The following is a 57,164-nucleotide window of genomic DNA, read 5'->3' on the forward strand; positions in this document are numbered from 1 at the left end:
GGGTACTCAGAATCAAACGCAACGGGCACGGGCTGAAGAGTTCAAGACGATTGCACGCTACCTGTAAGCGCTTTTAGGCACCCCTCATTTGAGGAAGTTCTATGCTCGATGTACTCGCCCATCGCATTTACCGCCACCTCTTTCTAGCTCAGGTCATTGCACTGATCGGCACTGGCCTAACCACGGTTGCGCTGGCGTTACTGGCTCACGATCTCGCTGAAGGTCAGGCGGGTGCCGTGCTAGGCACGGCGCTGGCGATCAAGATGGTCGCTTACGTGGGCATTGCCCCTCTGGTCGGCGCCTATGCATCACGCCTGCCTCGGCGCACGTTTTTGGTTAGCCTGGACTTACTGCGTGCAGCCGTGGTTTGTGCACTGCCTTTTGTTACAGAAGTGTGGCAAATCTATGTGCTGATCTTTCTACTCAATGCTTGTTCAGCTGGCTTTACGCCCGTTTTCCAGGCGACGATACCTGACATTCTCGAAGACGAAGAGCAGTACACACGAGCATTATCCCTGTCACGTCTCGCCTATGATTTAGAGAACCTTCTTAGCCCGATGGTGGCGGCGGCACTGCTGATGGTGATGGGGTTTGATGTCCTGTTTGTACTCAACGCTCTGGCGTTCGTTATCTCTGCCGCCCTGGTTATATCGGTAACCCTGCCTGCGCCTCTTGCCCTAGAGGAAGCCCCTAGCGTCTGGCGTCGTGTTACCCGCGGCATGCGGATTTATCTGAAGACGCCCCGGCTGCGCGGGCTACTGGCGTTGAACTTGGCGGTTTCAGCCGCCGGGGCCATGCAAATCGTCAACACGGTGGTGCTTGTGCGCTCGGTGTTGGGTTTGGGCGAGAAAGAGGTAGCCCTGGCCTTTGCCGCAGCAGGTGGAGGTTCCATGCTGGTGGCCTTATTGCTGCCCAAGGTGCTGGATCGGATGCCCGAGCGGCCAGTCATGCTGTTGGGCGGCGTTATGATGGCACTCAGCCTTTACCTGGGCTGGCTAGGCCCATCGTTTACGGGGCTTACCGGGCTATGGTTGCTGTTGGGCGCGGGGGCCTCGTTGGTTATGACCCCCTCCGGACGCCTGCTCAAACGCTCGTGTCAGCCGGAGGATCGTCCAGCGCTGTTTGCTGCCCAATTTTCCTTGTCACACAGCTGTTGGCTGGTTACTTATCCGTTGGCAGGTTGGCTGGGGGTAAACGTGGGACTGACGGGAACGTTCGCTTTGCTGGGAACGATTGCTCTGGCAGCAACGGCGCTCACAGCCCTTATCTGGCATAAATCTGACCTGAGAACTCTTGAGCACGAGCACGCAGCCATAACCCATACCCATCTGCACTACCACGATGAACACCATCAACACGAGCATGAGGGATGGGAGGGGCCGGAACCTCATCGCCATTCCCACCATCATTTTCGAGGCTCACATCGGCACGTCTTTGTTATCGATGACCACCATTCTCAGTGGCCATCACAGCACAAGCTTAGGTGAAATGTTCCATTCTTTGATCTCCACCCGATGGAGGATCTTGCCATGAACGTTTCTACTCAAAACCCCTTCACTCCTTGGAATAAAGGCAAGTTGGTTGGGCAGAAGACACCACTGCGCCTCAGAGATATCTGGGCGATCCGTGTTCGTCTACAGATTGCCAAAAAGACAAGAGACCTCGCCCTCTTCAATTTAGCCATCGATAGCAAATTACGAGGCTGCGACCTCGTCAATTTACGAGTCCGAGATATAGCCCATGGTGCGTGCATATCCCCACGAGCCATCGTGATGCAGCAAAAAACGCATCGACCTGTCCAGTTCGAAATAACCGAGCAAGCCCGTATCGCTATTATCGACTGGATACAGCTGGCTCAGCTCCGAAGCGAAGACTTCCTATTTCCCAGCCGAATCAATAGCGCAAAGCCTCTCTCAACGCGCCAATATGCCCGTATTGTGAAAGCCTGGGTTACCGAAATAGGACTAGATGCATCAATGTATGGCACGCACACGATGCGACGTACAAAAGCTTCGCTGATATACCGTCGCACGAAAAATTTAAGGGCAGTGCAACTTCTCCTGGGTCACACGAAGCTGGAAAGCACCGTCAGGTATCTAGGGGTTGAGGTAGATGACGCGTTGGAAATGGCAGAACAGACTGAAGTTTGATGAGGCTGAACGACGGCCTATTTTGGGCCGTCATTGTCCGGCCAGAAGCCGCCATTGAGACTTTCCTGATGTAACGCCAACATTCAGCAGCGGCCTTTACGTAGCGAAGCGGAGAAAAGGCCATCCGGTGGAGGGCCGAAGGCCCAGAACGAACTAGAACTAATGGTTAGATTGAAACAATATCCGCACGGCCTGAGCTGCCTGATGGGGAATCAAAACCGTAAGAGGTGGAGCCTAATGAGGTTTCGCGAGCAGGTGCTGAAAGTCGCCGCCACGCTCACCATGCATGCATTGCGGGTGACCTTGCACCTGGGAGCCGCCGCCGACAATTGGTGACCAACCCTGATGCGAGGAGGGCCAAGATTGGCCGCATTGTCCTAACCGCCACCACGACCGCCTTTCTTAAGGCATCGTCCAGTGGTCGAGGGGGCCGTGAGCAAGCGCCCCACCCTCTTTACTTGATATTATAAGCGACAAGTATTTAGAGAATAAATGAGCATATGTGGCGGTGCTGCCATGTCGTTGGCAGAAGAATAAGAGCCGGAAGCGTGCGATCAGCCACTTTAACAAGACCGTGATGAATCACGCGGGATACCAGTTGACGGCTATGGCCGCACTGAGCATTGTGGTGAAGAAAAACAGGTATGTCCCCATTTTTGTCCCCCATTTTCGATACCGGAAGCGAAATGCAGCCGTTGGTCTAATGTTAGAAGAATGGGTATGTGATTTTCGACCCACGGACATGACTGATGACTGACTACTTTGTTCAGGCGTTTATCTACCTGGTGGCGGCGGTAATAGCGGTGCCACTGGCCAGACAGTTCGGGCTGGGGTCGGTACTCGGTTACTTGGTGGCCGGTGTGGTCATAGGACCGGTGACAGGACTGGTGGGCCAGGAGGCCCTCACTCTTCAGCATTTTGCTGAGTTCGGCGTGGTAATGATGCTGTTCCTGGTGGGGATGGAGCTTGACCCCAAATCCCTTTGGGCCATGCGGGTTCGGCTGCTCGGTCTTGGCGGCCTGCAGGTCACACTGACTGCAGCCGCCGCCACCTGTTTTGCCTGGTTCCTGGGGATGGCCTGGCAAACAGCCGTGGCGGTAGGGTTTCTCTTCTCCCTTTCCTCAACAGCGATTGTCTTGCAGACACTTACCGAAAGGGGGCTAGTCAAAACCGAAGGTGGGCAGAGTGCCTTCTCAGTGCTGCTTTTCCAGGACATTGCGGTGATTCCCATGCTGGCCGTCATCCCGCTGCTGGCCGTGTCCGCAATGTCCGGTAGTGGCAGCGAGGGCGGGCATAGCAGCCTCAGCCTGGTTGAGAACCTGCCGGGCTGGGCGCATGGGCTGGCCGTTGTCGGTGCGATCGTGATCGTGATTATCTGTGGCCATTACCTGAGTCGGCCGCTGTTCCGCTACGTGGTGCGATCCGGCATGCGGGAAGTATTCACCGCCGCGTCCCTGATGCTGATTATCGGCATCGCGGCGCTGATGAGCTTGGTGAATCTGTCGCCGGCGCTCGGCGCATTCCTGGCCGGTGTGGTCCTCGCCAACAGCGAATTCCGGCACGAGTTGGAAGCCAATATCGAACCTTTCAAGGGGCTGCTGCTAGGGCTTTTCTTCATGACCGTAGGCGCGGGAATCAATTTCGGCGTTCTGGCGGCTTCTTGGGATACGGTCTTTCTTCTCGCCCTGGCGGTTATCATTGGCAAGACGCTGATTCTGTTTGGCCTGGCTTTCGCATTCGGCATCCGCGGCAGTGAAGGCTGGTTGTTCAGCCTCGGGCTGGCCCAGGCCGGTGAGTTCGGGTTCGTGCTGCTGACCTACAGTACCCAGAACCAAGTTATCCCTGCAGACACCGCTCAGGTGCTGTCACTGGTGGTGGCCCTGTCCATGTTCCTGACACCGCTGTTGTTCATTGTCTATGACCGGGTGGTGCTGCCGCGCTATCAGAAGGCTTCCAATGAAGAAGCAGAGCCGGATGAGATAGAAGAGCAGGCCCCGGTGATCGTGGCAGGGGTCGGCCGCTTCGGACAGATCGTGTGTCGTTTGCTTCGCGCCAACAACATTCCCAGCGTAGCCCTGGACCATGCTCTGGATCAGATCGAAAATCTGCGCCTGATCCAACTGAAAAGTTACTTTGGCGACGCCACCCGCATCCAGCTACTGGAAACCGCCGGCATTGCCGAGGCACGCCTGCTCGTCGTCGCCATCGATGACCGCGACCGGGCCGTGAGCCTGGTGCGTCACGTCAAACAGCTTTACCCGGAGGTTTGGATACTGGCCCGCGCCTTCGACCGCGGCCATGGTTACGAGCTGCGTGAAGCCGGCGCCGACGATGTGGTGAGCGAAACCTATTACTCCGCCCTGAAACTCGGCGGCGATGCCCTCACTGCCATGGGCGTCCACCCAGAACGCGCCCGCCGAATGACTCAATCCTTTGTCGCCAGCGAAAAAGCCAACGAAGACCAATTGTTCAGCGCCTGGCGCAACATCGAGGAAGGCATCCACTTCAGCCCGCGCTACGGGGAGCTGTTCATGAAACTGGACGAGTCACTGGGGCACGCCATGCGGGAAGACGCACGGCAAATCGAGGACGAAGCACCGGCGTGGACCCCACCGAGGAACAACGGCTGATCACTAAAACAGAATTGTCAGCGCTTATTCGCTTCCTGGTTGCGGCGTCGCTGCCGGTAGCCGTAAGTAGCGTTTCTGACGGTTTCTTCATCTTCCAGTCCGGCCCCCAGGGCGCCAGCGATAGTGGCAACCGAAGTCGCGAGCCAGGCAAGAGTGGTGTAATCGAGAAGACTGGCCCCGTGATCAAGTTGCGCTTCCAGCATGTTGGCCGGAATGAAAACGAGGACCGTGAAACAGAAAAGGCCCAGCAGGATCACGTAATAGAATACGACCCCGGCACTCAGCGTCAGGACAGTGACCGTGTTATAGAGCCGAACCAGACGTGGTGATCGGGCGTTTTTTATCGGTTCCCAAAGCGTGTGGGCAATAATGATCCAGGCAATCATCGACACCATGGCCACTCCCATCAGCAGAACAAGGCGTGGCCGGCCATAATTGGCGCTGAGCTGCCAAAGGGTGGGAAACACCAGACCATAGGCGCCGGTCGCGAACGCGACGGCGATGACGCGCTTGAAAGCAGGAAAGATGGTCGAGGGGCGGTTGGCGCGCACCATGCCTGCCAGGATGCGAAGGTTCCCGTTGATCCACGAATCGGCAATGAAGCGCACGTCAAAGGACTCTCCCTCGCCCGATAGCGTTAGCCGACGTATCGGAAACAGCTTCTCGTAGAGGTGCCTGCCCAATAGTTGCCGCGCACCTTTGCCACGCAGACTCTCGTGGACTTTATCGGATTGCTGGGTACGCTGCTCCTGACGAGTACGGTCCTCTTCGGAACTGCCATGGTGCAATTCGTTGACCAGTTGCAGGATCGCTTCGTTCAGGCGACGACGTATTGCGGTAATGCCGAAGGCAGGCAATGAAATCATCGCAACGCCATGCACCGTGCTGGTTTCAGCGATTACGAAGCGCCCGTCCTTAAAGATCGGCAAATCGGTAATGCAGATCGCGTAGTCCCACTGCTGGTCCCGCTTATACTCGAGAATACTCCCAATAATATCGTTGGAAGCCTCTGCAGCACCGATCAACGGATCGACGATCAGTTGCACCTCCCAGTTCAACCGGTCATCGACGTAGTTGGCCAGAAGTTCGGGTAACTGGTCGATTACCTTTTCGGCCATCTCAGCGGACATCTCCGGAGCAGGTACTAGGCCCACCACTTTTCGGCATGGGTTAACCGTCTGGATCCCTTCTGCTGCGGGCTGCTTGGTGTAGACCTCGTTTTGAGCCTTGGTCATAAGCGCTCCTTGACGACGTAGCTAGCGGACTTAGGAGTGGGACCCTGTAAAGCCCGCCTAGTATATCCAAGCTTAGATGAAGATTAGCATAGCGCGACTCTCGCTATAGTCATTGGAGAAATTGAAACCAAAAATTGAAGCCGGGTCCCATCAGCCGGCCTTGCTCGCTGCCCTACCCCTACCCCAAGAGATTAGATGACTGGGTCCATTAAATGCTGGCATCCCTACTGGACGCTCCACGATTACCCCATTCCGCGCTTCAGCCGGTAGATCGTATTAAGACTTTTACAACGCCGTGGAATCGTCGTGGGCATGCCTGATCCGACGAACTCTCCACCAGATCGACAGCATCACGACGGGTACCAGTACCGACATCACCGGTGTGGCAACATCGTAAATGAATGGAATTCCCTTCAGGAAATAGCCTGAAAGACTCACGACGTAATACGAAATTGCTGCCACAGACAGCCCTTCAACCGTTTGCTGAAGACGCAATTGCAGCTTGACCCGGTTGTTCATCGACGCCAGCAAGTCCCGATTCTGGCGTTCCAGTTCGACATCGACCCAGGAGCGCAGCAGTGAGATGTTTCGGGTCAGTTCGTCGGAGAGCTTGGCCTGGCGCTCTTTAACCGAAAGGCAGGTTCGCATCGCAGGAGCAATACGACGCTGAAGAAAATCCCGCCAGGTAAAGTATCCGGACACCCCCTCTTCCAATAGCGCTGCCAACCTCTCTTCAACGATCTCGTAGTAAGCCCGGCTGGCGCCAAATCGATAGAGATTCGCAGCAACGCAGGCCTCCAACTTTGCCGCCAAACTGGTCAGTTCTGACAGAAGGAGGTGGTTGTCACGCCGCGCTTCCGAGTTCGTCGACATCTCATCAGTCATCATGGCCAGTTGTGACTCCATGCTTCGCAGCTCCTTCGTCATTGACCTAGTCAACGGCAACGACAATAAGGCCAAAGTCCGATAGGTCTCAATCTCCAGAAGACGTTGCGCCAGCGCACCTGCTCGCGCGGGTTTCAAATCACGCGCAAGGATCAGGATGTGCGTCAGGCCGTCGTCATCCTGTCGGAAATCGGTCAGGATGGCAGCGTTCCCACTTTCTACTAGCGAGTAACAAAGGCTGGAAGTATCGAAGCGATCTACCTCCTTCTCAGTATCTGAATTCCATGGAAGAAAGGTCAGGCGCACGCCCGATACCACCGGGCCTGGAGGGATGAATCCATGCTTGAACGGATTCTCGCCGCATGGTTCTCCGGTTTCGGGATCAAGCTCGGCACACCACAGATACGTCGAATACTCCGTGTGTTTTTCGCAGTGCAGGTCTCCGTCGTCCCAGGCCAAGCCGTGAAATGACGTGGATTGGTCAGGCTCAGCCACGCCGAGACGACCAGACAACTCATTCACCGCCAACTTATCCTTAGTCAGATCTCCTCCCGTCATGAAAGCGAACTGCAACATCTGCCTCGGGGCCTGAATCATGAGGTGTGGGCGTGCATGCACTTCGTTCACGGCCGCCGCCCTATCGGCATAGGCCGGCATTCCATACACGGTGTCGGTTGAGGCCGGCTGACCGTTCGGATTGTGGGTCGACTCGGCCATAATGACCTCAGGTTGACGGGTAAAGGAAATACAGAGTGGAACTCTAGTAACACTATAGCCCACTACGCGAAGGTAAACCCTGGGCACCTTTGCTTCCTTCTCCCAGCGGATTTCACTTCGATCATCGTCGTAGACGAAGCGCAGGCTATCACCTTCCTCTATGTCGCCCCGCAACACGGCACTCGCAAGGCGCGTCTCGATCAGGGATCGGATCTGGCGACGACGTTCGCGCGCCCCAAACTCCGGCCGGTAGCCGACATCCGCCAAGTGGTCGATGAGTGAGTTGTCGAACTCCACCGTCAAGCCCTGCCCGTGCGCGATACGCTTCACGCGTTCGAGCTGCAGGCCTACGATGTCACGGATCTGTTTGCGGTCGAGCGCGTGGAACACGATGATCTCATCAATGCGGTTGATGAACTCCGGGCGGAGATAGCGACGAAGCACGTTCAACAGCTCCGACTTCAATTCCGCGTCGTCCTTGCGCTTGTCCTCCTCTCTGGGCTTAGATAGCTAAGAGTACTTAAGGAATGCGCCTTACCGTAATCTCAGGTGAGCTTCGCTTTTACATGTATGCGCGTTTAATATTCTTGGCACCTTGAACTCCGAACAGAAAACAAGGTACCTATTGAGACACCCAACCGGCCAAGAGAATTGTCGTCAACTGGTCATCCTAATTGTCGCCGAACATCCCCCCGGCAATCGAGGGGGGCTGCGTAGGGCCGTGTGGCCCTACGCAGCGTGACCTGATTGAGTCAAGGCCGGGTTGTCATGCAGGCAGTTTGGCTGCAAGCAGTTCGACCTTCTCGATATTGGGCGGAGAACTGAGCAAGGTCGCGGCGTTGGCCATCAAGGCCGCGGCGATCTGGCCGTTCAGATGTGCCTGGCGACCTGCCTCATCGGCAAAGGCATCGAACACACCGAACGTCGAAGGGCCAAACTTCAATGCAAACCAGGCAGTGGTGCCGGATTCGGCGTTGGCGAGCGGCAGTGCGCTGGCCAGGAAGTCGGCAAGCGCAGCCTCCTGGCCGGGTTTGGCTTCGAGGCGAACAAACAGGGCGAGCTTGGTCATATTGTAATCCTTTGGGTAAATGGTTTAGGTGAAAGCACCGACGAGCCTGCAGTCTAAGTCTTCATGACAACCATTTATATAGACAAAAATGACAACTTTGATATCATTATTGCCATGAAACTTCATATCCTTGTTTGTGATGGCGTGTTTGATCTGGGGCTTGCGGCGCTCACTGACACAGTGGGCTTGGCCAATGCGATGTCGAGCTCGCTGCCACAGGCTCCCGCGCACATAGAGCTCACGCTGGTGGGCGTGCGGCGTCGCATCCTAACGGCGCAGGGCTTGACGGTCCCCGTGGTCACTGCGCGTGGTGTGCCGGAACCAGACGTCGTGCTCGTGCCCGCGTTTGGTGACAAGATGCCTGACACGCTCTCGGCTCGGCTCACACGCCCCGACGTGCCCGATGCGGTCGCCGCGCTACAGCTGTGGTCCACCGCTGGCGCGCACCTTGGTGCCGCCTGCTCCGGTAGTTTCTTACTTGCAGAGAGTGGCCTGCTTGATGGGCATCGTGCGACGACGTCATGGTGGCTGGGGCCGATGTTTCGGCAGCGCTATCCGAACGTCACGTTGGACGAGTCACGCATGATCGTGAACTCGACACGCTTCACTACCGCGGGTGCCGCTTTGGCCCACGTTGACTTGGCCTTGCACATCATCCGGGGGCGCAGTCCGGCGCTGGCGGCCCTGGTGGCACGCTATCTGCTGGTCGAGGCACGCAGTTCGCAAGCCGAGTTCGTGATTCCCGACCACCTTGCGCATGCCGACCCAATGGTGGAGCGCTTCGAGAGCTGGGCCAGACGTCGGCTCGCGCAGGGGTTCTCGCTGGCGGAGGCGGCCAGCGCCGCGGGCACAAGCGAGCGCACCTTGGCGCGGCGGCTGCAAAGCGTTTTGGGCAAGACACCACTGTCGTATTTCCAGGACCTGCGCGTGGAGCATGCCGTCCATCTCTTGCGCACCGGAAACGCCAGCGTCGACCAGGTCGCCACACAGGTCGGGTATTCGGATGGGGCGACCCTGCGGGCCCTGCTGCGCCGCAAGCTGGGCCGGGGTGTCAGGGAGTTGCGACGCGGCGGATGACCAGAGGCGTTTGGTATATGTACGGCTGGAGACCGCCGCGAAACTGACGCAGGCCAAACGGCGCATTTGGACAAACTGACAAAACTACTGCCCGCCACGGCGCGCAAGCTCCAGTTTGACCCTGGACAAAGTTTTGCTGGCAATGCCGTAGTTGAGCAAATCAATGATTGAGCAACGCTGTGCCCTGACGATGCGGCGGCTCACCGTCCCCGCGCTAGCTGACAGAGCAATTCTGCCGACAGCATGGGGGAGCAGCTACTTTTTCAACAGAGTCGGCCAATAGCGGTCATCAGGGCTGGCTTGAGTCGGGGCCGAAGGATTACGCTCTCAGCCCCATAATTGCTGGTCAGACAGTTACCACGATCTTGCCGATCTGCTGATTGGCTTCAAGGAAACGATGGGCATCCTGGATGTCGCTAAGTGCGAATGTCTTTGCGATGATCGGGCGCAACGCACCGGACTTCAACCCTTGCAGAATAAAAGCCTTCGCTCTCTCCAGGGCTTCAGGGTCGGCCACAATCTCTGCGTAGAGATAACCCTTCAAAGTCAGGCTTTTGCCCAGCACGGTAAACAGTGGGAATGGTGTCGGTTCAGAGCTGAGTGCGCCGTACACCAGCAAAATTCCGCCCCGCGCCATGCTCTGCGTGAGAGGTTCAAAGGACGGCCCGCCTACAGGATCGAATACAACGCGAGCGCCTTGACCGGCAGTTATCGTCATAACACGCTCGACGATATCCTCTTCATCGCTGACGATGACATGCGCAGCGCCTGCATCAAGCAGGGCTTGCTTCTTCGCGTGAGTTCGAGTGATCGCAATCGATGTGGCGCCGACCATTCGAGCTATTTGGAAGGCGGCCAAGCCAACACTGCTTGACGCGGCGGTAACGATGACAAAATCGCCCTGCCGTAGCTTCGCCTGTTCAATCAATGCTCCCCAGGCGGTGACGTACTGCATCCAAGACGCCGCAGCCTCTTCAAAGGACAAGTTCTCAGGGCTCTTTACCACCAGGTGGGCTGGTACATTGGCCAACTCGCCGTAGGTGCCCCAGCGAGCAATATCCAAAGGTGGGATCAGAGCGACCGAGTCACCAATAGTGATCTCGGTTACGTCGCTCCCAACTGCCGTTACGATGCCTGCGGCCTCGTAGCCTAAGCGGCTGGGGAACTCCGCTTCTTGTAGGTATGCGTGATTGCGGAACATCACTTCGGCTCGGTTCAAGCCAATAGCTTTAACACTAATCTGCACCTCGTTTGCTGCTGGTGCCGATACTTCCAGATCCTCCAGCTTCAAAACGCTGGCGTCACCGTATTCATGAATTCTGACAATGCGTGCCATATAGATACCTCGTTTATCAATGGGCCTCGACGTACATCCGGAAAGTATCCGGGCACTCGAAAGGTAACAAAAATTTAGTCATTGGTTGGCGCTAAATAATGGCCTACGACGGCGTATTACTTGGCGGCTGTCAAAGTATGAAGACCTGTAGCCATGGCGCATCCTCCTGATGAGGGCTGAAGAATGCACCATGACTTCCTGGGTCTGCATACCTAGATTCTTTCTTGCAGCGCCTTTAAGAAGGCGTCGATATTCTCATCGTGGCGTTTGTAGTAGGTCCAGGGGCCGATCCGCTGCGATGTCACCAATTGCGCGCGCTGTAGAGCGGCGAGATAAAGCGATGTCGTTGACTGCGAGAGGCCCGTGCGCTCTTGGATGATACTGACGCACACGCCTACCGTTTCTGGGTCGACCTCCTGCCCGGGAAAGGCTGTCCTGGGATCCTTGAGCCAATTGAGGATGGTAAGGCGCATCGGGTTCGCCAATGCTTTCAGGGCTTCGTTGACGTCAATAGTCATGAATTTTTTATACCTACTCTTCCGATATCTGGATATCTTCCTGATTCACGCAGCAAATTGGAAGGCTTCACCATGATCTCCGCGCCTGCCCTTCGCAGTGATGGGCAGGCTTGGACTGGAATCCTATTGTCCTGTCAGGTAGGACTATCGGACACCTGTGCGCCGAATTGCGGGACGATATGTTTGCCAAGTTCCTCGATAACCTCTGCTGCGGGGCGTTTACCATACTTGAGGTTCAGGATGACGTGATCTACACCGATTTCCTGAAGTGTATCCAGCAAGGCCAGAAGATGGTTACGTCCCAGTCGGAATCCTAGATGGATAGGCGAGGGCGGCGTGGATGGGTGTTCGTCCAGGTCGATATACAGCGATTGCAAGAACGGCTTGTAGATAGTGCCACATTGTTTAGCCGTTTCCTGTCGCCAATCTTCCACGATGAGTCGCTGTATTTTTGGCGGACGTGGATAGTTGATCCATCCATGGCTTTCACGCGCGATCCAATCGAGCGACTGGCGGCTATGTCCGGTTACGAATAGCGGTATTTCCCGAGTCGTAGGTTTGGGAACGAGATCGGCCCCCAGTAACTCACCGTGACTCCAGCGAATGGGCTCGAAGTGTGTTCGATGGGCTTGGCGTATCACATTGAGGTTTTCTTGAAAGGTCTCGCCGCGCTGTTCTGGATCAACGCTGAATGCGGGAAACTCCACGGGACGATCGCCAGAGGCTACTCCCAGGAGCAAGCGACCTCCGCTCAACTGATCAATGCTCGCTGCGGCCTTTGCCGTGTGCAAGGGATTACGCAAAGTAAGGGCGATGGAGGCGGTGCCTAGTGCGATTTTTGTTGTATGGGCTGCCATGTAGCCCAGATACACCCAAGGGTCGAAAACCTGGCCGACATCACCGAAGCTTGGGTCCCTGAGCGGCACATCGCGAAACCAGAGTGCCGAAAAACCTAGTGCCTCTGCACGTTTGGCCAGCGCGACCTGATCTAGCATGCGCGGTGTGTCACCCTGGAAAGCCTCCAGGGGAAAGAACAGCCCAAGGCTTAGATGACCCTGTCTGAAGGTCTGTTTGAATCCCCTATGCTCTTGGTAGGGAATCGTACTCGGTTGGTACATGCTTAACTTCCTCGGTCAGCAAACGCAGAGCCACGCCCCTGAGTTATGGGGCGTGGCTCTGAGCGCTTAGGGTTTGTAAGTCGGGTAGTCGGTGTAGCCCTTATCGGTACCGCCGTACATGCTGCTTGGATCAAGTGGGTTAAGCGGCCAGTTGTTGGCGATACGCGCGGGCAGGTCGGGGTTCGCAATGAAGGGGCGACCAAAAGCGATCAGGTCGGCCCAGCCAGCTTTTATCACGCGATTTGCTCGTTCAGCGGTGTACTTGCCGGCATAGATAATCTTGCCGCTGAAAGTCTTACGAACAGCTTCCCGGAACGTCTCAGGCAGCTCGGGTGCGTTGTCCCAATCGGCTTCGGCGAGCGACAGGTAGGCAATGCCCGCTTCCTCGAGGATCTTCACTGCCTCGATGTAGGTTTGGTGAGGGTCTTCTTCGACCAGGCCGAGGTAAACGCGGTCTTCGTCTGTGGTCGCGAACAGCGGGGCGAAGCGAACGCCAACGCGCTCCTTGCCGACCACACCAGCAACGGCGAGTGTGATTTCGCGCAGGAAACGAAGACGATTCTGCAGCGAACCGCCATATTCATCATCACGCTGGTTGGTATGGGCCGAAATGAACTGGTTTACCAGGTACCCGTTCGCGCAGTGAAGCTCCACCCCGTCAAAACCTGCTTCCAGAGCATTTCGGGCTGCTTGGGCGTAGAGCTCAACCAGTTCCTTTACCTCCTCGGTGGACAGGGCTCGTGGGGTCGATGGGTCGGCCAGTGTACCCGTGCCGGGGCCAGTTTCGATGAACACCTTGACGTTGTCCGCGCGGATGGCTGATGGCGCGACGGGTGCTTCACCACCGGGTTGCAGCGATGTGTGCGACACGCGGCCCACATGCCAAAGTTGAGCAAAGATCACCCCTCCTTCGGCGTGAACAGCGTCGGTGACCTTACGCCAGCCTTGTATCTGTTCCGGGCTATGAATGCCGGGTGTCCAGGCATAACCCTGTCCTCGGGGCTCAATCTGTGTGCCCTCGGTCACCATGAAGCCAGCACCGCTGCGCTGACGGTAATAGGTGGCCATCAGGTCGTTCGCAATATTGCCGGGTTGGGAGCTGCGCGAACGCGTCAGTGGCGGCAGAACGATACGGTTCTTGAGGGTGTATGGGCCCAGCTGAGTGGTTTTAAAAAGTTCTGAGTGTGTCATTTTGCTTACCTGCATATCTAAAATATTCGATGTCGTAGGTCGAAAAACATGGATCAACGAGCTCTGAAGAGCCTAGCGGTGCTTCGTTGAGGCTGACGTAGATATTCTTCTTCTGGCTGTAGGCTTCCAGCATTGACTTGTGAGTTTCCCGTCCTGGGCCAGATTTCTTATCGCCACCAAAGGGGCATGGGCTGAGGTCTCATGGTAGGTATCGCTGGAATCTTTCATGGGGGTACCACCTGAGGTTTCTAGTGCGGGTTACGAGTCAAGGCTATTCGCAATATCTATATATGTCAATATGTCGCTATTATTTCCGGCACGTATGCATATTTTCACGCCCTTGCAGCTCACTTCTGGATCAGCTGGGAACGCGCCGTGCTTCGCACCAGGGTTGTCTATGAGTCTCAGGCTATTCCCCCAGGCCCTGGGGAAATAGCCTGGGGTTTGAGAAAGCCTGCTTAAGGTGGTCGTACACCAATCGCACCCGCTTCGATACAGGACCCTGCTGCGGGCGGTATATGAACAGATCCCATGGTGCTGGAGCGTGATCAGCCAAAACGGCAACCAGCTTTCCTGACCGCAGATGAGGCTCAGCCAGATAGGCAGGAATTTGGCCAAAACACATGCCTGCCAGGGTGGCTTCCAATTCCGTATCTGGATCATCACAGATAAGCGCTGGCTGCCTGGGCGCGAACGTTTGCCCGTCGGCAAATAGCCAAGGCCAAGGGCGGCCATTTTTCCGGTCGATCAGGACTGAAAGTGGCAGCTTAGCTAAGGCATCCAAAGATTCAGGTGGTGTCTTTTGGCCTATGAGAGACGGGCACGCGACAACGTAAAACGGCACGGGAGCTAAGGCACGTGCAACGTAGCGCCGGTCGCGAATAACCCCCACCCGGATACCAATATCGATATGCGCTTCAACGGCATCAGTCATCTGATCTTCCAAGCGGAGATCGAATTGCAGGTCAGGATGTGCAGCGGCCAGGGGCTGAAGAAACGGTATTAGGAAGCGCCTGCCAATAGCATGTGGCGCCGTAATCCCCACCCTACCTGACAGCTCAGGCTCCGTCCTGTGCGACCGGAATAGCGTATCGAAATGATCCAGAGCTGACCTGGCATCTTTGGCGTAATCCTGACCGAAAGCAGTGATGCTCACCTGGCGGGTATTGCGGTGGAACAGTGATTCGCCAAGCTCAGTTTCCAGGGCTTGAATGGCTCGAGTCACCCCTTGTGGGGAGATGCCTAATCGAGTTGCCGCTTCGCGGAAGCTACCTGCCTCTGCTGCTGTGCAAAAAATCCTGACCATCTCCATGCGGTTAAGCATGTTGCCCCTCCCATTTATTCCATTTTCAGGAATAGCATAATCCAATCATTTCCATTTATTGAGATCAATCATGGGTCTAAAGTTTGCGCACTGCCAGGTTAACCAACCATGGCGAAGTATAAAACCACCGATGAGGTTCTTAGCATGAGCAATAACATTTCTGGAAAAGTTGTCGTTATCACCGGTGCCAGTAGCGGCCTGGGTGAGGTTACTGCACGCCACCTTGCTGCGCTTGGCGCTCGCGTAGTGCTGGCTGCACGCCGCAAAGATAAACTCGACGCATTGGTGGCTGAGCTGACCAATGCAGGTGGTCAGGCAATCGCGTATCAGACCGATGTCACCTCTCAGGAAGAGGTCAAAACACTCATTCAAGGTGCCGTGGACACCTACGGTCGCATTGATGTACTGATCAACAATGCCGGACTGATGGCGATTGCACCGCTCAGCGATACTCGCACTGACGAGTGGGATCGCATGATCGATATTAACATCAAGGGTCTGCTGTACGGAGTCGCGGCTGCATTGCCAGTCTTCCAGAAACAAAACAGTGGTCACTTCATCAACATCGCATCGGTTGCAGGCGTGAAGGTGTTCAGCCCGGGTGGCACCGTGTACAGTGGCACCAAGTTTGCTGTGCGGGCTATCTCCGAAGGACTGCGTCACGAAGTCGGTGGCAGCATCCGCACCACGACTATCGAGCCGGGCGCCGTGGACTCCGAACTGAAATTCGGCAGCACCCACCAACAGAGCCGCGATTTCGTGGTGGATTTCTACAAGCATGCAATTCCCGCCGAATCCGTCGCGCGAGCTATCGCCTTCGCAATTGAGCAGCCTGCTGACGTGGATATTAACGAGATCGTTCTGCGCCCAACCGTGCAGGAATTCTAATGAGTTGAGGGCCTGTCTCTTCGGCGTCAGGCCCCGCTTATCTGGAGTGAAAAGCGGTGAGTGCCACATGGCCCGGAAGAAAAGAAGCAAGCGCTCGATGCAGGTGCTGAATGCCCTGCAATTCTTCAGCAGCTTGCGGCTGTTCGTGGAGCTGTCAACGGATTGATGGCAACGGTTCTGGAGAGCTATCTAAGGGAAGAGTTTCCCAGTAGCGAAATCAGGAGCGATTCGCAGAACAAGTCCATTGACGAGACCATCTCCATCGTCCGCTCCTACCTGCGGTAGAGGCGCCAGGGTACCCTCGGTGAGGGAAAACTTAGTTAGCTAGTAAAGGAAGCGACATCATGAAATCACGTGCAGCAGTTGCCTTCGGGCCTGGAAAGCCACTGGAAATCGTCGAGATCGACGTCGAGCCGCCGCGCAAGGGCGAGGTGCTTGTCAGGATCACGAATACCGGCGTTTGCCATACCGACGCCTTCACCCTGTCGGGCGAGGACCCGGAAGGCGTGTTCCCGGCGGTGCTGGGCCATGAGGGGGCCGGCATCGTGGTCGAGGTCGGCGAGGGCGTGACCTCGGTCAAGCCGGGTGACCACGTGATCCCGCTGTACACCGCCGAGTGCGGTGAGTGCCTGTTCTGCAAGAGCGGCAAGACCAACCTGTGCGTGGCGGTGCGCGCCACCCAAGGCAAGGGCGTGATGCCCGATGGCACTACCCGCTTCAGCTACAACGGCCAGCCGATATACCACTACATGGGCTGCTCGACCTTCTCCGAATACACCGTGGTGGCCGAGGTCTCGCTGGCCAAGATCAACCCGGACGCCAATCCCGAGCATGTTTGCCTGCTGGGTTGCGGTGTGACCACCGGCATCGGCGCTGTTCACAACACGGCCAAGGTTCAGCCGGGTGACTCTGTGGCCATCTTCGGCCTCGGCGGTATCGGGCTCGCTGCGATTCAGGGGGCACGCCAGGCCAAGGCAGGTCGCATCATCGCCATCGACACCAATCCAGCGAAGTTCGAGCTGGCTCGTACCTTCGGCGCGACCGAATGCCTCAACCCGAAGGACTTCGACAAGCCGATTCACGAGGTTCTCATCGAGATGACCGGTTGGGGTGTCGATCACACCTTCGAGTGCATCGGCAACGTCAACGTGATGCGCTCGGCACTGGAAGCAGCACATCGTGGCTGGGGCCAGTCGATCGTCATCGGCGTGGCTGGTGCAGGCAAGGAAATTTCGACGCGCCCGTTCCAGTTGATCACCGGTCGCACCTGGAAGGGCTCGGCTTTCGGCGGGGTCAAGGGCCGCACTCAACTTCCCGGCATGGTGGAGGACGCAATGAAAGGCGAGATCGATCTCGCCCCGTTCGTCACCCACACCATGGGCCTCGACGACATCAACAAGGCCTTCGACCTGATGCATGAAGGCAAGTCGATTCGCACGGTGATCCACTACTGACCGCCCACTACCCATTCAACACCAACCACCAAGGAAATTAATCATGTCCACTCCTGTCATTTCTGGCGATGGCATCTTTTCGCACATCTTTATCGGCGCTGCCGACCTTCAGAAGTCGGTCGCGTTCTACGACGCCGCTCTGGGTGCTCTTGGCATCAAGAACCTCGGTCCTTTCAACAACGGATGGGTACTTTTCGGTCGCGAAAAGCCGGCTTTCATCATCGCCCGCCCGGGCAATGGTGAAGCGCCTTCCAGCAACGGCGTGACGATCGGCTTTGCGGCCGCCACTCCCGCTGAAGTGGATGCCTTCCACGCCGCCGGCCTTGCCGCAGGCGGCACTGACGAGGGCCAGCCTGGCGCACGTGGTCACCTGCCGGGTGCCTATGCGGCCTACCTGCGTGATCCGGCGGGCAACAAGATCTGCTCGTACACCTTCGTCTGAAAGCAAGGAAGCTGAGAGCGTTCTGACAGGGTCAGCACAAGCCTCTATTATACGGTGAGCCTGTTAGACGGACTGTGTAACGCGGTGCCTGCTCATGAAGATCGGCCCGCAGCCATGTGCGAAACACATGGCTGCGGGCATTTGTTTTGAAGCGTGCTTTTCAACCAATGAGAAATGAGGTCGTTATGAAAGAGCCGGCCAATATCAATACGATGACCGTACAACCCACCCCAACCGCCACCGTGTACGGCATGCCGGCTTATGCCGATCGTGCTGCAGCCGTGGGTGAAGTGCATGCGCGCCCGCATCTGTTGCTTGAGGCCCCCCGCGGTATATTGCAGCTCGCTTTCATGACCGAAGGTGACCAGACCAGGGATCAGATGGCGATGAGCGAGTTGTCTCATCGCTTGGGCGTTGCCGAGCCCGACCACGCTACGCCGCTACACGGCATGACATGGGATGAGGGAGACCTTCACTGTGAAAAGCACACCGAGTTCTCCACGTATCTCTGGTGCGCTTCGCTGGATTCCAAGACGGGAGAGCCTTGCGGAGAAAATCCCTTCAAACATGGATTTGTTCCTCCGGGCCCGGTCATATCCGGCATCCGCTTGAGACTTCTTCCGTGGATACCAGAAACGGAGAAGGAGGCTGATCGCTTCGATCCTGCCAGCCTGTGCTACTCGCTGGTAGAGAACGGCTCTGCCGCCATCTTGACCGACTTCCGACAGGATGAGGATGGCCTGACGCAGATCCTCATCCTTGCTCGTGATTTGACCCCGGCGCGGGCAGGTGCGCTGGCTCAACTTCTATTGGAGATCGAGACGTACCGTACCTTGGCGTTGCTGTCTCTGCCGTTGACGCGATCGATGACGTCGGAGCTGCGACACATGGAGTCGCGGCTTGCTGCGATCACTGACGAGATGTGTACGAATTTGGTAGAACGCCGCGATAGCGACGTGCTGCTTTCCGAATTGACAGGTCTGGCCGCCGAACTGGAAGCTGGCATCGCGGCAAATCTCTATCGCTTCGGCGCCAGCCGTGCCTACTACGAGATCGTCGAGGAAAGGCTGGCTGCGCTTTCAGAAGTGGCCGTATCCGGATACAGCACCTGGGCGGATTTCCTGCAGCGTCGCATCGCTCCAGCCATGCGGGAGTGCCAATCCGTAAAGGAGCGCCAGGCCAAGCTCTCCGACAAACTGACCCGAGCCATCGCGTTGCTGCGTTCGTGGATCGACGTCGAACTTGAACGCCAGAACCGCGATCTGCTGGCTTCGATGAATAACCGGGCCAAGTTGCAATTGCGCCTTCAGCAAACCGTCGAAGGCCTGTCGGTCGCGGCAATTTCTTATTACGTCGTGAGTCTTCTCGGCTACCTGCTCAAGGGCATTCCGCTCGTTCACGACAGCGTGGCGCAGGTGATGGCGGTTCTGGTACCTGCGGTGATGCTGACGATCTGGTGGATCGTCCGCAGGATAAGACACGCCCACAGCGACACGGCGGCGGAAGAGAAACCTTCCTGACGAGCTGCCGTCCTGGCACGGGATAGCTGCGCCGTCCGTTTGAACAGAGGAGAACAACATGCCAAGCAATTCTTTCGGTGAATCCTCTTGTACCGCTGCGGCCAGCGGCCTCGTGCAGGTGCGTGGCGCGCGTGAGAACAACCTCAAAGAGGTGGACGTCTCTATCCCGCGGAATGCGCTGGTGGTGTTCTCGGGTGTCTCCGGCTCCGGGAAGTCCTCGCTGGCCTTCGGCACCATCTATGCTGAGGCGCAGCGACGCTACTTTGAGTCGGTGGCCCCCTATGCACGGCGCCTGATCGACCAGGCGGGCGTGCCGGACGTAGATGCGATCGACGGCCTGCCACCAGCGGTGGCGCTGCAGCAGCAGCGGGGGGCCAGCAATGCGCGTTCCTCCGTGGGCAGTGTGACCACCCTGTCCAGCCTGGTGCGGATGATGTATTCGCGCGCCGGCGCCTATCCCGCCAACCAGCCGATGCTCTACGCCGAGGATTTTTCGCCGAACACGCCGCAGGGGGCGTGCCCGACCTGCCACGGCTTGGGTCATGTGTACGAGGTGACCGAGGCGAACATGGTGCCCGACCCCTCCCTGAGCATCCGTGAGCGGGCGATTGCTTCCTGGCCACCCGCCTGGCAGGGCCAGAACCTGCGCGACATCCTGGTCAGCATGGGCTACGACGTTGACCGGCCGTGGAAGGACCTGCCAAAAAAGGATCGCGACTGGATTCTGTTCACCGAGGAAACACCAACGGTGCCGGTGTACGCCGGTTTCACGCCTGCCGAAACCCGCACCGCGCTCAAACGCAAGATGGAGCCGAGCTACATGGGCACCTTCACCGGCGCCCGGCGGTATGTGTTGCACACCTTTGCCAATACCCAGAGCGCGCTGATGAGAAAGCGCGTATCCCGGTTCATGGAGGGCAAACCGTGCCCTACCTGCCACGGCAAGAGGCTCAAGCCCGAAGCGCTGTCGGTTACCTTCGCTGGGGTGGACATCGGCGCGTTTATGCAGATGCCGCTGGACCACTTGGCGGCATTGCTCGAACCCATCGCACAGGGCGATTTCCGCGCCCATGCAGCGGGTGCGGCTACAGACAAGGAATCGACCCGGCGCGAGCGTGCCGAACGCGCTGCCACCGGCCATGCGGTCCATGCGGTATCGCCCGACGTGCGCCATACCTCCGCGCTGTCGGAAGAAAAGCGCCTCGCCGCGCAGCGCCTGGCTGGAGGCGTGATGGCGCGCCTGCACCAACTGCGCGAGCTAGGCCTGGGCTACCTGACGCTGGACCGGGCCACGCCGACGCTTTCGGCCGGCGAGTTGCAACGCTTGCGGTTGGCCACGCAATTAAGTTCCCTGCTGTTCGGCGTCGTGTACGTACTCGACGAACCCTCGGCGGGCCTGCATCCCTCCGACAGCCAGGCCCTGTACGATGCACTCGACCGGCTGCGCGACGCGGGCAACTCGGTGTTTGTGGTGGAGCACGACCTGGACCTGATGCGCCGCGCGCAATGGCTCGTGGATGTCGGGCCGGATGCCGGGGAGCGTGGCGGCCGCGTGCTCTACAGCGGCGAGCCGGATGGGCTGCGCAAGATTGCCGAATCGCGTACTGCACGTTACCTGTTCGACGAAATTCCCGCACCCGGAAGCCGAGCACGCGAAGCAACCGGCTGGTTGGAGCTGCAGGGCATCCACCGCCATAACCTGCATGGCGTGGATGCGCGCATTCCGCTGGGCGTGCTGACAGCCGTTACCGGCATCTCTGGCTCCGGCAAATCCAGCCTCATCGCGCAGGCCCTGCCGGAATTGGTGCTGCTGCACCTGGGCCACGAGCCTGAAGACGATGCCGCCGAAAGCGCCACCAGCGAAGGGCCGGCAGTGGTCGAAGCGACCGGCGGCCATCTGGCGGGCGACGTGGACGCCATACAGCGCCAGGTGCAGGTAGACCAGAAGCCGATCGGGCGCACGCCGCGGTCGAACCTGGCTACCTACACGGGTCTGTTCGACCATGTGCGCAAGCTGTTCGCCGCCACGCCCGATGCCCGACGCCGCCGCTATGATGCCGGACGGTTCTCGTTCAACGTCGCCAAGGGGCGCTGCGAGACTTGCGAGGGCGAGGGTTTCGTTAGCGTGGAACTGCTGTTCATGCCCAGCGTGTACGCGCCGTGCCCGGCCTGCCATGGCGCGCGCTACAACGAGGCCACGCTGAAGGTGCAGTGGAACGGGCGCAACATCGCCGAGGTGCTGCAGATGACCGTGGACGAGGCCAGCGAATTCTTCGCGGGTGAAGACGCGGTGGCAAGGCCCCTGCAACTGCTGCGCGACATCGGACTGGGCTATCTGCCCCTGGGGCAACCGGCCACCGAGCTTTCCGGTGGCGAGGCGCAGCGCATCAAGCTGGCGACCGAGCTTCAGCGCAGCCAGCGCGGCCGAAGCCTGTACGTGCTCGACGAGCCGACCACCGGGCTGCACGCCTCGGATGCCGACCGGCTGCTGGTGCAGTTGCAGCGCCTGGTCGATGCCGGCAATACCGTAGTGATGATCGAGCACGACATGCGTGCGGTGGCCCAAGCCGACTGGGTGATCGACGTAGGGCCAGGCGCGGGCGCTGCCGGCGGCAGCATCGTGGTGGCGGGCTCCCCTCAGCAGGTGGCCCGAAAGTCTGGCAGCCGAACCGCTCCGTTCCTGGCACGGGAGTTAGCGCGGGCCGAGTAGCTTAGTTCGCCAAATGTTCAGGCCATTTGGGTGCTTGCGACAATTAGGATGACCTGTTGATGACAACTATCTTGGCTAGTTGAGCGGCGTTTTTCAAGTTAGTTGTCACCATTGACCGTTTTAAGCGGCCTTTTTTTCTATCTGTTTAGTCTGCTGTTTTTCAGGATTCAGCGTTGTCGGTCCCACTGGTGTGCAGTTCCTAACCTCGCGGTTTCCCCAACGACTTGGGTTAGCTGCTTTAGCGGCTTCAATTCGTTCTTTGCATTGAGCCAGTATCGCAACATCCTGCCCTGTATGGCGCTGATGTGGCGTGACGAACCGCAACTTACTGTGCTTATGCTCGTAGTTGTACCACCGCGTAAACTTCAGCACCCATCCCCTTGCTTCATCAAGGCTTTTAAAGCCTGCTGATGGCCAGTCCGGCCGATATTTGCAGGTTCGGAACAGTGACTCTGCAAACGGATTATCGGAGTTATTGTCAAATCTGGTGTACGGACATCAGGCCACGTTCCTGTCTGATTGATCCTGTACTTGTTCGCCGTCCTTGAACTTCACGTTGTTGACCACGAGAGTCAGCAGATTAAATCCTTTGATCCGCTTCCAGTTCTTCTGGGCTGACTCCAGCAGCTTGTAGACCATCGCCAGCGTGGTCTCTCGCGAGCCGCAGTTTCGCGCTCGTTTGGTTCTCAGCCGGACAGTCGCGAACGTGGATTCGATCGGATTGGTTGTCCGGATGTGAACCCAATGCTCTGCCGGGAAGTCGTAGAACGCCAGCAGTTCTTCCCGATCCTTGCGCAGGCGCTCCATGGCACCAGGATACTTCGACTCGAAGCGAACCAGCGCCCGGTCAAAGGCTTTGTGTGCCTCGTCCTGTGTCTCTGCCATCCATATATCATGCAGTGCCGCCTTCACCTTGGGTTGAACGGACTTCGGCAGTGCAGACAGGATATTGGCTGTCTTGTGCACCCAGCAGCGCTGATGACGGGTATCGGGGTAACACTTGGCCACTGCTTTCCAGAACCCAAGAGCACCGTCACCGACCGCCAGCTTAGGACTTGTCGTCAGGCCTCGCTCACGCAGGCCCAGCAGCAGCTCTGACCAACTGGCTTCTGACTCGCGAAAGCCGTCCTCAACGGCGACCAGCTCCTTGCGGCCGTGCTCTGTGACGCCGATGATCACCAGCAGGCAGAGGCGATTATCCATGCGTACGTTGCTGTAGATGCCATCCGCCCACCAGTACACATACCGCTTCTGGCTAAGATCACGCTGACACCAGCCGCGGTGCTCGTCAATCCAGTGCTGCTTCAACCGACTGATGGTATTGGCGGAAAGCCCCTTGGCCTGATCGCCCAGCAACGCGGACAGCGCATCCTGGTAATCGCCCGTACTCACGCCCTTCAGATACAGCCAGGGCAGCAGCTCTTCGACACTCCGGGCGCGCTTCAGGTACGGCGGCAACAGAGAGCTGTTGAAGCGGACGCCGGAACCGCTACGATCCCTGACCTTCGGCACCTTGATCTCGACATCGCCGGTACCCGTCTGGACCGTGCGCTCTGGCAAATAGCCATTGCGCACCACGGCCTTGCGGCCATCCGGCAGTCGATGTTCAGCATGCTGCTCCAGTAACACCTGAAGTTCAGCTTCTACGGCCTAAGCGATCAGTTCGCGGGCACCGTTGCGCAGCAACTCTGTCAGCGGATCTGTCACCTGTTCTTCTGGTTGTGAAAGAGCTCTCAGGGTAGACTTGGTCATGGCGTATCACCTTCTGTTGATTGAGATCTTGGTCGTGATCAATCAACAGGATACGCCATCCACCTATCTCCTCGTACACCAGAAATCATCATAACTCCAAGGACATAACTGATGACTGACTACTTTGTTCAGGCGTTTATATACCTGGTGGCTGCGGTCATCGCGGTGCCGCTGGCCAGGCGGCTCGGACATCTGCCTCGGGGCCTGAATCATGAGGTGTGGGCGTGCATGCACTTCGTTCACGGCCGCCGCCCTATCGGCATAGGCCGGCATTCCATACACGGTGTCGGTTGAGGCCGGCTGACCGTTCGGATTGTGGGTCGACTCGGCCATAATGACCTCAGGTTGACGGGTAAAGGAAATACAGAGTGGAACTCTAGTAACACTATAGCCCACTACGCGAAGGTAAACCCAGTGAGCGATTACAACGCGACGTAACATTTGCCAAAGAACAGGGTCAAGGCAGGGAAAGTTCCCGTCTGATGGCCTATACTTGGTAGTGAAGAAACCTACACTAGCTATCGCGACTCCACGGTGACACCACTCTGGACGCGCTCAGCGGATCGGGAGGTGTTGCTTGCAGCGCACGACTGATATGCCCGACAGCATTACCACGACGCTCACCTATCTGGTCAAGCACGACGCGAAGCCCTATGTGCATACCGAAGCCCTGACCGGTGAAAGTGAACCGCGCTACTTTGCAGAACAGGAGGAGCGCGATGTCACGATATACAACGGCCGACCACTGGTAGACAGCCTATCTTTGGACAAGCAGGGGTTCGAACTTCATCGGCGGGATACGGTGGTCGACGACCTTTACGACGATACGTTGGTGGAAAGCGTCTACTACGCCGAAGTCGAGGCTTTGATCAAAGAACTGACGGGGGCGAGCCGGGTCGTCATCTTCGACCACACCCGGCGTAGCGATGCCGAGCAACGGGGCATTCGCGGCCCGGCCAGCCGCGTGCATAATGACTACACCGAGCGCTCGGGGCTTGAACGTATCCGCGACGTGCTGGGCAGCGAACAGGCCGACGCGCTGGCAGCGGTGCCAGTCGCTCAGATCAACCTCTGGCGCCCGATAAGCGGGCCCGTCAAGCGTTCGCCGCTGGCCCTGCTGGACGCATCGACGCTCGACCCCGATGACCTGCTGGCCACCGACCTGATCTATCCGGACCGTATCGGTGAGATCTACCACTTGGCCTACAATCCGCGCCAGCGCTGGTACTATTTTCCGGACATGCGCCGTGACGAAGCCTTGCTAATCAAAGGGTATGACTCACGCCACGACGGCCGTGCCCGCTTCACTCCCCATACCGCCTTCCAGGACCCCCATACGCCGCCAGGAGCCCCGCCTCGCGAGAGTATCGAGGTTCGCACCCTGGCCTTCTTCGGTTAGGTGTTGACCACCTGGCGACGGCCTCCTCCGTACAGTATCTGACCGGCTTATGTCGACATGGCGAAGTCAGGTAAAACGAATTGCCCGATTTCCTCAATCACCTCACCGGCGGGGCGTTGGCCGTATTTCAAATTGATAATCACATGGTTTACGCCGATCTTCTGCAAACTGTGGAGCAGCGCAATAAGGTGATGCCGTCCCAGTTGATACCCCAAGTGGATCGGCCGTGGGGGTGTCTGCGGGTTATCTGTCAGGTCGAGGTAAAGTGACTGGGTGAAGGGTTTGAACAGCTCGCCACATTCATCACGAACCGCCGTGCGCCAGCTCTCGACAACCGCTTGCTGGGCCTTCGGGGGTCGCGGATAACTGATCCACCCATGACTGTAGCGGGCGATCCACTCCAGCGTCTGGCGGCTATGGCCGGTCACGAAGAATGGAATTTCCGCTGTGGTTGGCTTGGGAATCAGATCAGCTCCTTGAAGCGTGCCGCCGGACCAGGTTATAGGTACGAAACTGCTGCGCTGAACCTCGCGAAATACCTTGAGGTATTCGCGGAAGAGGCTGCCGCGTTGCTCCGGGTCGACACCGAATGCTGGGAACTCTACTGGACGGTCACCGGAAGCCACGCCGAGTAACAGACGGCCACCACTGAGCTGATCAACACTCGTTGCGGCCTTGGCAGTGTGTAGGGGATTACGGATTGGCAGGATGACCGAGGCGGTACCCAGCGCAATCGAGCGAGTGTGTGCGGCCATAAAACCCAGGTAGACCCAGGGATCGAACACCTGACCGGAATCACCGAAGCTGGGATCGCGTAACGGCACGTCGCGAAACCAGAGGGCAGAGAAACCCAATTGTTCGGCAAGTTGGGCCAAGCTTACCTGGTTGGCCATAGTTGGCATATCGCCGGTAAAGGCTTCGAGAGGGAAGAAAAGGCCCAGGCTCAGGCGGCCTTGGCGATAGGTGCGCTGAAAGCCAGCTTGTTGCTGATAGGGAATGGAATTCGGAGTAAACATGCCCTTTCCTCCATTTATTCCCGCTGCAAGGCCGCGGGATACAGCGGTACAGTCGAGTGCGACAAGCCTACCCGACCCGGGTTGATACTCACTGAGCATCATGGTGTCATGATTCGCGCGCACCTCACTCTCGTAACGACCCTCCCGCTAGCCTCTTCACTATTCGCGCTTCTGCCTCCCCTCCTGCTCTCGCACCAGCCAGTAGATTGCGCCGAGAGCCAGAATCGCCGCGCTCAGCCCCAGCAGAGTCATGGGGTCGATCTTTGTGGCATCGAGGATAATGAACCTTCGAACCAGAGCGAGGAGCGCAATTAGCAGGACGGTCTTGATTTGCACGATACTATTCTGACGCTCGGCTATACTCAGCACGGAATGATTGAATTCCAGGGCAATCAGTAACGTCATGACCATGCCGAAGACCACTTGGAAGACAGATTGGTTGGCAGGATCGACAACACCAAGCACAATCAGCGTGAGGATGCGCCAGGTCAGATGGACGAGAGCCACCGCGACCACGAGACTGAGCAGCAGCGTGAGAATTATCGCCACAATCTGCTCGAAGCGCTGGTAGTAGGACATGTTCGGCCAAGCAAGGCGTGTCTCTGAGAACCGTCCAGCGAGTGCGGAACCTACGCGGCGCGACCTACTACCGCCACCCCCTTGTAGGGGCTTTCCTCTGGACATGTATCATGCCCTCCTGTCCGCCGCCCGCGCGGCTTCGTCACTCCGGTTCGGTGGCAGGCACCTTTGTTTCCTTCTCCCAATGGATTTCACCTCGATCCTTGTCGTAGATGAAGCGCAGGCTATCGCCTTCCTCTATTTCGCCGCGCAATACGGCACTCGCAAGGCGCGTCTCGATCAGGGATCGGATCTGGCGACGAAGTTCGCGCGCACCGAACTCTGGCCGGTAGCCGACATCCGCCAAATGGTCGATGAGCGAGTCGTCGAACTCCACCGTCAAGCCCTGTCCGTGCGCGATACGCTTCACGCGCTCGAGCTGCATACCTACGATGTCACGGATCTGTTTGCGGTCGAGTGCGTGGAATACAATGATCTCATCGATGCGGTTGATGAACTCCGGGCGGAGATAACGACGGAGCACGTTCAACAGTTCCGACTTCAATTCCGCGGCGTCCTTGCGCTCGTCCTCCGGGGCCTCGAGGTTTTCCCGGATGAGATCAGAACCGATATTGCTTGTGGCTATTATGATGGTATTGGTGAAGTCCACCACACGCCCCTTGCCATCAGTGAGCCGCCCATCCTCGAAGACCTGCAGCAACACATTCTGGACATCCATGTGTGCTTTCTCGAACTCGTCAAGCAGAACGACGCTGTACGGCTTTCTGCGTACCCTTTCGGTAAGCTGCCCCCCTCCTCGAACCCGACGTACCCGGGAGGCGCCCCAATAAGGCGCGCGACCGTGTGCCGCTCCATGTACTCGCTCATGTCAACGCGGATCATCGCCTCCTCATCACCAAATACTGTTTCCGCAAGGGCTTTGGTCAGCTCTGTCTTTCCCACGCCCGTGGGTCCGAGAAAGAAGAAGGTTGCGATGGGACGGCGACGGTCGCCCAGCCCGGCGCGAGACAAACGCACGGCATCGGATATGGCTCTTACTGCCTCGTCCTGACCGACGACCCGCTGATGCAGACGCTGTTCCATCTCCATCAGCCTGGTGCGCTCCTCCGTGGTGAGCTCTGCCACCGGAACGCCGGTCAGGCGCGAAACGATCTGTGCCACATCCTCGACGCCCACCTGGTTAGCGCTAGTGCTCCGGGTCGTGTTCCATTCCTCCAGGCCTTGGTCATAGTCGCCCTGGTGTTCTTCGATACGAGCTTCCAGCGCGCTCGCGCGCTCGAAATTCTTGCGGTTGGATGCGTAGTCACGCTCACGCCGCAGCTGGTCGATCTGTGCACCGAGCTCGTGAAGCTCCGGCGGCCGCGAAGTGCCACCGATTCGTACCCGGGCAGCCGCCTGATCTATCAGGTCAATGGCCTTATCCGGCAGGAACCGGTTGGTGACGTAGCGGTCGGCCATCTCCACTGCAGCGACAATCGCCTCGTCGGTGATCGTCACCTTGTGATGAGCCTCCAGTCGATCCCTGAGCCCCCTTAGTATATTGATGGTCTGGTCAATCGTTGGTTCGGCGACGAACACCGGTTGCAGCCGCCGCTCTAGCGCTGCGTCTTTTTCAATGTGCTTCTGGTATTCGGCCAGCGTGGTCGCCCCGACCAAATGCAGTTCGCCACGCGCCAGTTGGGGCTTGAGGGTATTCGCGACGTCCAGCCCGCCTTCGCCCCCGGTCGATCCGGCGCCGACAATGGTGTGCAGCTCGTCGATGAACAGCACAATCTCGTTTTGGTGGGACGTAATCTCGTCGAGGACTTGTTTGATCCGCTCCTCGAATTGACCACGATATTGGGAACCCGCCACCAGCGAATTGATGTTTAGCTCAACCACCCGTTTGTTCTGCAACAGGTCCGGCACTTCGTTGTGAACAATTCGCTGCGCCAGCCCTTCGACGATGGCGGTCTTGCCGACGCCCGGTTCACCGATAAGAACGGGGTTGTTCTTGCGGCGCCGGGAAAGAACCTCGATCAGGGTCTCGACCTCGGCCGCTCGCCCGATCACCGGGTCCAGCTTGTCCTCGTTAGCCAATGCCGTAAGATCCCGACTGTACTTGTCCAGGGTGGGCGTGTCGCTTTGCTCCGGCAGTCGCCCCTCCTGTGCCCCCTTTCCGACCACCTGCACAGCCTTCTGCCGAAGACCGTGTGCTGAGAGGCCATAACGGTTCAGCAAGTCGCTGGCCAGCCCCTCCTCCTCGGACAGACCGATCAGAAGGTGTTCGGGACCAATATAGCCATGCCCGAGGTCTCTCGACGCCTGGAAGGCGCGCTGTAGCGCGGCTTTCACTCGTGGGGAAACTCCGATCTTTGTAGGCCCGTCCGTTTCAGGTTCGCTCGCAGCTTTGGGTGTCAGTTGCTCAATCTGGGCCTTGAGGTCCTTGGCCGATAGCTGGTATCGCTTGAGGAGCGCTTGCACCACATCGTTATCGGCCAGCGCGTAAAGCAGGTGGCTGGTATCAATCAGCTGCGAACCCCACTCCGTCGCTGTAGCCGCGGCTTGCTGCAGAATCTGCTCGCTTTGCTCGCTAAGTAAGTCACCGAGGGCGACCGATTCGCTATCCTGCGGCCGACCGTTCTCTCGGCTGGCGACCCTGCCAAAGCCGAAATCCTCGTCTCGCGCCAGCCGCTCGAAGAAATCGTCGGCGAGCAGCCCGCTTCCAAATAGGGATTCAAACGGAGAGGCACTTCGTGCTCTCAGGCGCAAATAATCCGTTTGGCATACGTTGAGAGTGCGTCTGCGTCCGGCCTGTGAAACGGTTACCTGCAGAGCCGCAGGGCGTTGTTGGCAGATATCGCATGATATTTGCTGCGATTTTTCTGGACTCTTGTTCATGATCCCTCCTTTGTACCGTTGTATGGCTTACAACAGTCATATAGGAACCGCTAAGCCTTGGAGAAGAGGCGGAGCCCAGTAAAACTTGGGAGGGGGCAGAGCCCGGGAGAAGATTAAATAAGTATAGCCCGAGGTAGACTGAAAGCAAGGCGGCAAGCAGCAGCAGGGCCCCGCCATCCCGGGCGAATGAACCGCCAGCACCAACTCCATACCCTGGTTCTTTTTTACTGCTGGCCGTGTTCGAACAAGCCGCATCAACACAAACCGCGTCAGAGGTGCCTGCCGACGTGCCCCACACGCAACAGTTTAGTTAGATCCTCTGTCGGCACCGGCCTTGCGAACAGGTAACCCTGCATATACCGGCATCCGCTTTCACGCAGCAATCGGCACTGTTCCGGTGTCTCCACGCCCTCGGCTATAACATCCAAGTTCAGGCGCTGAGCCATGGCGATGATGGCGTCGGCGATCGCGGCACTGGCCGGATCGCTTGTGATTTCGCGGACGAACGACTGGTCGATCTTAAGCGTATCGATCGGGAAACGCTTCAGGTAGCTCAGGCCGGAATACCCGGTGCCGAAGTCATCCACCGCGATGCTCACGCCGTAATCCTTGAGGCACGTCATCGTTGCGACCGCCGTATCGACATCCTCCATGAGCATGCTCTCGGTCAGCTCGAGTTCCAGGTGTTGCGGGTCAAGTCCGGTCTCCGGAATAACCGGGGCGGTTCACCAACAGCAAATGGAGCCGCCCAGCGCTTGACATATTCCCCTATCAACACGCCGTGCACACCAGGTATGTCTAGAGCTTGGGGGTGGTTGACCAAGTATGCCGTGCATGGGCATGCGGTGAGCGCAACACTGCAGCATGCAAGGTACCCGGAGGTGTAGCGAGATCACCACCATAGCGTCCAAGCCCCCTCAGCAGGGCTTCGTCTTCGACGCGAGCTTGGCTCTTGCCAATAAAGTTGCTGCGCTTACTATTAAGTCCGGTTGGCTCAGGCGCGGTCATGCTCTCCTCCTTGGTGGCGTCATGAAGGCCGACCACCTGTAAGGGAGTCTAAGGAGCACACGTGGGGAAGCCTTGCCTCACAAAATGAGAACTTCCCGAATTGTACTGAGATTTTCCCGAGAGTCTGATCCGTGCAATAGCCCCCAGACACAACGCGCCGCGACAGGGTGGTTCAACACATTAATAGAAGGCAATTGACCTTCACTGCGCTCGGCGAGCACTGCCGACTGGCAGGCGTGCGAATCGAAGAAGGCTGTCGAGGGTTGCTAAGATAGTTTTGGAAACTGTTTCACACCTAGGGTGCGAACCGCTGAAAAATATGACATTTCCAGATGAAAGCTAAGCATATCGTCTTCGCTTGGATCGATGCCTGATTCTTACTGAGTCGGGTTAACAATGCTTTTCAAAACCTGCCTCGAAGCTTGTTCAGACAGAACAGCGAGCATCCCAGCAGCGTAAGGCATAATGAATATCGACACGACGCTGATAGAGTATCGCCATCGTCTCACTCAACCTAGCCAGACAAAGGTTCTCTCGACAAGCCAGCGATGGCGTCCGAGTCGTTGATCACCCTCTATGCCCCGGCGAGCGATGCGAGGCTGGATGCCGCGAGCCTGATATGACCGGCGGCAGCGAGAACGCTCTGGTCGGCCCCATGAAACTGCTGAACACTATCGAGCATCGAGCAGAGCCATCAAAAGCAAACTGTCATGCATGTTGACCCTCGACAGTAGGATGGACAACGGAACATGCGTTTACCATTTATTGATAACGGCCATGGTCAACCTAGAAACGCAAACCAACCTTTCATCGTTATTTTTGATATGTATTTCCCATATCTGAGTAGATCCGCCGATATGTAGCGGCCTCGCTGTTCCATAGACCCAGCCAGACTGCATTGGCCTCACATGGTTCGCATTAATCTCCTGGCCAACGGCGATCTTGCTGCAGTCTTTCAGACAGAAGTTAGCAGCTATACTACCTAGGGTTTCAGCAAGTACTACCGATGCACCACCATGCAGTATGCCGGCAGGCTGAATGGTTCTTGCATCTACTGGCATCCTTCCACTAAGAGAATCATCCCCAATTTTAGTGAATTCAATTCCGAGATGACTTATTAGGGTCTCCTTTGCACTCAAGCCAAGCTCATCAAGAGTTATCTGTTTTTGCCAAATCATAGTTCATACCCTGTTATGATAACCAATCACACGAATAATAAAAAACCGCAGATACAAGCGTTGCTATACTATTAGAAAGAATCTACGTCTTTCCTGAACCGTTGAACAACAGCTCCCCCCTAGCCGGCAGCTCCGCGTCGGCACTTTCTTTGCCACTCCCCAGCCGGCTATCAGCCCATACATGTTCAAGCCCCATTAACTTAAGCCAGTTCGGCTTATTAGTGAAGTCGAGCAGCCCTCTTATTAAGCGGCATGCTTGCGAGTATGTAGAGCCGAAGGAGCAATATTCAGGCGCTTTCGCTATCGAAACCTTCTTATTAGTGAGGAGCACCCAAAGGTATAGCGATTCCTCACGGGAGCGGTGCCGCCGGACTGGTATCGCCAAAGCGTCGTCGAACCAAGTCCTTCCCATGCGGTCAACATGGACTTCACCTCGCAACTGTACGAGCGCCTATTCAGACCCGGCGGATTATTCATACGGAGCCTAACCGGAAGGCTGGAAGTGCCAAATGACCTTTTCAGTAAGCCTCTATTAATATCCGTAACCATGTTTGCATTACCCTCTCTATGGTCGAGTCCTGTCAAAAAAGGAAACCTGCATCGCTTGTACAAGCGTAAGACCCTGGGCCGTGCTCAGAGCGAGGAAGTGCTGGATACACTGAAGCTATATGTCGAAGCCGGAAAGGTCTTAGGTGATCGTGATAGCGCCCAGGAGTGGCTGCACAGCGAGGTTCGAGCGCTGAATGGGTCTCAGCCCATCGATATTTTCGATACCTTCGCTGGCCGCGAAATGGTGAGGGATGTACTAGGCAAGATTGAGTTCGGGGAGCTCAGCTAATAATATTTTGGATGCGGGGAGGCAATCATCTCGCAAAGCCACATAAATGCCCTTAGCACTTACCAACACTAAGGGTACCCGAGTCAAGTTATATCGAATCACCTAAGTACGCTATTTGACCACCCTTTCTGGCCAGGGCGGAAGCTGCCGAGACGGTGGACGCTGGAACAAAACCGGCCATTCTTTACTGTATTTCGGCCTGTTAGCTGCGACCGTCATGCTCGAAATGGGGAACTACACCTCGAATCCCCGGCGGCGTTGCCAAAATCATGCACATCACCGCGCCAAGTAGTGACTTCTTCAGGCTACCGCCCTCGGTGAACACCACGAATAAAGCCCATCGTGAACGTAAGCATGGCCACCAAAGTGATGGGCAAAAAAATCCAGCAGCCCATGCCAGAAGTTGGGGTCTCTGCCATTCATAGGGCGTTTCTCTTTTCGTCTTGGGTTCATAGCGCACCTCTCGGGCGGGCCTCGTCAGTTAGGCGATGGAAATACCGCCAGCCGCTTCATAAACACTCAGCAGATCATCTGTCGCCAGCTCCCACTGGCCATAGCCAGCATCTGGGACGCTTGCCCAGATGCACCGACACGCATGAATCGCTTCTTTGATGCGGCCATAATGGATTAGGGAAAATGCCTTGCATTAGCGTATTGGATAGCTCCTAGACTCAGTATTGAGACTGACTATTGCTGAGGAAGGCTAGTACGCTCACCGTACTATAAGACTCCAGGGCAAATAACCAGACTCTAAGGCATGAATGCATATTTCCAGGCAAAGCGTCGCGCCGGGTAATTGGCGAGAATTAGCTTTAAATTTTCGTGCATAAAAACAAGAGCTCGCCATGAATATGCAAAAAAGTATTGCCGAAGCCACCATCGGTCACATCGGAAGTCGTCAGGCTCGAGTCGAGGACGCAGCTCTGCTTCAAGGCCAAGGTCGCTACGCTGACGACATGGCGACACCACCAGGGACCCTGCAAGCCGCTGTTGTCCGTTCTCCCCATGCCCACGCCCGTATCCGTTCGGTGGATGCCTCACGCGCTCTGACTATGAAAGGCGTACATGGTGTGCTCACTGGCGATGACGTCAAGCGCTGGTCTAACCCGTTTCCGGTGGGCGTCAGAGCACCTATGGAGCATTGGCCTCTGGCTGTCGACAAGGTGCGCTACGTTGGCGAACCGGTCTGCGTAGTGATTGCCGACGACCGCTACCTAGCCGAGGATGCTCTGGATGCCGTTCAGGTCGAATACGAGCCGCTGACACCAATCATCGACCCCGAAGCGGCCACCCTAAATGATGCGCCGATTCTGCACGAAGCCGTAGGCAGCAACGTGGTAAACGAACGCAGCTTCCGCTACGGCGACCCGGAGCGGGCTTTCGCCGAAGCGCCACACCGCATCACACTGAAGGTTCAGTACCCGCGAAACTCCTGCACGCCGATTGAATGCTACGTGGTACTGGCGCAGTACCTGCCAGCCTCGGAAACCTATGATGTAATGGCCAATTTCCAGGGCCCCTACGCGCTGCACTCGGTAATGTGCCGGGCACTCAACGTGCCGGCCAACCGCCTGCGCCTGCGTACCCCGCCGGATTCCGGTGGCAGCTTCGGCATCAAGCAGGGGGTGTTCCCCTATGTGGTGCTGATGGGCTTGGCCTCGCGCAAGGTCGGTGCTCCGGTGAAGTGGGTGGAGGATCGCCTCGAGCATCTACAGGCCTCTTCCAGCGCCACCAACCGCGTCTGCGAAATTGAGGCCGCAGTGGAAGCCAATGGCCGCGTCACAGCCCTGCGCTACGACCAGATTGATGATTGTGGCGCTTACCTACGGGCCCCTGAACCAGCCACCTTCTACCGCATGCACGGTAATCTCAGTGGCGCTTACACCATCCGAAACCTGGCGGTGCGCAACCGGGTGGTGCTCACCAACAAAATGCCTACCGGACTGAACCGCGGATTCGGGGGCGGTCAGGTCTATTTCGCCCTTGAGCGGCTGATGCAACACGTCGCTGCAGAACTCGGCCTCGACCCGCTCGAGGTCATCCAGCGCAACCTGGTTCCCGCTGGCGTGTTCCCCTACCGCGCAGCAGCGGGCGCACTGCTCGATTCCGGCGACTATCCTGCTGCTGTGGAACTGGCGCGCCGTAAAGGCAATCTCGACGAGCTCCTACAGCGCCGTGACCAGGCCCGTGCCGAGGGACGTTTGTATGGCATAGGCTATGCCGCTGTGGTGGAACCCTCAATCTCCAACATGGGCTACATCACCGTCGCCATGACGCCCGAAGAGCGTCAGAAGGCTGGACCGAAGAATGGAGCAGTGAGCACTGCCACAGTCAGTGTCGACCCGCTCGGCAGCGTGACCGCTCACGTGTCCTCGACACCGCAAGGTCAGGGCCATCAAACAGTGGTGGCGCAGATCATTAGCGAGTTACTAGGTGTGAAGCTGGAAAGCATCAGCGTGAATGTCGAGTTGGACACCGGCAAGGACGCCTGGTCGATAGCCTCCGGCAACTACTCGAGCCGCTTCTCGGGCGCCGTCGCCGGGTCGGTGTATAACGCCACCTTGAAGATCCGTGAACGCATGGCCGCCATCGCCGCGGACATGTGGCAGGTATCCTCCACTGACGTCCGATTCGCCGACGGCAAGATCTTCGTAGAGAACGGCCCTAGCCAGCCCTTTCATCGTGTGGCTGGTACCACCCACTGGTCACCGGGCCTGCTGCCGGAAGGCGAAACGGGCGGTCTGCGGGAAACTGCCTTCTGGACGCCTCCCCAACTCGAGGCGCCGAACGACCAGGACTGCATCAACAGCTCTCTGTGTTACGGCTTCATCCTCGATTTCTGCGGAGTAGAGATCGATCGCGTCACCGGCCAGGTACGCATCGACAAGTACGTCACTACCCATGACGCCGGGCGCATTCTCAATCCAATGCTGGTCGAGGGACAAATCCTCGGTGCCTATTCCCAGGCGCTGGGCGTGGCGCTGATGGAAGAGTTTGCCTACGGCGAGGACGGCAGCTTCCTTTCTGGCACCCTGGCCGACTACCTGATCCCGACCGCACCGGAGGTAGTCGACCCGGTGATCCTGCACATGGAAACTCCCTCGCCCTTCACCCCGCTGGGGTCCAAGGGTGTCGGTGAAGGCAACAACATGAGCACTCCGGTGTGCATCGCCAATGCCGTAGCCGATGCGCTAGGCCGCTCTGACATCAAGCTTCCTCTGACGCCGTCGCGGGTTCGCTCAATGATCGGCATCGACGAGCCGGCGGCGCCAGAAGGTCTTGTCATGGATGCACCGAAGGTAGCCGGTGGTTCGGCCCTGCAGGCTAACGACTGGGTTGAGATTCCCGCACCGCCGCAGCAGGTATTCGACGCCATCCTCGACCCCGAGACGCTGAAGGCCATCATCCCGGGTTGCCACGCCTTGGAACTGGAAAGCGAAAACCATTACCGGGCCGACGTCACCGTCGGCGTGGGCATGATCCGCGCGCGCTTCGCCGCACGGGTCGCCCTGACCGACTTCGATCCACCGCACTCGCTACGTCTGTCCGGCTCCGGCAACAGCCCTATGGGCTCGGCTACCGGCAGCGCAAAGATCAATCTGGTGGCGCTGGAGAACGGGAATACACGGTTGGAGTACGCCTATGAGGCCGCAGTGACCGGTAAGGTCGCCGCCGTCGGCGGGCGCATGTTGCAGAGCGCCTCGCGCGTAATCATTGGCCAAATATTCACCCGTCTGGCCCAGCGGCTTTCCGGCAAGCCTATCGACACCAGCCTGTGGCAGCGCCTGCGCGCCCTGCTCGGCATGGGAGGTACGAAATGAAACCCGCCGTATTCGACTACGTCCGCGCGGCCAACAAGCGCGAGGCCCTGCAGCAGCTTACAGAGCACGGTGAGCAGGCCCGGATCATTGCCGGCGGCCAGTCGCTGATGGCCGTTCTGAACATGCGCCTAGCCCAGCCGAAGGTGCTGATCGACATCAATCAGGCCAGCGATCTGCATTATCTGAAGGTGGAAAACAACTGCCTTAAGGTCGGTGCGGCGGTGCGTCAGGTCGAACTGCTCGACCGTACAAGCTTAGTCGATGAAGTCCCCCTGCTGGCCCAGGCGATGCCTTGGATCGGCCACTTCCAGACGCGCAATCGCGGCACCGTGTGCGGCTCGGTCGCGCATGCCGACCCGAGCGCCGAAATTCCGCTGTGTCTGGTCACTTTGGGCGGCACTGTAGTGCTCGAATCGCTCAAGGGCAAGCGCCGCGAGGTTCCCGCCGCCGAGTTCTTCCAAGGCGTGCTAACCACTGAGAAGCGGCCGGACGAAATGGTCGTGGAAGTCCAATTTCCACTGCGTGAGGCCGACGTGATCTACCGCTTCCACGAGGTCGCCATGCGCCACGGTGACTTCGCCCTGGTGGCGCTCGCCGCCTGTATCCGCCAAGGCGAGGTGGACCTGGGTGTCGGCGGCGTCGCCGACCGGCCAACGTTGCGCCGCCTGCCCTTGGGGGCAGAACTGAAGGATTCACTCAATACCCTGGCCTGGTCGCTTGGCGCCCAAGACGACGTGCACGCCAGCGCACCCTACCGCCGCCAGTTGGTACGGGAACTGGGCCAACAACTGATCGAGGACAACGACCATGCACGTGCGAGCTGATCAGCGCTTCCCCATACAGATAGAACTCAACGGCCGTCAACGCGAAGGGCTCGCCGAGCCACGCATGCAGCTGTGTGATTTCCTGCGCCACGAATTGGGCACCACCGGCGTGCATGTCGGTTGCGAACACGGCGTCTGCGGCGCCTGCACCGTGCTGGTCGATGGCGTTGCCTCACGCTCCTGCCTAATGCTCGCCGTGCAGGCCCACGAGCGCCGGATCGACACGGTGGAGTCGCTGTCACGCGACAACATCATGAACGACCTGCAGCAGGCCTTCAGCCGCCATCACGCCCTGCAGTGCGGCTTCTGCACCGCGGGCATCTTGATGTCCTGCGTGGAATTCCTCGAGCGCGTCCCGAGCCCGGACGAAACCCAAGTTCGCGACATGCTCTCCGGGCATCTGTGCCGCTGCACCGGCTACACCGGCATGGTCCGGGCGGTGCTAGAAGTGGCGCAGCAACGACAAGAAACACTTGTGGAGAACAACAACGATGTTTGACCTTGGACGCAGCTTTCTCGCCGCGGTCGAGCGGCGCCCCAATGCCATAGCGATCAGCGACGGCGACCTGAAGAAGAGCTACGAGGCTTGGTTCAGCGACATCCAGCGTGCCGCGCACGGCCTCGAAAGGCTCGGCCTGAAAAAAGGTGACCACCTCGTGGCGGTGATGCAGAACCGCTGGCAGATGGCGACCCTGCACTGGGCCTGCCAGTTCAGCGGTATCATAATGACCCCGCTCAACTGGCGCTCCTCCGCCGACGAACTCGCTTGGTGCACCAATGACGCCGAAGCGCGTGTGGTTATCCATGACGATTCAGCCCAAGAAGCCGTTGCCGGTTGCGGCAGGAGCACCTGGCAGTGCGTCAGTGTTGGCCAGCCGGGCAACGATAGCGCGATCAGCTTCGAAGAACTGTGCGCCAAAACGCCGAGCGAAATCATCCTGCGCGCCGACCCCGAGGACTGGTCGTTGATGCTCTACACCTCCGGCACCACCAGCCGGCCTAAGGGCGTGCCGCGCCGCCACCGCGCCGAACGCGCCGCCGCGGTCGCCCACTTAGCGCAGAACATGTATAGCCAAGAGGAATGCACCCTCGGCGTGATGCCGCTCTACCACACCATGGGCGTGCGTTCGCTACTGTCGATGGCATTGCTAGACGGGCATTTCGTCTGCGTGCCAAAGTTCGATGTGGAAGCCACGCTGGACGCCATCGAGCGCGAGAAGATCACCAACCTGTACTTGGTGCCGACGCTCTACCACATGCTGATTGAACATTCGGCCTTCAGCCCCGAGCGGGTAGCCAGCGTCACCAAGTTAGGTTTCGCCGGCGCGGCCATGAGCGATGGGCTGCTGCAACGTGTCGAGGCCGCGTTCAAGCCGGAGCTGTTCGTCAACCACTATGGCAGCTCGGAAATCTACACCTTCACCATCGACCAGAAGGCCAGCGCCAAGCCTGGCTCGTCTGGCCGCAGCGCGCTGAACCAACGCATTCGCGTGGTGGCGCTGGGCAGCGAATCGCCGGACGACCTCTGCAAGCACAACGAGGAAGGCCAGATCATCGCCGACCTGTCCAGCGACGAGGCCTTCGAAGGCTACTGGAAGCGGCCCGACGCCGATGCCAAGTCGATCCATGAGGGTTGGTACTTCACCAGCGATACTGGCTTCTTCGACGAGGACGGCGACCTGTTCGTGACTGGTCGTGTCGACGATCTGATCATTACTGGTGGCGAGAACGTCAGCCCGGCGGAGATCGAGAACGCCCTATCGCTGCACCCTGCGGTCGAGGAAGTCGCCGTGGTCGGCCTACCCGACGAACAATGGGGCAAGCTAGTCGTCGCCTTCATCAAGCTGCGTCATCCGATTACTGAGGAAGAGCTGGACGCCCACTGCGTATCCTCGGGTCTGGCTCGCTTCAAGCGGCCGCGCCGCTACGAATTCATCGACCAGATCCCCAAGTCCCCGGTCGGCAAGATCTTGCGCCGCATACTAGTGACCGATTACGGCCACCCCACTTCCGCCAACTAACACTATTGCTTTACACAAGGAAAGAACTTACATGAATACTCAGCAGATCGAACAATTCCTGAGCACTGAGTTCGACGGCTTCACCGTGGAACTGAACCTCGAGCACGAGCGCGGGGACATCATCCTCGGCCGCCCGCCGTTCAACGTCATCGCCATGAGCCAGCGTGACATCCTGCGCCAGGTCTTTGAAGCGTTTGATGCCCATTCCGGGATTCGGGTGATCGTGTTACGTGCCCAAGGCGAACACTTCTCCAGCGGCGGTGATATCAAAGGCTTTTTGGAGGCCTCGCCGGAGCACGTTTCTAAGCTGGCCTGGAACGTCGCCGCGCCGGAGCGCTGCACTAAGCCGGTGATCGTGGCCAACCGCGGCTACACCTTCGGCGTCGGCTTCGAGCTGTCGCTGGCCTGCGATTTTCGCATTGCGTCGGAAACCACCCGCTATGCTCTGCCCGAGCAAAACCTCGGCCAGATTCCTGGCTCTGGCGGCTCGGCTCGGCTACAAAAGATTATCGGCATCACCCGCACCAAGCACATCGTTATGCGCGCCAAGCGCATCACCGGCCAGCAGGGTTATGACTGGGGCTTCGTCACCGAGTGCGTGCCCGACGCAGATCTAGAAAGCACCGTCGATGCGATGGTCGATGAACTGCGCCGATTCTCGCCGCTCGCCCAGCGTACGGCGAAGAAACTGATCAACGACAACGAGGACGCATCACTAAAGGTCGCCATTGAGATGGAAGGCCACTGCTACAGCCGCCTGCGTAGCTCGGCGGACTTCAAGGAGGGCGTCGAGGCGTTCCACAGCAAGCGTCCGGCCGTATTCCGCGGCGAGTAATACCTATGTGACTGCGACGGTTGCACGTCTGGGCAACCGTCGCCCTAGCACCTGATGGCCTGTTTGGGCTAAGCGCCCCGCCACCGTATGCCAAACCGCCCTGACTCTTATAAAACAATTAACTAGCGGAGCACGCCCATGTCTAGCCCCGTCGCACCCGATGCAAACGCTTCCCATGCCGAACCAGTTACGAAGACCCCCTTGCGCCATGCATTCAACTCGAAGTCCATCAGTGCAGGTGTTGTCGCCGCGCTGTTCGGTTGCACCGGCCCTGCGCTGGTCATTATCAATGCCGCCGAAGCAGGGGGCCTGACCAATGGCCAGACGGTCGCCTGGCTGTTCGCCGTGTACGTGCTGGGCGGCCTGATCAGCCTTTTCATGGCGCTGCGTTATCGTCAGCCGATCTGCGGTGCCTACACCATTCCCGGCGCAGCGATCCTGGTCGGTTCGCTCAGTGTCATTCCCTTCAGCGAGGCTATCGGGGCCTTCATCATTAGCGGCCTGCTAGTGCTGATCCTCGGTGTCACCGGGTTGATCGGCCGGTTAATGCGCTGGCTACCGATGCCGATCGTGATGGCGATGATCGCCGGTGCGCTGATCCGCTTCGCCACCGGTGCGGTGGACTCGGTTGTCACCGCGCCCATCATCGCAGGAGCCGCGGCGCTGAGCTTCTTCCTCGTTACTCGGTTCGCCAAATCGGTACCGCCGGTGCTGGTGGCTGGCGTTGTTGGGCTGGTACTGGCCTTCGCCATGGGCCAACTGCAGCCGGCCGACGTGAATATCGGTTTCGTCATGCCGGCTTTCACCCTCCCTAGTTTCTCTCTGGACGCCTTCCTGGCTATCACCATCCCGCTGACGGCACTGGTGATTGGTGCAGAAAACGCCCAGGCGACCGGTGTACTGATTACAGAGGGCTACCGCCCACCAGTCAATGCAATGACGGTAATCAGTGGCATCGGAGGCATGCTCGCCGGGCTACTCGGCGGTCACAATGCCAACATTGCCGGCCCGATGACCGCCATATGCTCCTCTGAGCAGGCCGGTGAGGACCGCAACCTGCGTTATGGTGCAGCCTTGGTTAACGGTGCGCTGTTCGCGCTGTTCGGCTTATTCGCCGGGCTTGCCGTACCCTTCATCCTGGCTTTCCCCAAGGCGCTGATCGTCGTGATCGCTGGCCTGGCCATGCTGGGCGTACTGCTCGGCGCACTGCAGCAGGCCTTCCAAAAGGGCGGTTACTGCCAGATTGGCGCCTTTATTGCGCTAGCCGTGGCGATGAGTCAGTTCTCCTTCATGGGCATCAGCTCGCCGTTCTGGGCACTGTTGTTTGGAGTGTTGGTATCCGGGGTACTGGGCGAAATCAAGCGCTGATCGGATGTGACTACCGTACCAGGCGCACGGTAGTCGCCTATAGCGGACTGTGATGAGGTGCATCAAAATTCATTAATGGACAGGGCTTAACCGCTACTCCTAACTTAGGCTCAAGCCAATCAGGAGAATAGCCACGCCCTGCAGCAGCATTTTCGGTGTCGGCGCGTCATCAAATTCGATTCCAGCTATCAGTACCTTGAGGGTTAACTGACTGGAACAGTCCTCTTATAGTGCAGCCATTAAAAGAATAAGATGAAAAACGACCTCACCACTACCGAGGTCAAGGGCTAAACCTAGATAAAGGAGGCACAGCGCAACATAAAAAACTGATTCAGGGCAAGACCTGTTGCCCTGAGAGCAGCATGATTCTGGGCTGCGGGAAAAATGGGGGCCTTGGGCCAAGCCAGAGCAATTATCAGACGCCGCTAGAGCCGGTGCTACAACGAAGAACGGTCATATTGGTCTCTTAGCTATAAAATCCGGGCATACTCTTCAGTAGCAACGTGGATGTGCAGAACCAGAGACATTACAGACTGACGCGGTGCCTCATGCGACCGCGCCTATAACGAGGGTGCTGTTATGCTTCAACTCGACCTTCAGGTCGTCCACACCGCTTTGCAGTGGGCTCGCAAGGGTCACTCCTTTTGGCTGTGCACGGTGCTCTCAACCTACGGCTCGGCACCCCGTACACCCGGCGCGATGCTGGCCGTGCGGGCGGACGGCCAGCTCATCGGCTCCCTTTCGGGCGGCTGCGTCGAGGAGGCCTTTCTCGAAAGTCTCGCTGACGGCGAGCTGCGTGCACCGACCCAGATCGTCCTGTATGGGGAGAGCGATGAAGAGCGTCAGCGGCTGCAACTGCCGTGCGGCGGTGTTCTTAAGGTACTAGTCGAGCATCGCGCACCGGACAAAACTTGGGTCGACCATCTGCAGGGCATGTACAACGCACTGCTCGGCCAACGTCGGTTGGTACGTGAACTCGACCTGTCCTCCGGTGCCTTCGTGCTCATGGCGGACGACCATGGCGGCGAGATTGCGCAGCTCCTGAACGAACGCGTGCGAATACGCATCGGCCCTGTGCTTAGGCTGATTCTTGCCGGGTTGTCGCCGGTGGCCGAATACTGCGCCAGCTTCGCTCGTACCATCGGCTGTGAGGTGATTGCCTGTGATCCGCGCGAAGAGATGCTGCGACGCCCACCCGAGGGAGTTCAAGTACATCCAGTGCTGCCTTCCGAATTCATCGCCGCTGGCCATTGCCACGAAGCTACCGCTGTGGTCGCACTGACCCACGACCCACGCATCGACGACCTGGCGCTGATGGAAGCAGTGCGCTCTCCGGCCTTTTACATCGGCGCTATGGGCTCGCGGCAAACCTCCATACGGCGTGCTGAACGGCTGAGCCGGGTCGGCGGATTGTCTTCACAGCAGATCGCGCGTATCCACATGCCCATCGGGCTCAACCTCGGCAGCAAAACGCCTGCCGAGATCGCCTTGTCAGTGGTCGCCGACGTACTGCGCGTTTATCACGGGAAAGGTCGCGATGCGCTCTGAAACGAAAGTAGTAGACTTGGCGCTGGTCAATCTACACCTGCCGCGGCAGGTTAGGTGATAAACTTCTTGAGCACACCAAGCCTGCCACTACACTCCGCGACCATAAGGAGCTAGCGATGTCCACCGCACAACGCGTCTTCCACGGCAAGTTTGGGAGAGTCGCCCTCCTCGATATGGACCGACCACTTGTAACCCATTCGCACCACGAATGCCATGTGCTGGTGAAGGTCTCAGGCTCCGACACATTTTTCAACGTCAATGGCCATCAGGTACCTCTTACCGACCGCAATGCGGTACTGATCAACGCTTGGCAGCCGCATTTCTTTGATTACCAGCCCAGCGCCGAGCAGACACAGATTCTCGCGCTCTATATCGAACCGGCCTGGCTGGCTGAAGCCCAGCATACGTTAGCCCTGAGCTCACATCCGGGATTTTTTGCCCAGCCTAGTATTGAGCTTAACAGCAAGAAACGGGCGATGGCCGACCGGTTAATAGCCGAGGCCTATAGTGCCGGGCTAATTCCCCGCGAGCACATTGAAAATTTACTATTTGATTTTCTAATCGAGCTTATCGAGGATTTCTCGCAATGGAAGCACCTGTGCCGCCTCGGCACTCAGATGCGCCAAGGATTCAATGATGCACGCATCCGCCGTGCTTGCGCCTACCTGCAAACCCATCTTGACGATCCTGATTGCGTCACCAACGCTGCGAAGGCCGCCGGATTCTCCCGTGCGCACTTCTTTACCTTATTTCGCAAGGACACCGGCATGACACCAAGACTCATGCTCAATGACGCGAGAATGCGGCGGGCCTTCCTTTGGCTTGAGCGAGAGCGCAGCGGTACTTTAGGCCAACTCGCTGAGAACCTTGGTTTTACCGAGCAGGGTCACTTTACTCGATTCTTCCGCCAACACATTGGCGCATCTCCAAGCCAGTATCGATGTGTAGTGGACAGTTATTGGACAGGAGATATGTGACCACGATAGCGTGGCCCACAAGGTCTTCGCGAGCCTAGCTCAACGAACATAAAGATAAAAGAACTTGCTCTTTGTGCGTTTAATATGAGCTTGTACAAAAACACCGGCAAAAACTGAGACTAAAATCGACACTCACCGCAATAAGCCTACTTATCTAGGTTGGTATATATCTTAAGGAAACGTTGAACAATTCGTCTCGGAGCAACAGAAGCATTCAACGTGGACTTTATTATTGTCTCAGTCATAGATATTTAACCACCTCAAGTAGCCTGCTTACCTGGCAGCCGTGTTATCCGGTTGGCAATACTGAATCGCCCCGGGTTTTTTAGACACTACCTGGTCTTATACTTGGGGTTTGAGAGGGTAGCCTGAATGGTCGATTTGAGTTCTTGGATAGATTATGTGGTGTTACATTAGCTTTAATTAATTGACCGCTTTGGGTCGCAATCTGTCTATGGCAAATACTCATAATTCTTAAGACCACAATAACGGTGTATGCCATCTGTGTCATCTTTGGAATAGCAGCTTAGGGCTTTGATGCGGGTAAAGCTTTGGGAGAGGATGCTCAGTGGCAAGCCTGTAGATGCTTGCTTGGATTGAAAAACTGTCCATAGGCGTCCCAGTCGTTTCGAAGAGAGCCAATTGCAAGGTGTGGGTCAAAGTGTGGGTTAAAAACCTTCAGACAACAAAAAAGCCGCTGAAATCAGCGGCTTAGTCGTAATACTTGGCGGAGGGACAGTCTCTCACAAAGCCACCTAAAACCCCCGCCGATAGCGACATTCCGCTATCGCTTATCAAAACATGCCCCCAGATATGCCCCCTTAGTTGGGTGGTCACCTAAAAGGGATTCAGGGTCACATTTAGGCGATGTCGGAAAATCGGACATCGGTAACGCCAAACTGGTGTTCAGGGCTGAATCCCCAGAACGGGGGTGCAGTCAGTTTGACCTGAGTCAGGGCAACATGCCCTAACTTAGGTGGTGTCTCTATTTTAGAGACAGTGTCTCTAAATTGGTGACAGCGGCGATTCCAGACAATCGGCCCTAGGGTTTCCACATATTACGGAAACGCTCAAACTTATTGGGCGGGCAGCCTGGGGCCAAGTCATCGTCGATTGCCTCCTCTAACGCTTCAAGGCGCTGGTGCAATCTCTCAATAGCCTGGGCATCCTGCTTACGCATGGCCCACACCAAACGGCGGTTTAGTCGCTCGCGCTCCTCCTCTAGCCGGTCGGTGCGATATTCGCCGGCGGGTCGTTCGTTCCATGCAAACTCGCTTTTCAAGTTAGCCATCAAAACACCTCATTAGACCGATACGGGTTTAGCAATAGCTGGAACGTCGGGTTTTCCTGAAAGCCCCCTACCCCGGTAACTGTTTGGCGCTCTCGATGCTCGAATAGATCCCCCACTAACAGCAGCACAGCAGCACGCACAGGCGCGGGCATCGGTTCGGGAAGGTCTTCGCCCAGGTATTGGGCTATATAGCCCTCAGCGGCCTCAATTAAGCCGGTAATCAATCCGTCTTCGTCGTCTTCTTCAACCATTAGGCGAAGGTGGGCTTTAGCTTCTTCAAGTGAAACGCTCATATAAATAGCACCTCGGTTTCAATAGTGGTTGGTTCTTCGGCTGATTGGGCGGCCCCCATCGCCATAGCTAAGGCTTGAATACCGTCAATGCGTCCAGTACGGCGGGACTTGTCCAGCTTGCGAGCGCCAGCCGGGTCGGTAGTGGTTACCGCATTGGCTGCGCACATCGTCAAAACCGGGTGATTGCCGTGGGCAATGCGACCGTTCAGTAACTCGGCCTCGAGTGCGTCCAGTGCTGGGGCCATATCGCGGAAGCCTTGCCCGTGTGGCATCAAGGGAAGCTCTACCCCAAGCCGGTCTAATTCCTTCCTGAAAATGTCGATGCGCCAGCGGTCAAACGCCAGGGCGTGCAGATCCACGTCTTGAAGTATTTCTGCTAGGTCGGTGGCCACCGCCTCATAATCAACGGTTGCGCCTGGGGTGGTGCGTAGGAAGCCAGAACGGGCCCAAACGTCATAGGGCGCCCGGTCTGTTTTGGCACGGTCGAAAATGCCCTGCTCTGGCGTCCAGAAATATGGCTGCACCTGCCAAACGCCTTCCACCTTACCCACCAGTACCAAGGCGGTTAGATCGGTACGGGCTGACAGATCAAGCCCACCAAACACCGGGCCATCAAACGGCAGCGGCTCGGCTGCGCACTCTGCCCACACGTCTGGGCTAATGAAGGGGCTATCTAGGCTGACACGCTGGTTTAGTAACAGGTTGCGGGCGCTGTTGGACATGCTCGGCATTCGTTCGGCCTGGGCCATCTGCTCGCGCATATCGTCTTCACTGCGGAAGATACCCAATGCCGGGTTAGCGGCTCGCCATGCTTCGGCGTCCATTAGGTCGCAACCCTCGGGCGCAGTGTACAAGTGGCAAACGGTGCGCGGGTCTTTCGAGCGCAGCGCGTCGTCTATCCACTCACTGAGTAAGTCGGCATCGTTGGCGGCTTGAGTGCTTATCGTGATTATCAGCGGGTTTTCGTGTGCGCCTTGGCTGGTGGTGATCGCGTCCACAAAGTCGGATTGTGGCCCGCGTACCTGCCCTACCTCATCCAGAATAGCCAGCACCGGGCTAAGGCCGTGGGCGGTTTTGCCATCGGCTGCCAGTGCCTTGAACTCAGTGTTCATTGTCAGGCCGATAAGCCGCTTACCACTGGGCACAATGCGCACGATCTTGGAAAGCTCGGGCGACATCTGCACCATCTTTGACGCCAGGTTAAACACCAGCGCGGCTTGGTCACGGCTCATAGCACCACTGACTAGCTGGCTGTTTTGCTTTACCTCTGGCCCCACTAGGTGCGCCAGCAGTAGCGCGGCGATAAGGCCGGTCTTGCCGTTCTTGCGGCCTACCGACAGGATGGCGCGGCGGGTACCAGATGGGTTGTCGTAAACGTCGATGATGAATTGCTTCTGAAACTCGGCTAGCACCATCGGCTTACCCACGCCAGCGCCTTCGGGCGTCACACAGTAGCGCTCGATAAACCTTATAATTCGCTCGGCGCGAGTCATTGCAGTGTCCTTGGTATCAAGCCGTCGTCATCGTCAACGCCTTGGCGCGCATCGCGTTCTAGGGCGGCGCTCTTGTTGATGTCTTGCGACTTACCCACCACGCTAATTGTGTCTATTTTCAGTTGGCGGGCCATGGCCAAAGCGCGGCGGCTCATCTTGTCCTGTAGCGTGCAGGCCGGGTTTATCTGATCGCCTAAGATCATTCCTTGCTCGTCGATCAATTCTTCAAGCGCGGCAATGTCGCCATAAATGCGGGCAAGCTGGCCAGCCAAGATAAGGTCGGCATCAGTCCAGGTATCCCGCGCTCTAGCCGTCACAATGGCCACCCACGCCGGGCGGTCACTATCGCGCAGGCGAACGCAAGCCGGGGGCGCGATTGGCTCCATGGTGGCGGCCTGGGCGGCGGTAATGGCCGCTTTGGCGCTGTCTGATCGGTGGCGGCGGGCGGTTGTTTTCATGGCAGTTAGCAATAAAAACGAGGTTGGGGGGCGGTGCGTGGCGGCCCGGTTCCTCGTGATTTTTTAACGGTTCCAATGGTGGTTTGGGTCAATGGGCCGGCCACTGGCGTCGCATCCAGCGACTAACGTGGCGCTGCCGTCCATCTCGGCGCGGGTCTTATGGCTATGGCACTCATGACACAAGCCCTGTAAATTTTCGCGGCTGTTGTCGTCTGAGTAATCACCGTCACCATTGTGTATGTGGTCAACATCGGTGGTAGGTGACACCACACCACGCGCCAGACAGTGCCTACATAGCGGCTCCTCTGCTATCACCTGGGCGCGCAGGCGCTGCCACGCGGCACCGTTAAGCGGTAGGTGGCGGCGCTTCTTCATCGTCGATACCGTCAATGGTGGGTAGATTCTCTAAGCGGCGTACCTCGCTGCGCAGCATCCACCCATCGGATATGCCACGCTCATAGAACTGTGAGCGCTTGAGGCTATCGCCACGCAGTAGCCCTTCAACGTTGTGCTCTGCGTAGTACGTCACCGGGTCATTGATTAGGGCGCGGTTGATCGCTTGCTCCCACATCACCAAGTGACGGCGTAAGGTATGGGTCACAAAGTACCGGCCAAGCTCTACCGCGTTGGAGTAGTTGGCCTCTCTCAGATCGCCAATAAGCACGGGCGGGACACGGAATAGGCGGGCCACCTCCTCCACGCTCATACGGCGGGCTTCTATCCACTCGGCGTCTTCAAGCGTCATGCTGACCGTCTTGAACTCGGCACCGGCAGGTAGAACGGCAGTCTTGCCGTGGTTACTCACACCACTCTGACCAGCGGCCCAACTGTCGCGTATCTGCGCGGCCTGCTCTTTGGTGGTCGCTGGCTGGGTCTGTATAACGCCTGATAGCTTGGTACCCTGGGCAAACATACGTTCCCCGTGGGTGCGCTCTGCTAGCGCCAGCCCTACCGTGTCGCGGCACACCTCTATAGGCGTTCGGCCCATCAGTCCATCGTCACTGTGGTAACGCAGGTGAAGCACCTCAGACGCCAGCAGGCGGCGGCGCTTACCGTGCCGGTCTGTCACCTCATACACCAGCTTATCGTCTAGGGTGATAAGCACGTTCACACTGTCAGGGTGAAGCGCCTTCAAGCTGTCGATGCGTCCGGCAGCGTTCCACTTGATCTCGGCATAAGCATTGCCACGTAACAGAACGTGCCGCTGCAGCATTTCCCGAAACTCTAGCGCGGTCTGCTGTTCGTTTGGCTCTGAGTGCAACAGCTTGAACAGCGGATGGGTTCGGGCCTTCTCGCGCCCATCCTCAGTGCGGCGGTAGATGTCTAGCGGCAGGCTGGCCACACTCTCAGAAATGGCCGCTACTGCAGCATAAACGGCGCTGATACCTTCGGCACTCTTGGAGTTCACCGCCACACCTGCCACGTCTTGCGAAGCGGTGAAGCGGTTCCAGTAGGTGTCGTAGGAATCGGCGGCGCGCTTCTCAAATAGGCGCTTGATTAACTTCACTGGCAAGCCTCCACGTATAGGCGGGCAAGTCGGATGCCTAAGGGCTGGCTGGCGCGCACCTGTACGCTGGTGGTGTCGTAGGCGGGTGACGCGGTTATGGTGACTTCGATCAAGTCCACGTCTGTCAGCTCACGCACGGCGCGGCCTTCACGCTCTGACCACGCATCGCTCACCGGCAGGAAGCCAAACGAACAGCCAGCCACGTCGCCACGCTCCACCAAGTGGGCCAAGTCGCGGCCCAAGGTGGTGTCGGGTAGGTCGATCTCGAAGGCCAGCCCCACGGCATCCTCACTTAGCCGCAACGTACCAGCGCCCAACCGTCCTAGCAGTGCGCGGCCATCATGCTCATAAATAGCGCGGATGTTTTGGGCACCGGTACCGGCGAGCGTGCGGGTAAACGCGCCAGCACGTACCACCTCGACAAACTCCCCTAGATCGATGGGTTCATCGAAGCGGGCAACGTAGCCGGTCAGCTTGCGGCCCTTGGGCGTCAATTCACTGCTAGCACGGCGTTCCATGGTTATGCGCCTGGGGTTGCGACGATGAAGCCTTGCGGATGGCGTAAGGCCACATCACACGTCGCCATAGCGCGAACCTGCACACCGCCGCGGCTATAGGCCGGTTCAGCGTAGGGGTTCACTAGAATGTCGATCTCTGACCAGATACCTAGCAACACTTGCGAGAAATCGCCGTAAAGCAGCGTGCTAGTGGGCATTTGGTTGGTGGACCAATAAGGCTTATCGTCCATCATGCCGCTCTGTAATAGGAAGCCAGAACCTCCTACTCCTGCACTACCTACCACTTTCTCAGTGCTACCAAGTGTGGTTTTAACGCCTGGAGCGGATAACCAAGCCGTACCTTCAAGGTTCTCAAGCTCCAAAAGCTCGGATAGCCCAAGAACTCCGGCCCACGTAGTAGGAATGTCAGCCGCCTGAACACCAGCAGCACCAATAATGCCTTGAGGCTCACCAGCAGCACCCGAGCCTTGCAAAATCGCCCGGTCAATCTGCTGGGCAATCAGGGCGGACAGATCGCCGCGCACTAGCTGCTCAATGTCTGGGCTTGATTGCTGGATTAGCTGGCGACTCATTTCGGTTTTGCCGCCTACGTGCTTGGGTGAAAGCGTCACTTCACCAAAGCTCATCACGCCTTCCGGTACCGCTCCACCCTCGGTTACCCAACCAGTAGCCAAGCCGCTGCCATATTTAGGCACGCTTACGTCACCCGATAGGCCCGATAGCACACGAACACCAAGGCGGCGCGCTAACAAGCGGTTGCGAAGTGCGTCAATGTATTGATCGGCGCGGTGATCGGTTGGTGTGATCTCGCCAGCGGTGCCAGTAGTATTGGCGCGAGTTTCTAGCGCGGCCATCGGCACGAATGCGCCTTGAGCCTTGCGTCCACTGCGGCGTTCAGCTTCTTGAGCGTATTCAGCCTCTACACCATCCAGGCTGCGGCCTTCCATTTGGGCACGCATTACCTTCATCACGCTTACCTGACGCGCCAGCTTGGTGAAGTCTGCGCCAGCATCCCCAGTAACCGGCTTAGCCACGCTGCGGCGCTCGGCTTCGTCTAGGTACTCTGCTCGGTCAACCTGACCGGCCAGTGCGCGCTCCTCTGCTTTCAGCGTATCGAATTGTTTGGTTTCATCGGCGGACAGATCGCGGCCCTCATCGGCGGCTTTGTCGATCATGCCTTTCATCTGCGCAACTTTGGCGCTTCGCTGCTCACGTAGTGCTGACACTTTCATGTTTGTTACCTTGTCGGTTGGTCGTCTGGTGGTGTCGCTATAACACCTAGCCCATAAATACAATGTTATAACATAACTGTTTATATCACCATTACTGTGATTGCTTACAAGGTGTGCGCTTATTGCTCACGTCTTGGCTTCTCTCTCTGGTTAGTGCGTGACGTTATGGCATACCTGATTGGTATATATAGAGAGGTCTTCAATTTTTGAAGCTGAAACTCTGCCAAGAAGCCCTATAAGGCATCAATTTTTGATGCCTTATTTCGCCTCTAATGCTTCATTTAAGGGTAAGGCATCAATTTTTGATGCCATAAGCTTCAATTTTTGAAGGCGGTTAATATTGAACGGCCATTCAATCACTAAGTATTTAGGCAAAAAAAACCCCACTGCGAAGTGGGATTATCAATAGTGTAATCAAGCCTTAGAAAGCTTACGGCTCGCAACAATAGTTGGCCTAATGCACAAGTCTTTGCCAGGGCATTCATCAATTCTACGCCAAGTAAGTGCGTAAAGTGCGCAGCGGGCACCTTCACGCCCCTTGCGGTTCTGACGCGACTTGATGATCAGGTCTCGCTCTTGGAGTTCACGCAGCGACTTGCCGAGCGTTCCTTCGGCCATGCCGCCCCAGTCCTTCATCATTGAATGCGTCGCAGCCAAGTCGCCGTTATTGCTACCCTTGTATTGAGAGATAAGCACCATCAACACTTTTAAAGCCGATGGCGTTAGCTCGCGAAATTCGCGATGCTCCATCAATAACGAGGGTAAGGCAAAAAAGCCGCCTTGCACCGTTTCGGCGTCGCGCTTTTTTTTGCCCATACCTCCTCCAGATCAAGCGGGCCTCACACTGAGGCCCGCTGATAAATCACTCCGCTTCGTTAAGGCAATAACGCTGTATTGTCTTGCAGCGAGCATTCTGGTTTGGGTTGGGCACTTTAATCGTGCCGATGGGGCAGCCTTTGGCTATCAAATCACGCACCACAGCGCGGGCATCTGCCAGGGGCAGCAAGTGTTGTAGCTCAAAGGCGCTTGCTGGGTGCTGGCGCAAAACCTCTAGCACCATGCCTTGCTGGGTGTTAGGATTGATCTTGCAAGACGGCTTCGAATGATCGGCGCGGCTCCCCTCAGGGCCGCGCTTTTTATTGAACGGCGCGGCCATGGTTACTCCTCCCCTTCTTCGGCAAAAATTACTTTTTCCTTTTCTTCTTCAACTTCAACTTCTAGCTGTGAAATTGTCGCCTCAAGGCAGTCTGCCGCATCCATAAAGTATTCAGCTCCACGCTTAGCAAGCTCGCGCCCAACGCAGGCTAGCCGCTCGGCATCCTGGGCTAAATCGAACCCATCCTTGTCCAGCATGTCCACGATAGCTTTAAACACAGACGCCAGCTTCAAAAGGTCTTCACCGGCAAGCGTCATCTGCTCTAGCTGTTGGGTATAGTCGCTAATGGTGCTCTCTAGCTGGCGGGCATAATCGTTAGTGGTTGTACGGGTCATGGCGGCGGCACCTTTGTAAACTGAGTCTTCAATCATCTGGGCATACTGAACTAGCGCGGCGGGGCTTATGTCTTCTTCGCGGCGCTCGGCTGTCTCGGCTTCTTCTCGCATCGTGCGGAGAATGCCGGTCAAGTAGAGTTCATTTAGCATCGGTGCCTCCTGCCTTACTGGCCTCTTGCTCCCCGATGATGTCAACTAGCGAACTTGCGCGATTAGCCAAGTGCTTTATAGCCGTGGTCATACAGCCACGATGAAAGCGGCCAAGGGCTGGCGCTTCGTCTTCGCTGCCTTCATGGCTGCCGCTTTGCTCCAGCATGTCGGCTAGGCCATATACAGCGCCCAAGATGTCCTCAAGGTCGTGTAGGTGCGTTTGGTTGGTGTTCACGCTTCACCCCCTACACTGCACTTGGCAGTATTCAGGGCGCGGGCTTCTAGTTGCTCGGCTTTCGCTATGTGGTGGTTGTAACGCTTTAGGCGGGTACTGGCGCTGCTATCGGCAAACAAGGCACTTTTGGCCATGGCGCGATGGGCAGCGGCGCGGCTGGATAGACTGCGGGTAATAAGATTAGATAGGCGGATTGATGCCGTCATTGGTGAGACTCCTTTGTATTTTGGAGCCGTCCCCGACTGTCGCCAAACAGTAATGGAGGCGGCTGTACGCAGGTTGGCGAACCGGTCACAAAGGTAAAACCGGCAGACCCGAAGGTCTCCCACGCACAGCAGCCATTGACGCATTGCAGGCATAAAAAAAGCGCCATGAATGCGGTGGGCGCTGTTGCGCCTTTGTGATTTTGGGTCGCCAAACCCTGCTGACGATTTTGCGCCAGCAAGTGAAGCATAGCGGGAAGCGCTGGGAATAGTCAACATCACGCGGCCCCCTTTTCTTGGCGGGCTGCTTCAATGCGCTGTTCAATCCATTGGTCAACTTCACTTTCCAACCATGCAACAGCGCGCCCGTTGGGCGTCAAAGGAATGGGTTTAGGAAAGCTGCCGCGTTCAATACCACGATAAATAGTGGACGTGCTTAGGGCTGTTTTTTCTTTTACTGCCTTTAGCTTGATAAGATTAGCCATTCCGTGATTCTCCGTGGGTGCTTAGGACACGGCCAATACTGGCGATAGCTACTTATTCAAAATAGGAACCAATGATTAAGATTGGTTGGTAACAAACTCTAGTGCTCTTTGACCACGCTGATTTTTAACAAGATACTTTCTAACGGCTTCAATAGAAACGCCATACTTCTCGGCAAGATCGGCACGGGCCTGAGTTTTACTTTTGCCTTGATGAATTACCAGCAAAGCAAACTCAATAGCTGCATCGTCACCGTTAGGTAGTTTTGACGGCGGCCCTTGGCGTGTTGGGGCTTGTATATAGTCCACTGCCCCCCTAATGACAGCGGCTATCCATTTTCCCTCAAACTTACTTAGCGTTTCGCCCGCTTCGATTTTATCCGCTATTTTTCGGGCGCTTTGACGCTGAGCTCGGGCAGCATCCTCGGCGTCATGATCTATTTCAAAATTCATGCCATGCCCCTAAGCGGCACCACGTTTTGACTGCCTTCGCGTAGCGTGTCCAGATAGTCGGCCCACGCCTGCAGCATTACGCGGCGCTGCTCTAGAAACGCCGTCCGGTTGTAGGCGCGCCCATTGGCGTCTCTTACTACGTGGGCCAACTGCTGCTCAATGTGGGCTGGCGGGAAGTTTAAGCGCTCCTCTAGCACCGTGCGGGCCATAGCCCTAAAGCCGTGGGCAGTCATTCGGCCTTTATAGCCCATGCCAGCCATAGCGGCAGTAATAGCGTTTTCACTCATTGGTCGGTCACGGCTTCTAGCACCTGGGAACACATAACGGCTTCGTCCGGTTAGGTCGTGTAGATCGGTCAGCACCTCGACTGCTTGCGAAGCCAGCGGCACGATTAGCGGCGGGCCGTTTTTGCTCGGGGTGAACTTCCAGGTTGCTTCTTCCAGGTTGATCGCGTCCCACTCAGCGCGGCGAAGCTCGCCAGGGCGAACGAACACAAACGCGGACAACTTGAGCGCGGCCAGCGTTACCGGCTCGCCAGAATAGGCGTAAATGGCGCGCATCAGCTTGGCGATTTCATCCGGTTCAGTAATGGCGGGATGGTGCTTTATCTGCGGCGATTTAAGGGCACCTTTCAGATCGGCGGCGGGGTCACGGTCGGCGCGCTCTGTCGCTATGGCATAACGAAAAATCATACTCGCCAGGGTGCGCACTCGCTTGGCCGTCTCTAGCTTGCCTTGCTTCTCGATCTTACGCAGGCAATCAAGCAATTCTGGGGCCGTGATCTCAGAAAGCACACGGCTACCCAACACCGGCAGCAAGTGAAGTTCTAGGCGGCGCTTGTCGTGCCGGTAGTGGTCGTGGACCACCTTATCTTTATGAACGGCTAGCCATTCGGTGGCCACCGCGTTCAGTGTGTTAGCTGCGGCCACCTTGCTAGCACGGCGCTCTGCTTTTCGCTCTGCGCTCGGGTCAATCCCTTGGGCAAGTTGGCGGCGGGCATCCTCTCGCCTTTCACGCGCCTGGGCCAAGGTGGTTTCTGGATAGATACCCAGCGCCAGCCGGTTCTCCTTACCGTTGAAGCGATACTTCAAGCGCCAGTAGGTGCCACCGCTCGGGGTGATCTCCAGATACATACCGCCACCATCAGATAACTTATAGGCTTTTTCTTTTGGCTTGGCATTGCGCACTGCAGTAGCGGTCAGCTTATTGGTGGCTCGGGTCATTGGGGGCACCTAAAAACGTAATTTTGGCGTATGCCCCCACTTATGCCCCCTAACATAGTGCAAAGTCAAGGTAGGTTATGGGAATTGCAGACAACAAAAAAGCGCCCTAAGGCGCTTCATTGCTGGGTTTCTGATGCTTTATGGGAACACCTGAAACTATATTGTGGCGGAGGGACAGGGATTCGAACCCTGGGTAGGTTATTCACCTACGCCGGTTTTCAAGACCGGTGCATTCAACCGCTCTGCCATCCCTCCGGCTTATGGGTGCGTATAATAACAGCTTTCCCTTGGAAGTCAACGCTTTTAGTACAAACGTAACCCGACACGGGTAATTTTTCCGCCTTCCATATCGCTGACTACCCAATGAATACCGTGCCAGTCTACGTCATCCCCGACTACCGGGTGCCCACCCACGCGTAGGGCAATAAACTCAGCCAGGGTCATGTTTTGCTCACCGGGGCTTAGCGTTAAGCCATAGGCCTGGGCGATATCCTGCATTTGTGCGCTGCCATCCAGGGTAAAGGTACCGAAGAAGGCACGCTCCTGCTTGAGCTTGGCATCGCCATTAAACAGCCGGTTAAGGGAGTACAGGTCTTCTGAGCGGCCGATAACGCAAATCACGTCCCCAAGTTTTAAGCGCGTGCTGCCCTTGGGGTGAAGCATGGTGTGGTTGCGAAACAGCGCCGAAATCAGCGCCCCGGATGGGAAGCGGAGAAGCCGGATAGGCACGTCTTCCAAATCCTGGTTCTCTACGCCGTAAACAAATAGCTCAAAATCGTTTTCTGGCAAAATGCCCAGCGGGCCGCGTCGGTTAGGCACGGTGCCTACCGGCACTTCTACCTTCAACCACTTGGCCATCAGCGTTAGCGAGCCGCCTTGAATCAGTAGCGACATCAATACCACGGCAAACGCGACGTTAAAGTAGAGCGAAGCGTTTTCAACCCCACCAATCACCGGGAAGATAGCCAGCACGATGGGCACCGCCCCTCTTAAACCGACCCAGGCAATAAAGAAGGTTTCCCGCCAGCGGAACTTAAAGAACGGCTTGATAGTGATCAGCACGGCCAAGGGGCGCGCAATAAAGATAAGCGCCAGCGCCACTAACCCAGCGGGCAGTGCCACATCCCACAGTTCACTCGGGGTCACCAGCAGGCCAAGCACTAGGAACAGGCCAATCTGGCTAAGCCATGCGAGGCCATCGTGAACAGGGAGGATAAAGTTGAGGTGGCGCCCCGGCTGATTACCAATCATCAAACCGGCCAAGTAGATGGCCAGGAAGCCGCTCCCACCCAGTACACTGGTTAGGCCAAATACACTGAAGCCAAGCGCTAATGCCAACATCGCATATAGACCGGGTGCCAAGTCTAGCCAGCGCAGCAGTTTAGCGCTCAGCCAACCGCCACCCAGGCCGACAATCAAACCAATGCCGAACTGGGCAATAAAAAACAGCAGCGTTTCGGTGGGGCCACCAATATCGCCAACTAACAGCTCTACCAGCATCAAGGTTAGGAAAATCGCCATCGGGTCGTTGGTACCCGATTCAATTTCAAGCGTGGCCCCTACCCGCTCGTTAAGATTGACCCCGCGACCACTGAGCATTGAGAACACCGCGGCGGCATCGGTAGACCCGACAATGGCACCGACCAAGAGGCCCTGCACGATGGTGAGATCAAAAATCCACATCGCGATCACGCCAACAATGGCGCTGGTGATAAAGACCCCAAAGGTCGCGAGAGAAAGTGCGGGCTTAAAACCTACCCGGAAGGTTTTGAGGCGAGTACGTAAGCCACCGTCTAACAAAATCATGGCGAGCGCGAGATGGCCGAT

The 57,164-nt window shown here is 57.4% G+C and carries 53 protein-coding genes, 1 tRNA gene and 5 pseudogenes (1 of these 59 running past the window's edge); 22 read left to right on the plus strand and 37 right to left on the minus strand.

The genetic code is table 11. The features are described 5' to 3' along the window. The first annotated feature begins 101 nt into the window (after positions 1 to 101). The 4 genes and pseudogenes from V8L70_RS11685 (at position 102) to V8L70_RS11700 (ending at position 4,780) form a co-directional block, all read left to right on the plus strand. A complete protein-coding gene (locus V8L70_RS11685) occupies positions 102 to 1,487 on the plus strand; it encodes an MFS transporter (protein WP_336269447.1) in 1,386 nt (461 codons plus the stop codon). 42 nt (positions 1,488 to 1,529) lie between these two features. Then, positions 1,530 to 2,150, plus strand: a complete 621-nt coding sequence (locus tag V8L70_RS11690) for a tyrosine-type recombinase/integrase (protein WP_101146939.1) — start codon at positions 1,530 to 1,532, stop codon at positions 2,148 to 2,150. 141 nt (positions 2,151 to 2,291) lie between these two features. Continuing rightward, positions 2,292 to 2,486 (plus strand): annotated as a pseudogene (locus tag V8L70_RS11695) (IS1380 family transposase); the annotation flags it as partial. A 413-nt stretch (positions 2,487 to 2,899) separates the two neighbouring features. After that, complete coding sequence (locus V8L70_RS11700; protein WP_101146941.1) at positions 2,900 to 4,780, plus strand: monovalent cation:proton antiporter-2 (CPA2) family protein; 1,881 nt, start codon at positions 2,900 to 2,902, stop codon at positions 4,778 to 4,780. A gap of 17 nt (positions 4,781 to 4,797) precedes the next feature. Here V8L70_RS11700 and V8L70_RS11705 read toward each other — a convergent pair whose 3' ends face one another. From V8L70_RS11705 to V8L70_RS11715, 3 genes are all read right to left on the minus strand, one after another. Beyond that, entirely contained in the window at positions 4,798 to 6,015 is a 1,218-nt protein-coding gene (locus tag V8L70_RS11705; RefSeq protein ID WP_101146942.1) for a hypothetical protein, read from the minus strand. Positions 6,016 to 6,300: 285 nt separating this feature from the next. Continuing rightward, a complete protein-coding gene (locus V8L70_RS11710) occupies positions 6,301 to 8,082 on the minus strand; it encodes a DUF3422 family protein (RefSeq protein WP_101146943.1) in 1,782 nt (593 codons plus the stop codon). A gap of 301 nt (positions 8,083 to 8,383) precedes the next feature. Beyond that, a complete protein-coding gene (locus V8L70_RS11715; RefSeq protein WP_007182542.1) occupies positions 8,384 to 8,686 on the minus strand; it encodes a putative quinol monooxygenase in 303 nt (100 codons plus the stop codon). A gap of 768 nt (positions 8,687 to 9,454) precedes the next feature. On the opposite strand from V8L70_RS11715, the gene V8L70_RS22905 reads away from it, so the two are divergent. Next, positions 9,455 to 9,763 carry a helix-turn-helix domain-containing protein gene (locus tag V8L70_RS22905; RefSeq protein ID WP_412458233.1) on the plus strand — a complete coding sequence of 103 codons (309 nt, stop codon included), beginning with the start codon at positions 9,455 to 9,457 and terminating at the stop codon, positions 9,761 to 9,763. Positions 9,764 to 10,109: 346 nt separating this feature from the next. Here V8L70_RS22905 and V8L70_RS11725 read toward each other — a convergent pair whose 3' ends face one another. From V8L70_RS11725 to V8L70_RS11745, 5 genes are all read right to left on the minus strand, one after another. Further along, the gene (locus tag V8L70_RS11725; protein ID WP_003291522.1) at positions 10,110 to 11,099 is read right to left on the minus strand and encodes a zinc-dependent alcohol dehydrogenase family protein; all 990 of its coding nucleotides are present in this window, start codon (positions 11,097 to 11,099) and stop codon (positions 10,110 to 10,112) included. A gap of 212 nt (positions 11,100 to 11,311) precedes the next feature. Further along, positions 11,312 to 11,617, minus strand: a complete 306-nt coding sequence (locus V8L70_RS11730) for an ArsR/SmtB family transcription factor (RefSeq protein WP_036993197.1) — start codon at positions 11,615 to 11,617, stop codon at positions 11,312 to 11,314. A gap of 134 nt (positions 11,618 to 11,751) precedes the next feature. Continuing rightward, positions 11,752 to 12,735, minus strand: a complete 984-nt coding sequence (locus V8L70_RS11735) for an LLM class oxidoreductase (protein WP_101146945.1) — start codon at positions 12,733 to 12,735, stop codon at positions 11,752 to 11,754. 66 nt (positions 12,736 to 12,801) lie between these two features. Beyond that, positions 12,802 to 13,926, minus strand: coding sequence for an alkene reductase (locus V8L70_RS11740; protein ID WP_101146946.1), 1,125 nt, complete (start codon positions 13,924 to 13,926; stop codon positions 12,802 to 12,804). Between the two features lie 409 nt (positions 13,927 to 14,335). Beyond that, positions 14,336 to 15,250 (minus strand): LysR family transcriptional regulator, encoded by a 915-nt coding sequence (locus V8L70_RS11745; protein WP_101146947.1) that lies wholly within the window; start codon positions 15,248 to 15,250, stop codon positions 14,336 to 14,338. Positions 15,251 to 15,358: 108 nt separating this feature from the next. Here V8L70_RS11745 and V8L70_RS11750 point away from each other — a divergent pair, with 108 nt between their 5' ends. The 6 genes from V8L70_RS11750 to V8L70_RS11775 all read left to right on the plus strand — a co-directional run bounded on the left by V8L70_RS11750 (position 15,359) and on the right by V8L70_RS11775 (position 22,264). Further along, positions 15,359 to 16,138 carry an SDR family oxidoreductase gene (locus V8L70_RS11750; RefSeq protein ID WP_232774929.1) on the plus strand — a complete coding sequence of 260 codons (780 nt, stop codon included), beginning with the start codon at positions 15,359 to 15,361 and terminating at the stop codon, positions 16,136 to 16,138. A gap of 60 nt (positions 16,139 to 16,198) precedes the next feature. Next, positions 16,199 to 16,423: a metal-sensing transcriptional repressor gene (locus V8L70_RS11755; protein WP_012218028.1), complete on the plus strand. Its 225-nt coding sequence runs from the start codon at positions 16,199 to 16,201 to the stop codon at positions 16,421 to 16,423. Positions 16,424 to 16,482: 59 nt separating this feature from the next. After that, positions 16,483 to 17,592, plus strand: coding sequence for an S-(hydroxymethyl)glutathione dehydrogenase/class III alcohol dehydrogenase (locus V8L70_RS11760; RefSeq protein ID WP_003291553.1), 1,110 nt, complete (start codon positions 16,483 to 16,485; stop codon positions 17,590 to 17,592). 43 nt (positions 17,593 to 17,635) lie between these two features. Then, the gene (locus V8L70_RS11765) at positions 17,636 to 18,034 is read left to right on the plus strand and encodes a VOC family protein (protein WP_101146948.1); all 399 of its coding nucleotides are present in this window, start codon (positions 17,636 to 17,638) and stop codon (positions 18,032 to 18,034) included. Between the two features lie 185 nt (positions 18,035 to 18,219). Further along, positions 18,220 to 19,554: a DUF3422 family protein gene (locus tag V8L70_RS11770; protein ID WP_101146949.1), complete on the plus strand. Its 1,335-nt coding sequence runs from the start codon at positions 18,220 to 18,222 to the stop codon at positions 19,552 to 19,554. Between the two features lie 58 nt (positions 19,555 to 19,612). Continuing rightward, the gene (locus V8L70_RS11775; RefSeq protein WP_101146950.1) at positions 19,613 to 22,264 is read left to right on the plus strand and encodes an excinuclease ABC subunit UvrA; all 2,652 of its coding nucleotides are present in this window, start codon (positions 19,613 to 19,615) and stop codon (positions 22,262 to 22,264) included. Between the two features lie 120 nt (positions 22,265 to 22,384). On the opposite strand, the pseudogene V8L70_RS11780 reads toward V8L70_RS11775, so the two are convergent. Together V8L70_RS11780 and V8L70_RS11785 are read right to left on the minus strand one after the other, a co-directional pair. Continuing rightward, positions 22,385 to 22,738, minus strand: a pseudogene (locus V8L70_RS11780) (integrase core domain-containing protein); the annotation flags it as partial. Between the two features lie 24 nt (positions 22,739 to 22,762). Next, positions 22,763 to 24,016, minus strand: a pseudogene (locus tag V8L70_RS11785) (IS256 family transposase). Positions 24,017 to 24,593: 577 nt separating this feature from the next. Between V8L70_RS11785 and V8L70_RS11790 the strand changes: the two are divergent. Further along, complete coding sequence (locus V8L70_RS11790) at positions 24,594 to 25,415, plus strand: CmcJ/NvfI family oxidoreductase (protein ID WP_101146952.1); 822 nt, start codon at positions 24,594 to 24,596, stop codon at positions 25,413 to 25,415. A 47-nt stretch (positions 25,416 to 25,462) separates the two neighbouring features. Here V8L70_RS11790 and V8L70_RS11795 read toward each other — a convergent pair whose 3' ends face one another. From V8L70_RS11795 to V8L70_RS11820, 7 genes and pseudogenes are all read right to left on the minus strand, one after another. Continuing rightward, on the minus strand, positions 25,463 to 26,431 hold the full coding sequence (locus V8L70_RS11795; protein WP_101146953.1) for an LLM class oxidoreductase: 969 nt from the start codon (positions 26,429 to 26,431) through the stop codon (positions 25,463 to 25,465). A 159-nt stretch (positions 26,432 to 26,590) separates the two neighbouring features. Then, positions 26,591 to 27,010, minus strand: a complete 420-nt coding sequence (locus V8L70_RS11800; protein ID WP_101147050.1) for a phosphate-starvation-inducible PsiE family protein — start codon at positions 27,008 to 27,010, stop codon at positions 26,591 to 26,593. Positions 27,011 to 27,152: 142 nt separating this feature from the next. Continuing rightward, positions 27,153 to 27,434 carry a hypothetical protein gene (locus V8L70_RS22910; protein WP_431313219.1) on the minus strand — a complete coding sequence of 94 codons (282 nt, stop codon included), beginning with the start codon at positions 27,432 to 27,434 and terminating at the stop codon, positions 27,153 to 27,155. A 108-nt stretch (positions 27,435 to 27,542) separates the two neighbouring features. Continuing rightward, positions 27,543 to 29,890 (minus strand): annotated as a pseudogene (locus V8L70_RS11805) (ATP-dependent Clp protease ATP-binding subunit); the annotation flags it as partial. A gap of 269 nt (positions 29,891 to 30,159) precedes the next feature. Further along, positions 30,160 to 30,603: an EAL domain-containing protein gene (locus tag V8L70_RS11810; protein WP_082116891.1), complete on the minus strand. Its 444-nt coding sequence runs from the start codon at positions 30,601 to 30,603 to the stop codon at positions 30,160 to 30,162. Between the two features lie 85 nt (positions 30,604 to 30,688). Next, a complete protein-coding gene (locus V8L70_RS11815) occupies positions 30,689 to 30,898 on the minus strand; it encodes a hypothetical protein (RefSeq protein WP_198556110.1) in 210 nt (69 codons plus the stop codon). A 755-nt stretch (positions 30,899 to 31,653) separates the two neighbouring features. After that, a complete protein-coding gene (locus V8L70_RS11820; protein ID WP_022523788.1) occupies positions 31,654 to 32,076 on the minus strand; it encodes a hotdog fold thioesterase in 423 nt (140 codons plus the stop codon). A 604-nt stretch (positions 32,077 to 32,680) separates the two neighbouring features. On the opposite strand from V8L70_RS11820, the gene V8L70_RS11825 reads away from it, so the two are divergent. Continuing rightward, positions 32,681 to 32,914, plus strand: a complete 234-nt coding sequence (locus V8L70_RS11825) for an MbcA/ParS/Xre antitoxin family protein (protein WP_157826556.1) — start codon at positions 32,681 to 32,683, stop codon at positions 32,912 to 32,914. 115 nt (positions 32,915 to 33,029) lie between these two features. After that, on the plus strand, positions 33,030 to 33,206 hold the full coding sequence (locus V8L70_RS22915) for an RES domain-containing protein (protein WP_422822711.1): 177 nt from the start codon (positions 33,030 to 33,032) through the stop codon (positions 33,204 to 33,206). A gap of 8 nt (positions 33,207 to 33,214) precedes the next feature. Here the strand turns inward: V8L70_RS22915 and V8L70_RS11830 are convergent, their stop codons facing one another. Together V8L70_RS11830 and V8L70_RS22995 are read right to left on the minus strand one after the other, a co-directional pair. After that, positions 33,215 to 33,337 carry a hypothetical protein gene (locus tag V8L70_RS11830; RefSeq protein ID WP_269801108.1) on the minus strand — a complete coding sequence of 41 codons (123 nt, stop codon included), beginning with the start codon at positions 33,335 to 33,337 and terminating at the stop codon, positions 33,215 to 33,217. 58 nt (positions 33,338 to 33,395) lie between these two features. Further along, a pseudogene (locus tag V8L70_RS22995) lies at positions 33,396 to 33,548 on the minus strand (glycoside hydrolase); the annotation flags it as partial. A 211-nt stretch (positions 33,549 to 33,759) separates the two neighbouring features. Between V8L70_RS22995 and V8L70_RS11835 the strand changes: the two are divergent. The 8 genes from V8L70_RS11835 (at position 33,760) to V8L70_RS11870 (ending at position 44,308) form a co-directional block, all read left to right on the plus strand. Then, positions 33,760 to 36,735: a xanthine dehydrogenase family protein molybdopterin-binding subunit gene (locus V8L70_RS11835; protein WP_336269448.1), complete on the plus strand. Its 2,976-nt coding sequence runs from the start codon at positions 33,760 to 33,762 to the stop codon at positions 36,733 to 36,735. Then, complete coding sequence (locus V8L70_RS11840; RefSeq protein ID WP_176305019.1) at positions 36,732 to 37,559, plus strand: FAD binding domain-containing protein; 828 nt, start codon at positions 36,732 to 36,734, stop codon at positions 37,557 to 37,559. The genes V8L70_RS11835 and V8L70_RS11840 overlap by 4 nt, the downstream gene beginning before the upstream one ends. Continuing rightward, positions 37,543 to 38,058, plus strand: a complete 516-nt coding sequence (locus tag V8L70_RS11845; protein ID WP_176305018.1) for a (2Fe-2S)-binding protein — start codon at positions 37,543 to 37,545, stop codon at positions 38,056 to 38,058. Before V8L70_RS11840 ends, V8L70_RS11845 begins: the two co-directional genes overlap by 17 nt. Next, positions 38,051 to 39,580 (plus strand): AMP-binding protein, encoded by a 1,530-nt coding sequence (locus tag V8L70_RS11850; protein ID WP_336269449.1) that lies wholly within the window; start codon positions 38,051 to 38,053, stop codon positions 39,578 to 39,580. The genes V8L70_RS11845 and V8L70_RS11850 overlap by 8 nt, the downstream gene beginning before the upstream one ends. 31 nt (positions 39,581 to 39,611) lie before the next feature. After that, a complete protein-coding gene (locus V8L70_RS11855) occupies positions 39,612 to 40,415 on the plus strand; it encodes an enoyl-CoA hydratase/isomerase family protein (RefSeq protein ID WP_336269450.1) in 804 nt (267 codons plus the stop codon). Positions 40,416 to 40,553: 138 nt separating this feature from the next. Continuing rightward, the gene (locus V8L70_RS11860; RefSeq protein WP_101146961.1) at positions 40,554 to 41,783 is read left to right on the plus strand and encodes a benzoate/H(+) symporter BenE family transporter; all 1,230 of its coding nucleotides are present in this window, start codon (positions 40,554 to 40,556) and stop codon (positions 41,781 to 41,783) included. Positions 41,784 to 42,362: 579 nt separating this feature from the next. Then, a complete protein-coding gene (locus tag V8L70_RS11865) occupies positions 42,363 to 43,331 on the plus strand; it encodes an XdhC family protein (protein WP_101146962.1) in 969 nt (322 codons plus the stop codon). Positions 43,332 to 43,447: 116 nt separating this feature from the next. Continuing rightward, positions 43,448 to 44,308 (plus strand): helix-turn-helix transcriptional regulator, encoded by an 861-nt coding sequence (locus V8L70_RS11870; protein ID WP_101146963.1) that lies wholly within the window; start codon positions 43,448 to 43,450, stop codon positions 44,306 to 44,308. Between the two features lie 1,042 nt (positions 44,309 to 45,350). On the opposite strand, the gene V8L70_RS11875 is transcribed toward V8L70_RS11870, so the two are convergent. From V8L70_RS11875 to V8L70_RS11960, 18 genes are all read right to left on the minus strand, one after another. After that, positions 45,351 to 45,599, minus strand: a complete 249-nt coding sequence (locus V8L70_RS11875) for a hypothetical protein (RefSeq protein ID WP_101146964.1) — start codon at positions 45,597 to 45,599, stop codon at positions 45,351 to 45,353. Next, positions 45,599 to 45,892, minus strand: a complete 294-nt coding sequence (locus V8L70_RS11880) for a head-tail connector protein (protein ID WP_101146965.1) — start codon at positions 45,890 to 45,892, stop codon at positions 45,599 to 45,601. The genes V8L70_RS11875 and V8L70_RS11880 overlap by 1 nt, the downstream gene beginning before the upstream one ends. Continuing rightward, on the minus strand, positions 45,889 to 47,385 hold the full coding sequence (locus tag V8L70_RS11885; RefSeq protein ID WP_101146966.1) for a terminase large subunit: 1,497 nt from the start codon (positions 47,383 to 47,385) through the stop codon (positions 45,889 to 45,891). Before V8L70_RS11885 ends, V8L70_RS11880 begins: the two co-directional genes overlap by 4 nt. Continuing rightward, entirely contained in the window at positions 47,382 to 47,843 is a 462-nt protein-coding gene (locus V8L70_RS11890; RefSeq protein WP_101146967.1) for a TerS protein, read from the minus strand. The genes V8L70_RS11885 and V8L70_RS11890 overlap by 4 nt, the downstream gene beginning before the upstream one ends. Positions 47,844 to 47,906: 63 nt before the next feature. Next, positions 47,907 to 48,218 (minus strand): HNH endonuclease, encoded by a 312-nt coding sequence (locus V8L70_RS11895; protein WP_101146968.1) that lies wholly within the window; start codon positions 48,216 to 48,218, stop codon positions 47,907 to 47,909. Then, positions 48,190 to 49,350: a phage portal protein gene (locus tag V8L70_RS11900; protein ID WP_101146969.1), complete on the minus strand. Its 1,161-nt coding sequence runs from the start codon at positions 49,348 to 49,350 to the stop codon at positions 48,190 to 48,192. Before V8L70_RS11900 ends, V8L70_RS11895 begins: the two co-directional genes overlap by 29 nt. Beyond that, positions 49,347 to 49,868, minus strand: a complete 522-nt coding sequence (locus V8L70_RS11905) for an HK97 family phage prohead protease (RefSeq protein WP_101146970.1) — start codon at positions 49,866 to 49,868, stop codon at positions 49,347 to 49,349. The genes V8L70_RS11900 and V8L70_RS11905 overlap by 4 nt, the downstream gene beginning before the upstream one ends. Before the next feature lie 2 nt (positions 49,869 to 49,870). Further along, positions 49,871 to 51,100, minus strand: a complete 1,230-nt coding sequence (locus V8L70_RS11910; protein WP_101146971.1) for a phage major capsid protein — start codon at positions 51,098 to 51,100, stop codon at positions 49,871 to 49,873. Positions 51,101 to 51,514: 414 nt separating this feature from the next. Next, a complete protein-coding gene (locus V8L70_RS11915) occupies positions 51,515 to 51,916 on the minus strand; it encodes a MarR family transcriptional regulator (RefSeq protein WP_101146972.1) in 402 nt (133 codons plus the stop codon). Positions 51,917 to 51,962: 46 nt separating this feature from the next. Continuing rightward, complete coding sequence (locus V8L70_RS11920) at positions 51,963 to 52,256, minus strand: helix-turn-helix domain-containing protein (protein WP_101146973.1); 294 nt, start codon at positions 52,254 to 52,256, stop codon at positions 51,963 to 51,965. Positions 52,257 to 52,258: 2 nt separating this feature from the next. Next, the gene (locus tag V8L70_RS11925; protein ID WP_101146974.1) at positions 52,259 to 52,741 is read right to left on the minus strand and encodes a hypothetical protein; all 483 of its coding nucleotides are present in this window, start codon (positions 52,739 to 52,741) and stop codon (positions 52,259 to 52,261) included. Further along, positions 52,731 to 52,976, minus strand: a complete 246-nt coding sequence (locus V8L70_RS11930) for a hypothetical protein (RefSeq protein WP_101146975.1) — start codon at positions 52,974 to 52,976, stop codon at positions 52,731 to 52,733. Before V8L70_RS11930 ends, V8L70_RS11925 begins: the two co-directional genes overlap by 11 nt. Then, complete coding sequence (locus V8L70_RS11935; protein WP_101146976.1) at positions 52,973 to 53,182, minus strand: hypothetical protein; 210 nt, start codon at positions 53,180 to 53,182, stop codon at positions 52,973 to 52,975. The genes V8L70_RS11930 and V8L70_RS11935 overlap by 4 nt, the downstream gene beginning before the upstream one ends. A 275-nt stretch (positions 53,183 to 53,457) precedes the next feature. Continuing rightward, positions 53,458 to 53,664, minus strand: a complete 207-nt coding sequence (locus V8L70_RS11940) for a helix-turn-helix transcriptional regulator (protein WP_101146977.1) — start codon at positions 53,662 to 53,664, stop codon at positions 53,458 to 53,460. 75 nt (positions 53,665 to 53,739) lie between these two features. Continuing rightward, positions 53,740 to 54,114: a hypothetical protein gene (locus tag V8L70_RS11945; protein WP_101146978.1), complete on the minus strand. Its 375-nt coding sequence runs from the start codon at positions 54,112 to 54,114 to the stop codon at positions 53,740 to 53,742. Next, a complete protein-coding gene (locus tag V8L70_RS11950) occupies positions 54,111 to 55,337 on the minus strand; it encodes a tyrosine-type recombinase/integrase (protein WP_101146979.1) in 1,227 nt (408 codons plus the stop codon). The genes V8L70_RS11945 and V8L70_RS11950 overlap by 4 nt, the downstream gene beginning before the upstream one ends. Positions 55,338 to 55,501: 164 nt before the next feature. Continuing rightward, positions 55,502 to 55,592, minus strand: a tRNA-Ser gene (locus tag V8L70_RS11955). Positions 55,593 to 55,640: 48 nt separating this feature from the next. Continuing rightward, positions 55,641 to 57,164 carry the 3' portion of a potassium/proton antiporter gene (locus V8L70_RS11960; protein WP_008958703.1) on the minus strand. Its footprint extends 183 nt past the window's final position, so 1,524 of the gene's 1,707 nt are visible here — the last part of the coding sequence; its start codon lies off the right edge, out of view; its stop codon occupies positions 55,641 to 55,643.

The sequence above is a fragment of the Vreelandella arctica genome, assembly GCF_037070215.1.
GTDB classification, from domain to species: Bacteria; Pseudomonadota; Gammaproteobacteria; order Pseudomonadales; family Halomonadaceae; genus Vreelandella; species Vreelandella arctica.

Bases quoted from the DNA above. Each gene is read 5' to 3' on its own strand.
- V8L70_RS11735 (WP_101146945.1), bottom strand. From the start codon at position 12,735: ATGTACCAACCGAGTACGATTCCCTACCAAGAGCATAGGGGATTCAAA.
- V8L70_RS11715 (WP_007182542.1), bottom strand. From the start codon at position 8,686: ATGACCAAGCTCGCCCTGTTTGTTCGCCTCGAAGCCAAACCCGGCCAG.
- V8L70_RS11895 (WP_101146968.1), bottom strand. From the start codon at position 48,218: ATGAAGAAGCGCCGCCACCTACCGCTTAACGGTGCCGCGTGGCAGCGC.
- V8L70_RS11920 (WP_101146973.1), bottom strand. From the start codon at position 52,256: ATGGCCGCGCCGTTCAATAAAAAGCGCGGCCCTGAGGGGAGCCGCGCC.
- V8L70_RS11795 (WP_101146953.1), bottom strand. From the start codon at position 26,431: ATGTTTACTCCGAATTCCATTCCCTATCAGCAACAAGCTGGCTTTCAG.
- V8L70_RS11840 (WP_176305019.1), top strand. From the start codon at position 36,732: ATGAAACCCGCCGTATTCGACTACGTCCGCGCGGCCAACAAGCGCGAG.
- V8L70_RS11925 (WP_101146974.1), bottom strand. From the start codon at position 52,741: ATGCTAAATGAACTCTACTTGACCGGCATTCTCCGCACGATGCGAGAA.
- V8L70_RS11700 (WP_101146941.1), top strand. From the start codon at position 2,900: ATGACTGACTACTTTGTTCAGGCGTTTATCTACCTGGTGGCGGCGGTA.
- V8L70_RS11820 (WP_022523788.1), bottom strand. From the start codon at position 32,076: ATGATTTGGCAAAAACAGATAACTCTTGATGAGCTTGGCTTGAGTGCA.
- V8L70_RS11905 (WP_101146970.1), bottom strand. From the start codon at position 49,868: ATGGAACGCCGTGCTAGCAGTGAATTGACGCCCAAGGGCCGCAAGCTG.
- V8L70_RS11880 (WP_101146965.1), bottom strand. From the start codon at position 45,892: ATGAGCGTTTCACTTGAAGAAGCTAAAGCCCACCTTCGCCTAATGGTT.
- V8L70_RS11915 (WP_101146972.1), bottom strand. From the start codon at position 51,916: ATGGGCAAAAAAAAGCGCGACGCCGAAACGGTGCAAGGCGGCTTTTTT.
- V8L70_RS11950 (WP_101146979.1), bottom strand. From the start codon at position 55,337: ATGACCCGAGCCACCAATAAGCTGACCGCTACTGCAGTGCGCAATGCC.
- V8L70_RS11690 (WP_101146939.1), top strand. From the start codon at position 1,530: ATGAACGTTTCTACTCAAAACCCCTTCACTCCTTGGAATAAAGGCAAG.
- V8L70_RS11910 (WP_101146971.1), bottom strand. From the start codon at position 51,100: ATGAAAGTGTCAGCACTACGTGAGCAGCGAAGCGCCAAAGTTGCGCAG.
- V8L70_RS22905 (WP_412458233.1), top strand. From the start codon at position 9,455: ATGGTGGAGCGCTTCGAGAGCTGGGCCAGACGTCGGCTCGCGCAGGGG.
- V8L70_RS11875 (WP_101146964.1), bottom strand. From the start codon at position 45,599: ATGGCTAACTTGAAAAGCGAGTTTGCATGGAACGAACGACCCGCCGGC.
- V8L70_RS22910 (WP_431313219.1), bottom strand. From the start codon at position 27,434: ATGCAGCTCGAGCGCGTGAAGCGTATCGCGCACGGACAGGGCTTGACG.
- V8L70_RS11940 (WP_101146977.1), bottom strand. From the start codon at position 53,664: ATGGCTAATCTTATCAAGCTAAAGGCAGTAAAAGAAAAAACAGCCCTA.
- V8L70_RS11815 (WP_198556110.1), bottom strand. From the start codon at position 30,898: ATGACCGCGCCTGAGCCAACCGGACTTAATAGTAAGCGCAGCAACTTT.
- V8L70_RS11765 (WP_101146948.1), top strand. From the start codon at position 17,636: ATGTCCACTCCTGTCATTTCTGGCGATGGCATCTTTTCGCACATCTTT.
- V8L70_RS11745 (WP_101146947.1), bottom strand. From the start codon at position 15,250: ATGCTTAACCGCATGGAGATGGTCAGGATTTTTTGCACAGCAGCAGAG.
- V8L70_RS11835 (WP_336269448.1), top strand. From the start codon at position 33,760: ATGAATATGCAAAAAAGTATTGCCGAAGCCACCATCGGTCACATCGGA.
- V8L70_RS11870 (WP_101146963.1), top strand. From the start codon at position 43,448: ATGTCCACCGCACAACGCGTCTTCCACGGCAAGTTTGGGAGAGTCGCC.
- V8L70_RS11760 (WP_003291553.1), top strand. From the start codon at position 16,483: ATGAAATCACGTGCAGCAGTTGCCTTCGGGCCTGGAAAGCCACTGGAA.
- V8L70_RS11750 (WP_232774929.1), top strand. From the start codon at position 15,359: ATGGCGAAGTATAAAACCACCGATGAGGTTCTTAGCATGAGCAATAAC.
- V8L70_RS11770 (WP_101146949.1), top strand. From the start codon at position 18,220: ATGAAAGAGCCGGCCAATATCAATACGATGACCGTACAACCCACCCCA.
- V8L70_RS11860 (WP_101146961.1), top strand. From the start codon at position 40,554: ATGTCTAGCCCCGTCGCACCCGATGCAAACGCTTCCCATGCCGAACCA.
- V8L70_RS11800 (WP_101147050.1), bottom strand. From the start codon at position 27,010: ATGTCCTACTACCAGCGCTTCGAGCAGATTGTGGCGATAATTCTCACG.
- V8L70_RS11730 (WP_036993197.1), bottom strand. From the start codon at position 11,617: ATGACTATTGACGTCAACGAAGCCCTGAAAGCATTGGCGAACCCGATG.
- V8L70_RS11740 (WP_101146946.1), bottom strand. From the start codon at position 13,926: ATGACACACTCAGAACTTTTTAAAACCACTCAGCTGGGCCCATACACC.
- V8L70_RS11775 (WP_101146950.1), top strand. From the start codon at position 19,613: ATGCCAAGCAATTCTTTCGGTGAATCCTCTTGTACCGCTGCGGCCAGC.
- V8L70_RS11935 (WP_101146976.1), bottom strand. From the start codon at position 53,182: ATGACGGCATCAATCCGCCTATCTAATCTTATTACCCGCAGTCTATCC.
- V8L70_RS11845 (WP_176305018.1), top strand. From the start codon at position 37,543: ATGCACGTGCGAGCTGATCAGCGCTTCCCCATACAGATAGAACTCAAC.
- V8L70_RS11865 (WP_101146962.1), top strand. From the start codon at position 42,363: ATGCTTCAACTCGACCTTCAGGTCGTCCACACCGCTTTGCAGTGGGCT.
- V8L70_RS11945 (WP_101146978.1), bottom strand. From the start codon at position 54,114: ATGAATTTTGAAATAGATCATGACGCCGAGGATGCTGCCCGAGCTCAG.
- V8L70_RS11850 (WP_336269449.1), top strand. From the start codon at position 38,051: ATGTTTGACCTTGGACGCAGCTTTCTCGCCGCGGTCGAGCGGCGCCCC.
- V8L70_RS11685 (WP_336269447.1), top strand. From the start codon at position 102: ATGCTCGATGTACTCGCCCATCGCATTTACCGCCACCTCTTTCTAGCT.
- V8L70_RS11830 (WP_269801108.1), bottom strand. From the start codon at position 33,337: ATGAATGGCAGAGACCCCAACTTCTGGCATGGGCTGCTGGATTTTTTT.
- V8L70_RS11855 (WP_336269450.1), top strand. From the start codon at position 39,612: ATGAATACTCAGCAGATCGAACAATTCCTGAGCACTGAGTTCGACGGC.
- V8L70_RS11725 (WP_003291522.1), bottom strand. From the start codon at position 11,099: ATGGCACGCATTGTCAGAATTCATGAATACGGTGACGCCAGCGTTTTG.
- V8L70_RS11885 (WP_101146966.1), bottom strand. From the start codon at position 47,385: ATGACTCGCGCCGAGCGAATTATAAGGTTTATCGAGCGCTACTGTGTG.
- V8L70_RS11890 (WP_101146967.1), bottom strand. From the start codon at position 47,843: ATGAAAACAACCGCCCGCCGCCACCGATCAGACAGCGCCAAAGCGGCC.
- V8L70_RS11705 (WP_101146942.1), bottom strand. From the start codon at position 6,015: ATGACCAAGGCTCAAAACGAGGTCTACACCAAGCAGCCCGCAGCAGAA.